At 35.2% G+C, this 57,671-nt stretch carries 52 protein-coding genes (1 of these 52 running past the window's edge); 34 read left to right on the top strand and 18 right to left on the bottom strand.

Annotated elements, in window-relative coordinates; genetic code table 11:
- The 4 genes from PL77_RS20455 to PL77_RS20440 form a co-directional block, all read left to right on the top strand.
- Positions 1 to 569, top strand: the 3' portion of a protein-coding gene (locus PL77_RS20455) for an SDR family NAD(P)-dependent oxidoreductase (RefSeq protein WP_082026654.1). Its footprint begins 400 nt before the window's first position; the window shows 569 of its 969 coding nt (coding positions 401-969); its start codon lies off the left edge, out of view; the stop codon is at positions 567 to 569.
- Positions 570 to 577: 8 nt separating this feature from the next.
- Positions 578 to 1,495, top strand: coding sequence for an AraC family transcriptional regulator (locus PL77_RS20450; RefSeq protein ID WP_044209602.1), 918 nt, complete (start codon positions 578 to 580; stop codon positions 1,493 to 1,495).
- Positions 1,496 to 1,727: 232 nt separating this feature from the next.
- Positions 1,728 to 2,549, top strand: a complete 822-nt coding sequence (locus PL77_RS20445) for an SDR family oxidoreductase (protein WP_044209601.1) — start codon at positions 1,728 to 1,730, stop codon at positions 2,547 to 2,549.
- A gap of 140 nt (positions 2,550 to 2,689) precedes the next feature.
- The gene (locus PL77_RS20440) at positions 2,690 to 3,088 is read left to right on the top strand and encodes a hypothetical protein (RefSeq protein ID WP_044209599.1); all 399 of its coding nucleotides are present in this window, start codon (positions 2,690 to 2,692) and stop codon (positions 3,086 to 3,088) included.
- A gap of 36 nt (positions 3,089 to 3,124) precedes the next feature.
- Here the strand turns inward: PL77_RS20440 and PL77_RS30900 are convergent, their stop codons facing one another.
- Entirely contained in the window at positions 3,125 to 3,988 is an 864-nt protein-coding gene (locus PL77_RS30900) for an SDR family oxidoreductase (protein ID WP_052444597.1), read from the bottom strand.
- Between the two features lie 102 nt (positions 3,989 to 4,090).
- Here PL77_RS30900 and PL77_RS20430 point away from each other — a divergent pair, with 102 nt between their 5' ends.
- From PL77_RS20430 to PL77_RS20395, 8 genes are all read left to right on the top strand, one after another.
- Complete coding sequence (locus tag PL77_RS20430) at positions 4,091 to 4,438, top strand: helix-turn-helix domain-containing protein (RefSeq protein ID WP_044209596.1); 348 nt, start codon at positions 4,091 to 4,093, stop codon at positions 4,436 to 4,438.
- A gap of 31 nt (positions 4,439 to 4,469) precedes the next feature.
- On the top strand, positions 4,470 to 5,420 hold the full coding sequence (locus tag PL77_RS20425) for a hypothetical protein (protein ID WP_156152457.1): 951 nt from the start codon (positions 4,470 to 4,472) through the stop codon (positions 5,418 to 5,420).
- Between the two features lie 44 nt (positions 5,421 to 5,464).
- On the top strand, positions 5,465 to 6,262 hold the full coding sequence (locus PL77_RS20420; RefSeq protein ID WP_044209591.1) for a hypothetical protein: 798 nt from the start codon (positions 5,465 to 5,467) through the stop codon (positions 6,260 to 6,262).
- Between the two features lie 10 nt (positions 6,263 to 6,272).
- Positions 6,273 to 7,016, top strand: coding sequence for a CPBP family intramembrane glutamic endopeptidase (locus tag PL77_RS20415; protein ID WP_044209590.1), 744 nt, complete (start codon positions 6,273 to 6,275; stop codon positions 7,014 to 7,016).
- Positions 7,017 to 7,187: 171 nt separating this feature from the next.
- Positions 7,188 to 8,612, top strand: a complete 1,425-nt coding sequence (locus PL77_RS20410) for a DUF1214 domain-containing protein (protein ID WP_172665913.1) — start codon at positions 7,188 to 7,190, stop codon at positions 8,610 to 8,612.
- A gap of 203 nt (positions 8,613 to 8,815) precedes the next feature.
- On the top strand, positions 8,816 to 10,258 hold the full coding sequence (locus PL77_RS20405; protein WP_082026653.1) for a DUF1254 domain-containing protein: 1,443 nt from the start codon (positions 8,816 to 8,818) through the stop codon (positions 10,256 to 10,258).
- A gap of 255 nt (positions 10,259 to 10,513) precedes the next feature.
- Positions 10,514 to 11,260: a DUF2490 domain-containing protein gene (locus PL77_RS20400; protein ID WP_044209585.1), complete on the top strand. Its 747-nt coding sequence runs from the start codon at positions 10,514 to 10,516 to the stop codon at positions 11,258 to 11,260.
- Between the two features lie 10 nt (positions 11,261 to 11,270).
- Positions 11,271 to 12,959 (top strand): alkaline phosphatase family protein, encoded by a 1,689-nt coding sequence (locus tag PL77_RS20395; protein WP_044209665.1) that lies wholly within the window; start codon positions 11,271 to 11,273, stop codon positions 12,957 to 12,959.
- Between the two features lie 54 nt (positions 12,960 to 13,013).
- Here the strand turns inward: PL77_RS20395 and PL77_RS20390 are convergent, their stop codons facing one another.
- Positions 13,014 to 13,979 carry a helix-turn-helix transcriptional regulator gene (locus PL77_RS20390; protein ID WP_044209583.1) on the bottom strand — a complete coding sequence of 322 codons (966 nt, stop codon included), beginning with the start codon at positions 13,977 to 13,979 and terminating at the stop codon, positions 13,014 to 13,016.
- A 144-nt stretch (positions 13,980 to 14,123) separates the two neighbouring features.
- Here PL77_RS20390 and PL77_RS20385 point away from each other — a divergent pair, with 144 nt between their 5' ends.
- The gene (locus PL77_RS20385; RefSeq protein ID WP_044209581.1) at positions 14,124 to 14,315 is read left to right on the top strand and encodes a 3-hydroxyacyl-CoA dehydrogenase NAD-binding domain-containing protein; all 192 of its coding nucleotides are present in this window, start codon (positions 14,124 to 14,126) and stop codon (positions 14,313 to 14,315) included.
- 88 nt (positions 14,316 to 14,403) lie between these two features.
- On the opposite strand, the gene PL77_RS20380 is transcribed toward PL77_RS20385, so the two are convergent.
- Complete coding sequence (locus tag PL77_RS20380; RefSeq protein WP_044209580.1) at positions 14,404 to 15,987, bottom strand: hypothetical protein; 1,584 nt, start codon at positions 15,985 to 15,987, stop codon at positions 14,404 to 14,406.
- A 174-nt stretch (positions 15,988 to 16,161) separates the two neighbouring features.
- On the opposite strand from PL77_RS20380, the gene PL77_RS20375 reads away from it, so the two are divergent.
- The 13 genes from PL77_RS20375 to PL77_RS20315 all read left to right on the top strand — a co-directional run bounded on the left by PL77_RS20375 (position 16,162) and on the right by PL77_RS20315 (position 27,483).
- Positions 16,162 to 16,833, top strand: a complete 672-nt coding sequence (locus PL77_RS20375; RefSeq protein ID WP_172665912.1) for a DUF2490 domain-containing protein — start codon at positions 16,162 to 16,164, stop codon at positions 16,831 to 16,833.
- 182 nt (positions 16,834 to 17,015) lie between these two features.
- A complete protein-coding gene (locus tag PL77_RS20370; protein WP_044209576.1) occupies positions 17,016 to 17,291 on the top strand; it encodes a hypothetical protein in 276 nt (91 codons plus the stop codon).
- On the top strand, positions 17,288 to 18,871 hold the full coding sequence (locus PL77_RS20365; protein WP_044209575.1) for a tannase/feruloyl esterase family alpha/beta hydrolase: 1,584 nt from the start codon (positions 17,288 to 17,290) through the stop codon (positions 18,869 to 18,871). Before PL77_RS20370 ends, PL77_RS20365 begins: the two co-directional genes overlap by 4 nt.
- A gap of 415 nt (positions 18,872 to 19,286) precedes the next feature.
- On the top strand, positions 19,287 to 20,093 hold the full coding sequence (locus tag PL77_RS20360) for a hypothetical protein (RefSeq protein ID WP_044209574.1): 807 nt from the start codon (positions 19,287 to 19,289) through the stop codon (positions 20,091 to 20,093).
- A 26-nt stretch (positions 20,094 to 20,119) separates the two neighbouring features.
- Positions 20,120 to 21,934 carry an alkyl sulfatase dimerization domain-containing protein gene (locus PL77_RS20355; RefSeq protein WP_044209570.1) on the top strand — a complete coding sequence of 605 codons (1,815 nt, stop codon included), beginning with the start codon at positions 20,120 to 20,122 and terminating at the stop codon, positions 21,932 to 21,934.
- 70 nt (positions 21,935 to 22,004) lie between these two features.
- Positions 22,005 to 23,144 (top strand): hypothetical protein, encoded by a 1,140-nt coding sequence (locus PL77_RS20350; RefSeq protein WP_044209568.1) that lies wholly within the window; start codon positions 22,005 to 22,007, stop codon positions 23,142 to 23,144.
- Between the two features lie 10 nt (positions 23,145 to 23,154).
- Positions 23,155 to 23,676 (top strand): mechanosensitive ion channel family protein, encoded by a 522-nt coding sequence (locus PL77_RS20345; RefSeq protein ID WP_052444595.1) that lies wholly within the window; start codon positions 23,155 to 23,157, stop codon positions 23,674 to 23,676.
- 237 nt (positions 23,677 to 23,913) lie between these two features.
- The gene (locus PL77_RS20340) at positions 23,914 to 24,105 is read left to right on the top strand and encodes a hypothetical protein (RefSeq protein WP_044209566.1); all 192 of its coding nucleotides are present in this window, start codon (positions 23,914 to 23,916) and stop codon (positions 24,103 to 24,105) included.
- Between the two features lie 80 nt (positions 24,106 to 24,185).
- The gene (locus PL77_RS20335) at positions 24,186 to 24,563 is read left to right on the top strand and encodes a hypothetical protein (protein ID WP_044209563.1); all 378 of its coding nucleotides are present in this window, start codon (positions 24,186 to 24,188) and stop codon (positions 24,561 to 24,563) included.
- 27 nt (positions 24,564 to 24,590) lie between these two features.
- On the top strand, positions 24,591 to 25,142 hold the full coding sequence (locus PL77_RS20330; RefSeq protein ID WP_044209560.1) for a hypothetical protein: 552 nt from the start codon (positions 24,591 to 24,593) through the stop codon (positions 25,140 to 25,142).
- A 38-nt stretch (positions 25,143 to 25,180) separates the two neighbouring features.
- Entirely contained in the window at positions 25,181 to 25,825 is a 645-nt protein-coding gene (locus tag PL77_RS20325) for an HdeD family acid-resistance protein (protein ID WP_044209556.1), read from the top strand.
- A 194-nt stretch (positions 25,826 to 26,019) separates the two neighbouring features.
- A complete protein-coding gene (locus tag PL77_RS30895; RefSeq protein WP_052444594.1) occupies positions 26,020 to 26,808 on the top strand; it encodes a hypothetical protein in 789 nt (262 codons plus the stop codon).
- A 21-nt stretch (positions 26,809 to 26,829) separates the two neighbouring features.
- Entirely contained in the window at positions 26,830 to 27,483 is a 654-nt protein-coding gene (locus PL77_RS20315) for a DUF2490 domain-containing protein (protein ID WP_044209553.1), read from the top strand.
- A gap of 362 nt (positions 27,484 to 27,845) precedes the next feature.
- Here the strand turns inward: PL77_RS20315 and PL77_RS20310 are convergent, their stop codons facing one another.
- From PL77_RS20310 to PL77_RS20275, 8 genes are all read right to left on the bottom strand, one after another.
- Positions 27,846 to 29,711, bottom strand: a complete 1,866-nt coding sequence (locus PL77_RS20310; RefSeq protein WP_044209550.1) for a DNA topoisomerase IV subunit B — start codon at positions 29,709 to 29,711, stop codon at positions 27,846 to 27,848.
- 161 nt (positions 29,712 to 29,872) lie between these two features.
- Positions 29,873 to 30,367: a C40 family peptidase gene (locus PL77_RS20305; RefSeq protein WP_052444593.1), complete on the bottom strand. Its 495-nt coding sequence runs from the start codon at positions 30,365 to 30,367 to the stop codon at positions 29,873 to 29,875.
- 220 nt (positions 30,368 to 30,587) lie between these two features.
- Positions 30,588 to 31,223: a C40 family peptidase gene (locus PL77_RS30890; protein WP_052444592.1), complete on the bottom strand. Its 636-nt coding sequence runs from the start codon at positions 31,221 to 31,223 to the stop codon at positions 30,588 to 30,590.
- Between the two features lie 171 nt (positions 31,224 to 31,394).
- Positions 31,395 to 32,138, bottom strand: coding sequence for a ribonuclease III (rnc, locus tag PL77_RS20295; RefSeq protein WP_044209547.1), 744 nt, complete (start codon positions 32,136 to 32,138; stop codon positions 31,395 to 31,397).
- 200 nt (positions 32,139 to 32,338) lie between these two features.
- Positions 32,339 to 33,592 carry a beta-ketoacyl-ACP synthase II gene (fabF, locus tag PL77_RS20290; RefSeq protein WP_044209545.1) on the bottom strand — a complete coding sequence of 418 codons (1,254 nt, stop codon included), beginning with the start codon at positions 33,590 to 33,592 and terminating at the stop codon, positions 32,339 to 32,341.
- Between the two features lie 125 nt (positions 33,593 to 33,717).
- Entirely contained in the window at positions 33,718 to 33,954 is a 237-nt protein-coding gene (locus PL77_RS20285) for an acyl carrier protein (RefSeq protein ID WP_044209543.1), read from the bottom strand.
- Positions 33,955 to 34,093: 139 nt separating this feature from the next.
- The gene (locus PL77_RS20280; RefSeq protein ID WP_044209541.1) at positions 34,094 to 34,519 is read right to left on the bottom strand and encodes a hypothetical protein; all 426 of its coding nucleotides are present in this window, start codon (positions 34,517 to 34,519) and stop codon (positions 34,094 to 34,096) included.
- 12 nt (positions 34,520 to 34,531) lie between these two features.
- Entirely contained in the window at positions 34,532 to 34,942 is a 411-nt protein-coding gene (locus tag PL77_RS20275; protein WP_044209538.1) for a phage holin family protein, read from the bottom strand.
- A 233-nt stretch (positions 34,943 to 35,175) separates the two neighbouring features.
- On the opposite strand from PL77_RS20275, the gene PL77_RS20270 reads away from it, so the two are divergent.
- The 4 genes from PL77_RS20270 to PL77_RS20255 all read left to right on the top strand — a co-directional run bounded on the left by PL77_RS20270 (position 35,176) and on the right by PL77_RS20255 (position 42,177).
- On the top strand, positions 35,176 to 38,718 hold the full coding sequence (locus PL77_RS20270; protein WP_044209535.1) for a caspase family protein: 3,543 nt from the start codon (positions 35,176 to 35,178) through the stop codon (positions 38,716 to 38,718).
- A gap of 96 nt (positions 38,719 to 38,814) precedes the next feature.
- Complete coding sequence (locus PL77_RS20265; RefSeq protein ID WP_044209532.1) at positions 38,815 to 40,782, top strand: 1-acyl-sn-glycerol-3-phosphate acyltransferase; 1,968 nt, start codon at positions 38,815 to 38,817, stop codon at positions 40,780 to 40,782.
- A gap of 7 nt (positions 40,783 to 40,789) precedes the next feature.
- Positions 40,790 to 41,398 (top strand): GDSL-type esterase/lipase family protein, encoded by a 609-nt coding sequence (locus PL77_RS20260; RefSeq protein WP_044209529.1) that lies wholly within the window; start codon positions 40,790 to 40,792, stop codon positions 41,396 to 41,398.
- Between the two features lie 203 nt (positions 41,399 to 41,601).
- The gene (locus PL77_RS20255) at positions 41,602 to 42,177 is read left to right on the top strand and encodes a hypothetical protein (RefSeq protein WP_044209526.1); all 576 of its coding nucleotides are present in this window, start codon (positions 41,602 to 41,604) and stop codon (positions 42,175 to 42,177) included.
- Between the two features lie 554 nt (positions 42,178 to 42,731).
- Here the strand turns inward: PL77_RS20255 and eno are convergent.
- From eno to PL77_RS20240, 3 genes are read right to left on the bottom strand one after another with little or no spacing between them, the layout of a single operon-like run.
- A complete protein-coding gene (gene eno, locus PL77_RS20250) occupies positions 42,732 to 44,027 on the bottom strand; it encodes a phosphopyruvate hydratase (RefSeq protein ID WP_044209524.1) in 1,296 nt (431 codons plus the stop codon).
- Positions 44,017 to 45,021: an aminoglycoside phosphotransferase family protein gene (locus PL77_RS20245; protein ID WP_052444591.1), complete on the bottom strand. Its 1,005-nt coding sequence runs from the start codon at positions 45,019 to 45,021 to the stop codon at positions 44,017 to 44,019. Before PL77_RS20245 ends, eno begins: the two co-directional genes overlap by 11 nt.
- A complete protein-coding gene (locus PL77_RS20240; protein WP_044209522.1) occupies positions 45,022 to 46,494 on the bottom strand; it encodes an aldehyde dehydrogenase in 1,473 nt (490 codons plus the stop codon). It abuts the gene before it with no gap.
- A 398-nt stretch (positions 46,495 to 46,892) separates the two neighbouring features.
- Between PL77_RS20240 and PL77_RS20235 the strand changes: the two genes are divergently transcribed.
- Complete coding sequence (locus tag PL77_RS20235; protein WP_044209519.1) at positions 46,893 to 47,372, top strand: Lrp/AsnC family transcriptional regulator; 480 nt, start codon at positions 46,893 to 46,895, stop codon at positions 47,370 to 47,372.
- 501 nt (positions 47,373 to 47,873) lie between these two features.
- Here PL77_RS20235 and PL77_RS20230 read toward each other — a convergent pair.
- From PL77_RS20230 to PL77_RS20220, 4 genes are all read right to left on the bottom strand, one after another.
- Positions 47,874 to 48,191 (bottom strand): hypothetical protein, encoded by a 318-nt coding sequence (locus tag PL77_RS20230; protein WP_044209516.1) that lies wholly within the window; start codon positions 48,189 to 48,191, stop codon positions 47,874 to 47,876.
- A 238-nt stretch (positions 48,192 to 48,429) separates the two neighbouring features.
- The gene (locus PL77_RS31560) at positions 48,430 to 48,576 is read right to left on the bottom strand and encodes a DUF2256 domain-containing protein (protein WP_082026652.1); all 147 of its coding nucleotides are present in this window, start codon (positions 48,574 to 48,576) and stop codon (positions 48,430 to 48,432) included.
- The gene (locus PL77_RS20225) at positions 48,576 to 49,214 is read right to left on the bottom strand and encodes a flavin reductase family protein (RefSeq protein WP_044209513.1); all 639 of its coding nucleotides are present in this window, start codon (positions 49,212 to 49,214) and stop codon (positions 48,576 to 48,578) included. The genes PL77_RS31560 and PL77_RS20225 overlap by 1 nt, the downstream gene beginning before the upstream one ends.
- Entirely contained in the window at positions 49,204 to 50,319 is a 1,116-nt protein-coding gene (locus tag PL77_RS20220) for an FAD-binding domain-containing protein (RefSeq protein ID WP_044209511.1), read from the bottom strand. The genes PL77_RS20225 and PL77_RS20220 overlap by 11 nt, the downstream gene beginning before the upstream one ends.
- 226 nt (positions 50,320 to 50,545) lie before the next feature.
- Between PL77_RS20220 and PL77_RS20215 the strand changes: the two genes are divergently transcribed.
- The 3 genes from PL77_RS20215 to PL77_RS20205 form a co-directional block, all read left to right on the top strand.
- On the top strand, positions 50,546 to 51,169 hold the full coding sequence (locus tag PL77_RS20215) for a TerD family protein (protein ID WP_044209509.1): 624 nt from the start codon (positions 50,546 to 50,548) through the stop codon (positions 51,167 to 51,169).
- Positions 51,170 to 51,183: 14 nt separating this feature from the next.
- Positions 51,184 to 51,747 carry a TerD family protein gene (locus tag PL77_RS20210; RefSeq protein WP_044209506.1) on the top strand — a complete coding sequence of 188 codons (564 nt, stop codon included), beginning with the start codon at positions 51,184 to 51,186 and terminating at the stop codon, positions 51,745 to 51,747.
- 975 nt (positions 51,748 to 52,722) lie between these two features.
- A partial coding sequence (locus PL77_RS20205; RefSeq protein WP_063769036.1) for a type I polyketide synthase occupies positions 52,723 to 57,671 on the top strand: 4,949 nt, incomplete at its 3' end.

Here is a 57,671-nt window from a genome sequence, read left to right as displayed (position 1 = left end):
TTTTAACAGAATTATTATTAGAGACTTTAAAAAATACTATCAATTCCCGAATGTTGATCTTGTCTTCAGTGGTACATGCAGGAAGCAAAAAGAAGAGACATCAGCTTCATTTTGATGATTTAGAGTGGAAGAACAGAAAATACAATAATTTTGATGCCTACAGCGAGGCAAAACTGGCATCAATATTATATGCCAAAGAACTAGCAGAGCGATTAAAAGAGACAAGTGTGACTACTTATTCTGTTCATCCAGGCTGGGCAAGATCAAATTTCGGGTCAGGAGGTAATGCATTGATGAGAGGGATTATGGCACTTACAAAACCATTTGTGACCATGTTAAACTTCAGTGATAGTAGTTGGGAATCAGCACAAACATCATTACATTGTTTATTGTCTGATGAAGCTCCAAAGCATTCAGGAAGATACTTTAGCCAACATAGTGTACTATACAATGATAAAGAGTGTAGAAAAGGAGGTTGGCCCATGCAATCACCTAACCCGAATGCGGATAATATGAATGATGCTAAAAAATTGGTGGGAATAACAAGAGGGCTAGTAGGTCTAAATTAAAAAACGATATGTCTGATATTCTAAAAATTAAAAGTATTTCTCAGTTTCATGAAATATTAGGATTACCAGCTCCTGAACATCCTTTGATTAGTTTTATCCATGAAAAGGTATTGCATAGGGATGATTTGGATGAGTCATTGTTTGGTATACGTTTCTCTTCGTCCATGTATACTATTATGTACAAGGATAAGGTAAGTGGATCTTTAGGTTATGGTCGTAATTCATATGATTTTCAGGAAGGGACATTGATTTTTTCTAGCCCTAACCAAGTATTCACATCACCCGAAAAAGAGGATTTGAATGGACACGATGGTTGGACACTTGTATTCCATCCTGACTTACTCCTGAAATCCAATTTATCGGATCAAATGGATAGTTATACTTATTTTAACTATGAAGTGACTGAAGCACTTCACTTATCACAAAAAGAAGAGGAGTTTATATTTCATATCACCAAGCAAATACAATTAGAATATTCTCAGAACATTGATAAGCATAGTCAAAATCTTATTATCTCTAATTTAGAATTACTTCTTAATTATTGTATGCGATTTTATGACAGGCAATTTTATACTAGGTCAAATATGAATAACGATTTGGTGTCAGAGTTTGAATCAAAGTTAAAGTCGTATTTCAAATCTGAACAAATCATTAAAAGTGGTCTTCCTACTTCCAACTACTTTGGAAAAGAACTGAATATGTCACCTAACTATTTAAGTGATTTATTAAAAAAAGAAACAGGCAATGGTATTAAGGAACATATTGATGCCTATGTCGTAAGGAAGGCTAAAAATATACTATTAAGTTCAAGTCAATCTGTTGGTGAAATAGCTTTCAGTTTAGGTTTTGAATATCCTCAGAGTTTTACGAGGATGTTCAAAAAGAAAACAGGCTATAGCCCCAATGAATATAGAGCAATGAATTAATCAAAAAGCTTGACACCTACTCAAAAGAATAAGGAAGGGTGTCCCCTTAAATCAATCAATAAAAGGCCTTTCACTTTCATGAAAATGAAGTTTGGGCCTTGTTCCTCGCATCAAAGAGTTCAAGTAAAGTGAGAATTCAAGGCTTATAAAAATGTAATTTGGTAGTTGATGAAAACTTAGTTTACAATGTACTTGATGTGGAATTTTTTAATTCAGATTAACCATAGTTTTGATGGGAAAAACAATATTAATCACGGGTTGTAGTACCGGAATTGGCCGTATGACAACCAAATATTTTCATCAGAAAGGGTGGAATGTGGTAGCAACAGTTCGATCAAACCTTGAAAAAGATGAAGAGTTAAATGCATTAGAAAATGTACTTGTTGTGACCTTGGATGTTACGAAGGAGGAAAGCATTAAGGAAGCTGTAACTACAGCCATTGATTGGTTCGGAAAAATTGATGTATTGGTCAATAATGCCGGATATGGCGCTTATGGGCTTTTGGAGTCAACCCCTGAAAAGGCTATCAAAATGCAATTTGATGTAAATGTATTAGGAACGTTATTAGTTTCAAAGCATGTTATTCCTCATATGAGAAAGGAAGGCGAGGGAACAATCATCAATATATCTTCAATGGGAGGAAAAATAACATTTCCGTTAGGTACATTATACCATGGTTCCAAATTCGCCGTAGAAGGAATGTCAGAAGCATTATCTTTTGAATTGGAGGCTTTGGGAATAAAGCTGAAAATGATTGAACCAGGAATGATCAATACTAATTTTGAAAAAACAGTAATGAGAAACCTCTATTTTGATCTGTCACTTCAAGAATACGGAGAATTTGTTCAAAGGGTATTATCAGGGATGAAGTATATAGGAAGCAGTAGATCTGAACCTATTATCGTCGCAGAAAAAATATTTGAAGCAGCTACAGATGGAAAAAAGCAGTTAAGATACATCGCCGGTCCAGATGCTGAAGAAATTATTACCACACGAAAACAATTAGATGATGATGCATATATGGCAATAATGAAACAGCAAATGGGGCTATAGATGGATAGAGTAAGTCGTGATTATATATCCGCCTAGTTCGTGTAAAAACGGACTAGGCTTTTTTGTCTTACATTTATTTTGGTAAACAACATTGCTCTACATTAAAGACTTTCCTATCTTAAAGTCTCAATAGCAAACTTATGATAAGATTTATTTTTGTATCGATCTTTTTATTTACTTCTTACAGTAATTATGCTCAATCACATACATCATTTCTTGATTCTTGTTCGATTGATTCCTTCAATGGAGAAGAAGTATATGAAATAGTAGATGAGCCAGCAGAATACCCAGGAGGGATGGGAGTCTTTTTTAAGACAATAGGTAAGTACATGAAAATTAGTGATAAATATAAAAAAATGGGGTACTTAAAAGTTTATATCCTATTTATCATTGATCCCAAAGGTGAAATAGTTTATCAATGTTCAAGTGATGGAACAACGCTCCCTTTAGAATATTTGGAGAGATGGAAACCGGGAGTTATGAAAGGTGAAAAAGTGTATGTGAAGATGATTTTGCCAATTAAAATAAAGTTAGGGTAACGAAGGGCTCAAGCTTATCAACTTGAACCCAATTTTTTATCTAAAATTTTCGATTGTAAGTTGAGGCTCTCCTAGTTCTAACCAAGTAGCTCCAGCCTTAAACTCTTCTTTATAATTAGAAAAAAAGTGAGCAATTTGACCAGCTTTTTTAGCCTCTCTATTAAACATACCAATTCCTTTCAAAAGCCAAATTGGTGCTAGTTCAACTTTAAGCTGAGGAGTGAAAGTTTGAGCATATCTTTCAAGAGCCTCCTTAAAGGTGATGGCATTTTTTCCTTGCATAATATAATCTTTTGTGAGCTCATGGTCGGAATTCATTACAGCATTAGAAATCATTTTTCCTAAATCTTTTCCAGCCAGCCAAAAGAACGGATGATGCAGTGATTTGAACCCTTGTAATTTATTGTCTTTGTGCATAGCGTATTCCATTACATCCATTATCCAAGAACAGTGAAAAAAAGTAACAGGAATATTAGATTCCTTCAGTAATTGATATCCTTTTTTTCTGAATGAATTGATAAACAAATCACCACCTTGTGCAAATTCAGGATAAACAACAGTAATTGCTGAGACATGGAAAATACGTTTAATAGCCTTTTCCTTGGCAATTTTAATTACGTTTTGAATACCATGTACTTCAGGTTGGAAAGTAGCATTAGCATCAGTTGTTGATAGATTTAAGTAAATAGCATCAACGTCACTGAATAAATTTCGTAGACTTTCAAGGTTTTGTAAATCACCCTTTAATACCTCTATTTCTTTTGGAAATTCAGAATTGTTTTTGACTTTATCAGGATTTCTGACAAGAGCTTTGATATAAATTCCTTTTTTAAGGAGCTCATTATAAGTGAAAGGAGCCAAATTTCCAGTTATCCCAATAAATGCGATCTTTTGAATCATAATTGTATGTATTAGTTTCTTCAAAAGTATTACATTTACTATATTATGTATAGTAAGTATTTAATAAATAGTACTATACAAAAGTATAGTAAACAGTAAATTATGAAACCTTCTAACATCCCTGATTGCCCTGTCTCTACCATTTTAGCTATTAATGACTGCCTTAATATTTTACAAGGAAAGTGGAAAGTTCCTATTATTGGAGCACTACTATTTGGCCCTAAAAGGTTCAAAGATCTGGAAGGCATCATACAAAAAATAACGCCTAGAATGCTATCAAAGGAGCTGAAAGAATTGGAATTAAATAATATCCTGAAGAGAAATATTTATGATACCCGTCCCGTAAGAATAGAGTATGAGTTAACGTCATCGGGCTACAACTTAAAACCCTTGTTAGAAGCAATGGTAGAGTGGGGAGATAATCATAGAAAAGAAGTGATTGAAGATTAAAACAGGTAATTGAGAATTAAAGTAGCAAACTATGAAATTATTCTTCTTACAAACTGTCATTACAATACTTCTATTAATGAGTAACACCTCATATTCTCAGGTTATAAAATTAGATTCATTGGACCTCGAAAAAATAAGAGCGATTGATGAATTATTTTATGAATACTATAGAATACCGATATCAGATCAACAAAATAAAGTTTTGATCAATAGAAAAATTAAGGCCTATCAAGCATTTTTAAAGAATAATAAAGGTTCTTGTTATACACCTTATGTATTGTATAAATTAGGTGTCTATTCCAAATGGAATCAAGAACCTGAAAAAGCAGTAAAATACCTAAATAAAGTCATCACTAGAACAACAGATTTTACCTATAAAGTAACTGATACTTATCCAATTTTAGTGTATTGGCAGAATAGTTCTCTTCGTTATTCCTTTGAGTATAATTTACCGAAAGTCAAACACAAATCATATTATACTTTAAGTAGCATATGTATTGAAAATAAGCAGTTCGAAGAAGCTTTAAGTTGTTTAGATTCTGCCGATTTATATCCAACTTTAACGCTAGATTGTCTCGGTGATGAAGTTTCTTTTAGAAATGATAAAATTGAAATTTATTATGGTTTAAAAGACTATGAAAAAGTAAATGAATTACTACAATACCAATATTTTGATCTTATGTTTGAGGAAGCAGGTACCAATAATATTATAGCTGGTCAAACACTAAAAGAAATATATTCTAAAGCATACTTGAAAAAGCATTTTATAGACCCGATTCAGAATATAAGTGATGTAAAAGAAGATTTCTCTCTTCTAGGTGAAAAACAGGCCCTTTGGGATAATTTGTATATTTATTATTCAGATGAGACTGATAAAGTGAAATCAATCAAAGAATTAAACGAAGTATTGAAAATTTGTAAGAGAGATCTGATTTCTTCTCATTTATATAAAACTATTGAAGAATATGTTTATAGTAAATGAAATTTTAGTGATTTATTCTTCTCCAGAAATTAGCACAATAAACAATGAAACAAACTCTTAAAATATTCCTTCATTTCTTCCTCATTATTTTCCTTACAGCTATTACACAAATAGGAGGAATCGTTTATCTGCTCTTTTTAGTAGTGATCTATTTTTTTAAAACGAAAAATATACTTTTGAAGGTAGGTGTATTCAGTATGCTCTACTTATTTTTTATTTATGTAGTAGTACCGCCAATAGCAAGGTGGAAGGGTAGAGAACCGGTGGTTACTACTGAAAATATTTCTCCTACAAACTATATGACGGTACTGTTGAACAGGAATTATGTAGTACCCGAAATGAATAACCTTTTACTAAAGGCTGGTAAACAGTTAAAAGGAACAAGGATTAAAATAAAGTACCTAGATGCTTGTTTTCCTTTTGTCAACGGATTTCCATTATTACCTCATTTAAGTCACAATGACGGAAGAAAGTTAGATCTTTCATTAGTCTATGAAAACCAAGAAAAAAAGATTACTGATTTACAAAAATCAATCAGTGGTTATGGTGTATACGAAGAGGTCAAAAAAGAGGAATGGGATCAACCTGCAAAATGTTTAGAAGCGGGTAATTTTCAATATGACTTTCCACAATATCTCACCTTTGGAAGGATCAATAAGGAACTGGAATTTTCGAATAGTGGGAATAAAAAACTAATCAATATTCTATTAGCTCAGCCTAATTTAGGTAAATTGTTTATAGAGCCTCATTTAAAACAACGTTTGAAGTTGAATCATCCGAAAGTACGTTTTCATGGTTGTAGAGCAGTGAGGCACGATGATCATATTCATATACAATTATAATATTTAAGTAATGAACACAACACCAAAACTAACAAGAAACCCAAACGTCAAATTAAACTGGGCGACGGGATTGACTTTGGTATTATTTATCTGTGTATCTCGGTTTATTTTGGTGCTCAATGCCAATGAAACCGCCAACTACAGTGCCATTGGAGGAATTATGTTTTTCTCCGCTATTCTTCCTTTTATGATTCTAACGAAACAAGGTTTGAAAGCGATAGGTATCATAAAGACCAATAAGTTTGGGATGCTTTTTCTGGCTTTGATTTTAGGAATTGGAGCAAGTTTGATATTGTATGGTTTAGGAGTAATGTTGTATGGAGGAAGTATTGAAAATTGGTATGTGTACATCGGGAAGTCATATAATATTCCAGTGGGAATTTCGGGTGATGATAAGCTTATTTTATTTACAATAATGGCGATTACAGGAATGATTTTTAGCCCGATTGGAGAAGAATTTTTCTTTAGAGGAATCGTGCATTATGCCTTTGCTCAATCATTAGATGACAAAAGAGCTTCATATATTGATAGTTCAGCTTTTGCCTTGACGCATATTTCACACTTTGGATATGTCTATTACAATTCAGAATGGATATTCTTACCGTTCCCTACGCTGTTGTGGGTAATCAGTATGTTTTTGGTGAGTCTCTTATTTTTTCAAATGAAAAATAAAACCCAATCGATATGGGGAGCAGTGCTTTGTCACTCCGGATTTAATTTGGGGATGATCTACTGTATTTTCTATTTGTTGTGATTTAAAATTTAATTGATAAATCTCATTCCATGTATTTCCCACTTTATACCAGTTGAAGTGGGATTTTTTTTATTGTGTCAAAATTTACAATGAGCATGTTGTAATGTACAATTTTAGAAGGAGTAGATTCCTCAATTTTGCAGTGTAATAATTAATTAAACAATGACAAAAATGAAAAAATCTACTTCTTTCAAAATTCTAGGCTTTACAGTGATCTTAAGTTCACTTCTTATTGTATTTAGTTCTTATAAACAAAAAGACAATAAAATAGAAAACGGTATATCCGTTGAAAATGAAGCTACTGCTGTCAAATTAGGAAAATGGGCCATGCCGGTTGTTTCGTTCTTTGCACAAAAAGAAGCTAACGAAAGAGACATGGGTGCCTTACCCAATCAAATTTTATATTGGTCTCAACCTTTAGATCACAACAATAAAATACTTACTCCAAATGATGTGGTCTTATATACTTCTACTTCTATAGAAACATTTGATGGACCAATGGTCTTGGAAATTCCAAAAGCAGATGAAAATATTGGCTTATTTGGTTCTATCCTTGATCCGTTTATGGTTCCATTAGAAGATGTTGGGGGAGCCAATGGAGTAGACAAAGGTTTAGGAGCAAAATTATTGATTACGCCTCCTAATTACGATAAAGAAATTCCTTCAGAATATATCCATATCCCAAGTCAGCATTACAATACGGTGGCAGGGTTAAGAATTACGCCTAAATCTTTTGAAGAAAAAGATGTGGAGGATGCTGTTAACTATATCCATAAGATGAAATTGTATCCTTTAGGAAGCGATCAGGAGACAGTGTTTGTTGATGGAGAAAACAAGCCTTATAATCCTAAACCTCCTTATGATGAAAACTTTTTCAGGTTAGTAGATCTTTATATCCAAACTGAAAATCATAAGGAAGTGGATTCAACTTTTATTGAGGAAATGAAGCTTTTAGGTATTGAAAAAGGAAATACGTTTACAGCAGATGTTTCACATGTAAGAATTGCTTCTAAAGTAAAAAATGAATTACAAGCAGGTTTTAGAAATGTAGGAAATCAATTTTTCCCTAACTCAAATTGGACAACTCCTGTAGACCCTGTGGAAGCAGCAACCCAATTTACTTATGTAGATGAAAGTAATCATTACCATTGGGAGAAAAGAGCACAGACGTTTCACTGGGCGATTTGGGGACCGAAGCATTTAGGAAAAGAAACGTTCTATTTGATCGGTCAGAAAGATAATGAAGGTACTGTTCTTTCGAGTCAAAGCGATTACCAATTAACGATTCCTGCAAATGTACCAGCAGCTCAGTTCTGGTCTGTAAATATCTATGAGTTTGAAACAGGAGGAACATTCTTTGATGAAGTAGAGAAAGTAGCTATCTCTTCTAAAAACGAAGATTTATTGATGAATGAAGATGGATCGGTGACACTTACTTTTGGTCAAAATTGTCCAGAAGGAGCACCAATGTCTAATCACATACCAACAGTAGGAGAAGGCTCATGGTTTGCTCTTTTCAGATGGTATGCACCAATGCCTGAATTGTTCTCTCAAGAGTCAGATAGATGGACGTTAGGTAACTTTGAAAAATTATAATAAGTAGCTGATCATAATTAAATATAGTTTATAAATGTAGAATGAATTGATCTCAGGTAAGGCAAAATTTACAGTCCTAGCCATAGCTAAGACGAAAAATTTTAACGAAACCTGAGTTTAATTCAAATGCATTTAAGCTATAGATAATTTTGAATAGGTACTTAATTAATAGGAATAAAAATCAATCTGAAAAATAAAAGAAAATGAAAAAGACTTTAATATCAATTGCTGCAGTTTTAATGTTAGGTTCTTGTACAGAAAATAAAATGATAGATAAACAAGAACAAGAATATACTTTTACAAATGGATATCCTGCATTGTCAGAAATACCTCAAATATATGATGAATTAGATTACCAAAGAGCAGTGCAGTCTTACTTATGGGCAACTCCAGCTGTCGCTACTTATTCATTCGTCGAAGGACTTAAAAGAGACTATAATGCGGATATGTTTTCAGTGAATATTTGGGAAAAATCAGCTTCACCAAAAACGGTGGTTTTGACTGGTAACTCACAATCAATTTACTCTGTTGGGTATTTTGATTTGTCAGAGACAGGGCCAATGGTGTTAGAGTTTCCGGAAAATCTTTTAGGAATGGTGAATGATTTGTGGTATGCACCGGTAACTGATCTTGGCTTGGCTGGCCCTGATAGAGGTCAAGGAGGGAAATACTTAATTGTTCCACCTCATTATGACGGAGAATTACCAGAAGGATATCATACTTTCCAATCTTCTACCAATTTAAATCTTTGGTTAGTAAGAGGATTCAAAGGGGAAGATGGATCATCTCCAGTGGCCTCTTTAAAACAAATTAAGACCTATCCTTTAGATCAAAAAGACAACCAACCTAAGATGACTTACAATTTGGTTTCTGATATAGATGCGGATCTAACTTTCCCTACAGATGAGCGTTTCTTCGAGCAGTTATCAAAGATTGTAGAAAAGGAGAATATCAGAGATATTGACATGAATTACTTAGGGATGTTGCAACCTTTAGGTATTGAAAGTGGCAAGTCTTTTAATCCTTCTGAAAGAGAAAAAGAGATTTTCAAAAAAGCGGCTAAAACTGGAAATGCAATGTCAAGAACCATTGCCTACTCATCGAGAAATGAGATTAAAAATCCGTATGAAAATAGTCAGTGGGAATGGATTTTCTTAACGGAACAGCCAAACTTCTATACAGCAGATTACCTTGACCTTGAGGCAAGATTAACCTATACGCATCAGGCTTGCTTTACAGCCAATGCTATGGTAATTAAAATGGAAGGTGTCGGTTCTCAGTATGTCGCTGCCTACAAAGATAGTAACGGTGAGTGGTTAAATGGAGCGAAAACGTATAAGCTGAATTTACCTGCAAATGTGCCGGTTAGAAATTTCTGGTCGTTGATGGTCTATGATGCAGATACGCGTTCTATGGTAGTCACTGACACAGGAAAAGCAGGAGTGGATTCTTATGGAGACATCAAGAAAAATGAAGATGGTAGCATTGATCTTTATATGGGACCTAATGCACCTGAAGGTATGGAAAGTAATTGGGTGAAGACGGATAGTAACAAAGGATTCTTTGTTTACCTTAGATTATTTGGCCCAGAGAAGACTTTCATCGAAAAAACATGGAGACCAAGTGAACTTCAACTAGTAGATTAGTTTTTATATAGTTTTGATTAATGTTAAGCCTCTGAAGTGTATTCTTCAGGGGCTATTTTTTTATAATAAATGAGTTGTGTTACTTTTTACCATTGATGCGTTGTTATTTACAATTTTCTGAGACCTTAAAATCTCACTTTTGTAGTGTAATCAATACTTAAAATCTCTACAAAAAATGAAAAATTCAACTGCACTTCTATCTATTTCTTTACTCATGTTTAGTGATGATGTTCATAACAAATTAAGCTAAATGTGATGAAAGGTAAAATTGTAAAACTCGTACTACTGATCCTATTTAGTTTATCTATACACCATGCAAATGCACAAGGGGAACAGGATATGGATAACTTAACGCAGCAGATCTGGACAAGCTATAAAATGACTTATCGGATGAATGAAAATACATCTATCGCTGGTGATTTTGGTATAAGAACGGTTTCTCCAAATGCATGGAACAGATACTATGTGAATCCAAGTTTCAATATCACCTTACCAAAAATAATGTTCAAAAAATTGCAGTATAAGGAGTCTTTATTTGGTGGAATGGCCATTTATTTTACCGATAATAAAGCTGCTTCTAATCGTTTAGAACTACGTCCATACCAAGGTTATTCTTTAGATTGGCCCAATAGAAAAAGGCTAACAGTAAGACATGCTCTGAAATTTGAAGAGCGTTTTGAATTAGATACCCATGATTGGGATAATAATTTCGGTCTTCGTTTTCGCTATTTATTGGAGTTCACCTTTAAACTTCAAGGAGATTTGATAGAGGAAGCAAAAGGCATTTATTTTCCAGTTTCAGCTGAGTTCTTTTGGAACCTTGTAGGTGTGAAACAATTCAATGATGTAGTAAGAACAAATGTTGGTATTGGTTCAGTGTTTTCCCAAAAATGGAAAGCAGAAGTAAGAGTAGGGTATCATTATTCTAGAGATACGATGGTAGAAGATTTTACCACTAATGACATCATTTATCAAGCAAAAATATTCTTCAAAATCAACTAATCAATCTAAAATGAAAAAAATAATTACACTGTTAAGCATTACAATGACAACTTGTTTTTCTGTTGCATTTGGACAAAATAAACCAAAACTTATTCTTCAAATTACAGTAGATCAACTTCGAGGTGATATGCCTTTCAGAGTTCAAGATAGATGGACGGAAGGAGGCTTTCAATATCTGTTTGATAATGGTGTTTGGTATGCGAATGCTCATCATCCTCATGCCATTACTGAAACAATTGTAGGGCATGTAACTTTAGCAACTGGAGCTACTCCGGGAGTACATGGAATGATCGGGAATTCATGGTTTGATTATCAAGAAGACCGATTGGTATACAATATTGAAGACGAGAATTATACTTCAACAGGAGGAGGAAGTTCAAGAGATGCTGACTCGGAAGTAGATCATTCTCAAGTATCGAAATCAGAAGGAAGATCACCTCACAATATTTTAACGACCACTTTTAGTGATGAAATAGCAAGTGCTTTTGGTACTTCTTCTAAAATATTTGCAGTCTCAGGAAAAGATAGAGGAGCTGTTTCTATGGCAGGGCACAGCGGTAAAGCATTTTGGTACAGCACTAAAGATGGATCGTTTGCGTCAAGTACTTTTTATTACGAAGAGTTTCCGCAATGGGTAAAAGATTGGAATGCAAAAAAACAGGCCGATGAGTATAAAAATACTTATTGGAAATTGACAGACAAAATTGATAATTATCGCTTTGGAAAAGAAGATGACCGTCCTTTTGAGAATCCTTCTGATTTAGGGTTTGGTAAAACATTTCCACATCCTTATGGTGAAGGAAAGTATTATTACACTTTGTTAATGGCAAGTCCGGCGGCAGATGATTTGACCATCAATTTTGCAAAAGAGCTGATAGAAAAAGAAGATATAGGCCAAGATGACGTAACAGATTATTTAAGTATTAGCTTATCTTCTACAGATTATATTGGACATATTTTTGGGCCTAATAGTTTAGAAAGTGAAGAAAACCTTCTTCGTTTGGATCAAAGCTTAGCGGACCTATTCAGTTATATTGATCAAAAAGTAGGATTGGAAAATACACTGATTGTTCTTTCATCAGATCATGGCGCTCCAGAGTCTGCTCAATCTTTAAAACAAAAAGGATTTAAAGTAGATGTTCTAGATGTGAGTGCATTAGATTTTTCAATGGTCGATAAAAAGTTGAAAGAGAAGTATGGTATTGGTAAGGAGTTAATCAAACAAAATCATGTTCCTTATATTTATTTGGATAGAAAACTGATAGAAGAAAAAGGGTTGGACCTTGATGAAGTTTCGAAAGTTATTGCAACTGAACTTACAAATATTGAAGGGATCGCATATGCCATTACTTCAACTGATATTAAGAATGGAAACATAGCTGATACACCTTTAACCCAAAGAGTTTTGAGTAATTATAATCCTAAAAGGTCAGGAGATATTTACCTAGTGAATGAAGCCAATTGGAGTTTAACAATAGACGGTGATGTTGCATTGGTAAATCATGGTTCACCTTGGCGTTATGATACTTTTGTTCCCGTTATCTTTGCAGGAAATAATCTGAAAAAGGGAAAAGTTTATTCGGAGGTTTCCACCGTTGATGTAGCCATTACGCTTTCGAAGTACTTGAATATTTTACCACCATCGGGAGCAGAAGGAACGCCATTGAAAGAAGTACTTCTTCAAAAAGATAACGACTAATTGAGAATATATATTTGCCCCTAGAGTGTCTGCTTTAGGGGCTATTTCTTTAAATTAACTTCTGATGGCACTAGGCAAACAGTTAAATGTCTTTTTAAAACTCTTTGTAAAATGACTTTGATCGTTAAAACCTAAAGAGAAAGCGATATCAGTTAGCGGTCTGTCAGAAGATTCCAAAAGACGATAAGCTTCATTTAAGCGTTCAGCAAGTAAGAACTGATAAGGAGGCATACCAAATACTTTCTTAAAGTTAGCTCTCAACTTTGTAGGTGACATCGCAAAGTCCTTACTTAAAGAATCAATATCTGGAGGAGAATCTAAATTTTGAGAAAGTAAATCACGAATGGCAAAGAGTTGACTTAATTCAACATCTGGAATACCATATTTTTCTTTATCATCATTTCTTTTGTAAAGCTGTAAGAAGAAATAAGTACAAAGCTCAATTGACTTTGCAGAGATAAGCCCTTTTTTACCTACATCCAGTTTTTGATAAGAAAAGATGTCTTTAATCAATTTTGAAAAGACAGGAGTCATACTTTCAAACAGCATCCAAGGAGATTCATTTTTAATAACGTCCTCTAACATTTCCCATTTCGATTCCGTAAATTCTATCCATTGATCAATAGGTATATGAATCGCTAGCCACTTGATTTTTGTATTCTTTTTAAGAGAGATTTTTTGTTCAGTGTAAGTATTAAAGAGCGTGGCTCCATTCTCTTGGCCTTCACCAATGGCCGTATCATAATCTCCATGTGTAATATCAGATTCTAATATGAATCTTAAAACCATGGATTTCATTTCATTGGGTTTAACCGTAATGTTCGTGTCAACACCTAATATACCTTCAAATAATACAAAATGTATGTTCGCGAAAAATGGAATAATCTCATAACTAAGATTTTCATTATTGCTTTTGGAATGGAAACCTTTATCAGTGACAGTCCCATTTGGAAATGATTTACTTATTTCCTCTAAAATCTTCTTTTTTGAATCAATAAAGCTGAGTTCTATATTCCTCATCGGGTATAAATTTGTTCTTTTTAAGCTTATTTTTTAGTCAGACAGTAGAATGTTATTTTATACAAGAGACCTATCATTTTTTACAATTTTAAGGCAGTCATTCCCCCTACTTTTGTCATATAAACATTAAGCTAAATAAAAGATATGAATATTAAAAACATAATGATTGCCGGAGGAGGAACTTTAGGCTCTCAAATTGCCTGGCAATGTGCTGTAAAAGGATTCAATGTGACGGTATATGATGCTTATGAAAATGGAATAAAAAGTAGTAAAGAAAATCATATTCGTTTTGCTGAAGACTTTATTAATGAAGGTAGAATAGATGAAACTACTTGATCTTCTTTATAATCTCTTATTTAGAGATGAAAAGTAAAAAGAGGCTGTCTTATTAATTAAATAATGAAACAGCCTCTTTTTTATTATTCTAAATTTCTATAGTAAAACCTGCCTTTTCTAAGCCTTCTTCTAAATGCTTTGCAAGTGATTCTTCTTTTATAAATCGTCGTATTAATAGATTACTATTTTGAGTAAAATCAGGTCTCATTTTTAAGAGTTCTTGAAGATGCTTTTGTGCTTCATCTATTTGACCAAGCTGGGCGTAACAAGCAGTTCTTAAAAGAGGTCCCCAAATGACTAAAGGAACATGATAACTATTGGCCTCCACTAACGCATTCTCATAATCAAGTTTTCTATAATGTGATAAACATTTCACACCACGAAGCCAGACAGGGAAATCGATATTGTTTTGGTAAATCCTGTCTAACAATTCTATTCCTTTATTCCATTCTCCATATAAGCATAAGAAATTAGCAAAAATACCTAAACGAAGCGGAGTGTTTGATGCAGTTTTTATGCTATTATTGACAATGTGAAAAAAGCGGTCTTTTTCATCGAAAACAAATGTCTTGTAAGCGATCATTACCTGTACAATCTGACTTTTAGGATTTAAGATATATGCTTTTTCGATTAACCTTTCACACTCTTCTTTGTCATGTTCAGTACCCATTGCATTGATGTAGACAGCACCATGCAAATTCCCGAGTAATGCATTTAAAATAGCTGAATCAGGATCCTCTTTTAAAGATTCTTTTAGTGTGGATAAAAACTGATGATGGGAATCTTTAGTAAAGCGAGACAGATAAAAATACCACATAAGCAAGGCTTGATCCTCTTTATAAGTGGTAGGCTTACTGACTAATAATTCTTTATATCTTTTTTCATTGATATGCCCTGTTTCCGACCCTACATGAGTGGCAATTTGGGCTGTAATATTTTCTTGAATATCAAAAAGGTCATCTTCTTGTAGATTAAATTTATAATGCTCTCCCCAAGTATGTGAATTGTCACTAAGGTCAGTCATATGAATGGATAGTTTCGCTTGCGCTCCCATTATTTTCATATCACCTTGAATAACAAAACGGATGTTCTGCGCTTTTAATCCTTCGATAAACGTATTGTCATAATTGATATTATCAAAACTAAGCGTAGAACCTATGATTTTTATATCATCATATTTTGATAACTGAATGGATAAATCTTGAGAAAACCCAAAGCAAAAGTATTCTAAATCTTTATTACTAGATAGGTTTTTGAAAGGTAGAATAGTGGCACATGCCTTTTCTTCTAATGGGGAATGTTGTATCGTTGGATTTAGTGTATTTTTATCTTCAGCAAAGCTATTTTCAATAGTCGTAACTAGCGGTATGTATTTCCCTTTTGGAATATCAATTTTTAGGAGATCATTTTTCCCATCTTCTAAATAATATAATTTCAATAATCTTCTTAATCGACCAACATTAATACGCACTAAAGCATTTTGATCTGGGTCAAAACTATCTCCTTGTTCAAAAACATCTATTCCAATATTATATCCTTTTAATTGATCCGCTCTTCCCTCAATATATTCAGTCACAATATATTCTAAGAGTCTTCTCATTTTTGGTTTGTTGATAAACTCATCACTCGAAGTGATTTTTTGAAGTTGTTCCTGCAATTGAGTATCGATCATTTCTAGTAGATTTTATGACTTTGATAGACAGTTCACTATTAACTGTAACATACAGTTAATAACTAATATAGTTCTATATTTTTTCTAATATTTCGTGCTACTGAATATAACGAGAAATCTTATAACAAGTTTTTATAATTAGGGATTTAAAAATGAAAAAATATGATAAGATATATGAAGATTTTATACCTGTTAATATTGGGAATAATACCTCATAATTCTTTCACTCAAGATATTCTATGGCTCCATTATTTTAATCAATATAAACTCTCTTATAAGTTTAGTATTGACTCAGACATAGGATATCGGGAATATTTCTCAGAAGGGAATAGAGGACAGATTAGAAGCGGATTAAGGTATGATATTACTGAAAATATGTATGTAAGGGCAGGGGTAATGCTAGTTGATGGAACACAAGTTCGTCAAGAACTACGCCCTTATCAAGATTTTGTAATGAAAACAAGATTTAATGCGTTTACCCTTTCTCAAAGAGTCCGTTTTGAAGAACAATTTTTTGGAGATAATGCACAAACCAAAGTGAGGTTGAGATATAATCCTTCTATTAAGTACTCTTCTTCTTTTGGCTATTTGACTTTTGGAATAGAACCCTTTATAGCTCTCAATGAAAATGACTTTAGAATAGCGAGTAATCGAATGTATGTAGGGATAACAAGGAGAGCCTACAAGAATATTTTCGTCACATTAGAGTATATCAATGAAAGAGGGTATAAAAGAAACGAAAGACAGCATATTAATGAAACCAATTTGATACGCGTCAAAATAAATCATGTGATATACCCTTTGAAGGTAGGACCTTTGTTTGGGCGGAAAAAAAGTAACCCTTGAATTACTAACTATTTCCCCTTCTTGTCTCTTCAAATATCTATTTTTTTGATGAAGTATAACATCATACACAAGTATGTTTTTCGAAACGGAAAATGAAAAAAGACTTAACCGTAACATACGGTATATAACTAACATAACAGCTTTTTCATACCCACATTTGCATCAAGAAAAAACAAAAAACAATGAAGGAAGTTTTTGAAGGTCTTTTAAAAGATGAGCTTAAAAAGGATTTTCCATTACATAAAGAGACTATAGATCATCTCTTTAATTCTATTGAAATGATAATGGACATTTCTAAAGATTACTTCTTATGCAAGTATCAAATAAGGGTGCTAGATAAAGAGTCGAAAGGCGATTTAATAAAGGAGTATCAATACACTTTAAGAGAGCTTCGAAAAGAGTTAATCTATTTCATTAAAAGACACAATATTCAAATCAATAAAAATCAATCAAAATGAACAAAAGAAAACAGAACCTGATAAAGGTAATTCTACTTGCCTTTTCATTATCCGCTCTCGTTGGTTTTACTTACAATACTAAATACGATAAAAATAAAAAAGGTGGAAACCCTGATAATATTCCTGAAATAGCAGATGTAAATATCACTTCTATATCAAAGGAAGAGGCTATGGCACCCCATTATAAAGTAGCAGGCATAATTGGGGAGAATATTAAGTTTGAGTTATTACTTCCAGAGGATTGGAATGGAAAATTTGTTTTCGGTGGAGGTGCGGGCTTTGTAGGGTCGGTCATCAACCTTGCATTAAGTTATAATGTTTTAGAAAAAGGTTATGCAACTGTAGGTACAGATACTGGTCATGAAGGTGCTAACCCAATAGATGGTCGATGGGCAGAAGGTGATATGGAAGCTATTGTCAACTTTGGACACATGGCTGTACATAGAACTACAGTAGTTTCTAAGGCTATTATTGAAGCTTTTTACAACAATAAAATTGAATATAGCTATTTCGTGGGTTGTTCTAGAGGAGGTGGTCAAGCGATGATGGAAGCACAAAGGTATCCAAATGATTTTGATGGAATTGTAGCTGGAGCACCTGCCTATGAATGGACTTCTGGATTAGCCATGGGAATGACACATAATGTGAGTAAAATGTTTCCAGATCCTAATAACCTAGCCGAGCCATTGTTAAGTATATCAGATTTAAAATTAGTAGAAGACGCTTATTTAGAAATGTGTGATGAGTTGGACGGTATCAAAGATGGTATTTTAAATGATCCAAGAGCTTGTCATTTTGATATAGAAACATTGTTGTGTGATGGTGATAATAAAGAAGACTGTTTATCACAAGAACAAATTGATGCCTTAAAAGCGATTTACGAAGGACCGCAAGATAAAAATGGAGATATATTTTATGGTTTTCCTTTCGGAGGTGAGACACATCAAGATGGATGGTCAAAATGGATTACAGGTGGATTGAATCATGTAGATGATGGAAGTACGTTTCATCAAGGAATTGATAATTCATCGGAAGAAAAATTTCCTACACCTCCAAACTATCAATATGGCTTCGGTACACATATCATGAAGTTCTTTATCTACCAAGATTCAGCATGGACGTACTCAGATTATGATTATGATACATTCAGAGATGATGCTTTATTCATAGGTCAAACATTGAATGCTTCAAGCCCTGATTTATCAAAATTTAGAGCCAACGGAGGAAAGTTAATGATGTACTCTGGATGGTCTGATCCTGCGATTACTTCGTTAGGTACCATAGGTTATTATGAAGATGTAATTGACTTTGATGAAACAGCAGAAGATGATGTGAAATTGTTCATGATGCCGGGTGTATTACACTGTGCTGGTGGTGATGGCCCATGGTATGTAAACTGGGTAGATGAAATAGACAATTGGGTGGCAAATGAAAAAGATCCCGAACAAATTACAGTGTATTTTATTGATGAAGATATGAAGCCTGCAGGTTCGAGATTACTTTGTCCTTACCCAACTGCTGCTGAATATGATGGAGTAGGTGATAATCGTAATGTAAGATCATTTTTTTGTGGAAACTAGACAACTCAAGAAATAGAAACCAATTAATTTTTTCATAGTCAACTAACTTAGTTTTTTAACTAAACCAATGAGGGCCACCTTTTATTTTTCGTAAATGGGGTGGTTTTTTCTTTTTTGTGCATGGTGTTATAACCATGTTTCAAGTGTTAAGCGCTAGCGTCACTTGGAACTACCTATTGGCGAAGTCTCCTGACTTCGAATATCAATCTCATACTTTCATTCATTTGTTTCGAAGTCAGGAGACTTCGCCAATTTATCATCACAAGTGACGCCTATCGGCTAAACACTTGCGATATAAAATCATCCCATGTAACATTTTTCATGTTACCGTTACATACGGTGTTTAACTTACATAAGAGCTGATAGAATGAGACTTTTGTAAGGTAATCTAATCAAAGAACATAATCATTCAATCATGAAAAGAACATTAAAATACTTCATTCTACTATTGCTACTCTCAGCAAGTTCACTGGCTTATAGTCAGAGCAGAGCGGATGAGATAGCACAGAAATTACAGAATCCATTATCAAAATTATCAGCACTACCTATCCAAAATAACATCGGTTACAATGCCGATAATTCTGTGAGTTATGGTTTATCATTCCAACCAATTCATGCAACAAGTTATGACAACTTTAACCTTATCCATAGAGCTGTTATTGGCGTCAATTATACGCCAGGAATGGATGGGGGTGCTGAGATAGGAAAAATTGATGGGCAATGGGGATTAACAGATATCAACTATTCTCTTTTGTTTTCTCCTAAAACAGTCAAAAAAGTAGCTTGGGGTATAGGACCTTCCATTAATCTACCAACAGCTACAAGTGATGCCTTTGGAACAGGACAATGGAGTGGCGGTTTATCTGCAGTACTTGTTTATCAAACTGGAAAATGGACTTTTGATGGTGTAATCAGACAAACATGGTCATTTGCTGGAGACAACTCAAGAACAGGAGTGAACCAAATGGTATTACAACCACTTATTGCCTACAGTTTAGGTAAAGGATGGATCATCAATACTTTCCCCACAATTATGGCAAACTGGGATCACGCACAAGGTCAACAATGGACAGTACCTGTTGGAGGAGGACTCAGTAAAGTAGTATTCATGGGAAATTTACCTGTTGCTATCGGTGCTCAATATTACAAATATGTAGTCAGACCAGACTTGGCTCCAACACAAGAATTTAGGCTAATGGCCAACTTCGTTTTCTCTAAATAATCAATCACTTCAAATTAATAATTACAATGAAAAAGATATTATCAATAGCAGTTACTTCTTTAGTTATGTGTGGTACACTACAAGCTCAAGAAGATAAATATATGGGAGGTCAAATAGAAACAACTGTTCTTCCCAATGGAGGAATTGTCAATCAAGAAGCTCCTAAATCTATTGTAAAAACAATGCCCCATCAACCCAATGTGGTAAAATTAGCAGATGGAATTTGGAGTATTGAAGGTTTTGCTCACGTGAATTGTGGCGTTATTGAAGGAGAAAATTCTTTGATAGTTTACGATACAGGAAATGATATCATCGATGGTAAAAAGTTTTTAGATGAAATAAAAAAAGTAAGTGATAAACCTGTTAAGACAGTCATTTATAGTCACGCTCATTATGTATGGGGAACAACTTCTTTACTAGAAAATCAACAGACCTATAATATTATTGGACATGCAAATCTGAATAAAAACATAAAAGAAAGTAAAGGTCTTGGTTCATCTATACCAGAATTGGCTCCAGTATTAACAGCAAGAGCATATGAACAATTCGATATTTATACACCAAATGAAGGAGATGATGCACCACTATTTTCTTCTCCAATTGGGAAAAATGAAAAAGGGTTTATGCCAGTAACTACACCTGTTGAAGATGGTCAAGAATTAACGATTGACGGTGTAAAAATGCAATTCTTTACAAATTACGGTAGTGATACGGATGATTGTTTAATGGTATATTTCCCTGAAAAAGAGGTCATCTTAAACAATTTATACTGGCCATTTTACTCAAACCAATATACTCTAAGAGGGTCTATGTATAGAAATCCACTTCCTTGGATGGAGGGACTTAGAAAGATTAGAGATTTGAATCCTAAATACTTGATCAGTACACATACTTTTGCCATTTCAGGAAAAGATAAAGTGGTAGAAGCAGTAACAAATTACCATGATGGTTTAGCCTTCTTATACGACCAGACACTTAGACAAACATTATTAGGAGCCACTCCAGAAGAAATGCGTCATAGTATACAGTTACCTCAGCACCTTGCAGAATGGCCAACTAACCAATTGACGTATGGCGAAATGAGTCATTATCCTCAAAATATTTACAATAATGCGTTAGGATGGTACGATGGTAATGCGACTAAAATCAATACAGTTGAGCCAAGTGTAGAAGCTCAAAAAATGGTTGCAGGTTTTGGAGGAAAAACTAAAATGATGCAAAACATTGCTACTGCCATGGAAAATAAAGAATATTCATGGGCTACTCAGTTATCAGATTACTTATATAAAGTATACCCTAATGATCAAAAAGTTCGTCAGCAAAAAGCAGATGCGTTGAGAAAAATGGGCCAAATAACAGAATCTTCTATTTCAAGATCTTGGTATTTGGGACAGGCAAGAGCATTAGAAAATAAGGTGATGATTCCTCACATGATGTTGCCGGAAGTAGATGAAGTGATGGATTCAGAACCTGGTACTTATGTGAATTTGATGAGAGTAAGAATTGACCCAGAAAAGAGTGAGGATACTAATGAAGTAATAGTTTTTGAATTTACGGATGTGGAAAATAGTCCTCAATTTGGATTACATATCAGAAAAGGAGTGGCTGAATATGTTGAAAGTCCAGCTACATACTATAAAGAAAAAAATGTAGTGATTAAGGTACCAAGAGCATTATTTGCCAATTATTACACTGGAAAAATTAATGCAGAGAAGTTATTATCAAATAGTAAGGTATCAGTGAATACTAATAAAACAGAGGCACAGTGGTTATTAGAACAATTTGATTGGTTTGATGCTAAGTCTCCAATATTGAAATACAATAAGGTGGTTAGTAAATAACCTTTTCCAATAAACATTAGCAAGTACTGGGGTAGAAATACTTCAGTACTTCACTTCAACCAATAATAAAATGAAACAAATCACTCAAGTTCTCCTTGCTATTCTATCCACTTTTATTTTTGGAAATCCACAATCATATGCCTCTGAAATACTAGAAGAAAAAGAGGGTAACACTATCAATGATAGTATTCCGAAGCCAAAGTTCACTTATAATTTCTCAGGTAGAATTCATAAATCATTAATGTTGGTGGACGATGGAGGTGGTACCTTGGAAGGTCCTTATGTGATGGACTCAGACCAAGCACCCTCACGGTTAAAACTAGTTGTTCAAAGTGAAAAATCATTGCCTTTTTATGTAGGTGCTAATATAGAAGTGGCTGTGCAGAGTAGAAGGCCCTCTCATGTTACGCAAGAGCAGGCTAACCCTGGTTCGGTGATTAGAATGCTGGCAAGTGAGTTGACCTTTGGGCATGAAAAGTTGGGGTATATAGACGTAGGAATAGGTTTAACTTCTTCTACAATGTTTCTCCATAGTGATTTAAGTGGTATAGCAAATGGTAATATCTTGATTTTAGGACTAGCCTCACAAGGGTTATATTTTAGAGATCGAGAGTCAGGAGAACTGAGTGATACTCAAATTAGAGATTATTTTTATACGCCAGAAAGAATGCTGATTACAGATAGAGTACGTTATAGAAGCCCTGTCTTTTTAAATGGTCTAGAAGTACAAGCAAGTATAAGTACATCTGCTCAATGGGATGCAGCCATTAATTATTTCAAGAACTACGAACAATGGGATTTTAGATCATATATATCTTATGAACATCAGCCTTCACCTACTTTTTCAGGTAGAACGGTATTGGGATTATCAGGAAAACATCATGCTTCAGGGTTGAGTATTTCATCTTTATTCTCAACAGCAAGTAAAATGGATAATATGAATAATTCTAACGGATATATTGTTAGGTTAGAAATAGAGAGAAATTGGTGGGAATATGGTTCTACCTCTTTCGTTGTAGATTATTCCGAAGGGTTTTCAATTGGTTATGAAAATGAGAAAATTGAAAGTATAGGAGTATATACTCAACAAAAAATTACTCCTTTAAATTTTGATATTTATGCCGGAATAAGAACCTATTCCGTTTTTAGTTCAGAGAAAAGTTTACTGCCTATTAAAACGTATACAATGGGTATGATTTTCACCTTCTAACAATGAGATAATGACACATATATTTCCAAATATCACTATTAATATAGGTAATATCATTTCAACAATCTTGATAATAGGTGTTGCCTTAACCTTGAAATTTTCGTTTCTACGATTATTAAATAAAACAGTAACTACTTCTACTTTTCAAACAAGAAGAAAAGTAGTCATCTCTAAAGTGATTAACGTAGCAATAATTGTAATATCAATATTACTGATTTTAGGAGTATGGGAAGTGAATTCGGAAGATTTAGGTATTTACTTGACCTCTATCTTCACAATTATAGGCGTTGCATTTTTTGCTCAATGGTCACACCTATCTAACATTACAGCAGGAGTAATTATATTCTTAACAAGCCCTTTAAAGATTGGTGATCAAATTCATATCTACGAAGGTGATGGCATTCAAGGAGCAATTACAGATATAGGATTATTTTTTACAACCATCATTACAGAAAAGAACCAAAGACTGATGCTAACCAATACAGCATTTATGCAAAAGTTATGGTCAGTGAAGATTTCAACTATAAAGTGATATGATGTAGTTAAAAAAGCGAATTATTATTCAATAATAGAATAAGTATCAGGTATTTATCTGATGTTTATTTATTTATGCCAAGTATGTTCCACTACTATCTACTAAATTTTCAGGTTATTATACGGGATGTCATTTTTTACAATAAGCATGTTGTTATATACAATTTTAAGGTGCAGAATACCTCTACTTTTGTCATGTAATCATTAATCAATCTATTAAAAAACAAGAAAGAAAATGAAACAGAATCCAATTGTTAGAGTTTATGCAAGATTAAAAAAATATGCTGTTGTTATGTTCGCTTTAGTGTTTATTTTTATTGTGTTTGGTAATGTGGTAAAAGCACAGAATAGTATTCCAGATTATAGAACTCAAGGATATATTAAATGTTATCCAGCGATCAATAAAGTAGAAACAGAAATTAATTAATCACGATCAAATACGTTTACCTATCAATTTAATCTAATAGTGGTGAGGTAATACTCACCAATCCCTTATCAATCTCAATAATGAAAAATCTACTTTTTACTATTCTACTGTTTTCTCTCTTTGCATTCACTTCATGCATCTCAGAAAAGCAATTATTCATAGATGATCTCAAAAGTGAAATTCCTTTGGACGAAGAAGGAAGAATGAACATTAATGTCTCTTATGAGGGAAGTAAAATCATCTTTGAACTGGAACCTCTAGATGTACCTTATTCTCCTTCAGCTCATCATTTCTTTGGTTTATTTTCAGACCAGTCACTCATGAGTAAAATAGACATTGGTAAAGACTCTCCGCTCTATAATGCTAAGTATCATTTTGATCGTTATGAGATACGAGTAAAGTATACAGATCAAAAATTATCCACAGGAGAAAGACTATTAAAGTTCGAAGAAAATTAATCTCATCATCATCAATCTACATCAATTATGATCGCAGTTATCACTCAAGCAATCATCTCGGCTATTAGTATTCCTACTGAAGCAAATAATATCAATGTTCATTTAGTGAATGGAGAAGTAGTTTCTATCACACCTAAAGAATGGAGAAAAGGATATAAACATTCTGATGAATTCAGTATCGTATATAAGCGGGATAAAGCGTTTTATCAAATTCATCGCAAAGAAATAAGCCATGTAAGTTATGAATCATTAGACACCTATGATAAAACGGCAGACTTCTTAAAGGAGTATGCTGAAATACATGATCTAGATGAAAAAGTCTTAAACTATTATCATACAAAAAGGCATAAAAGCTCCAGAACATCTCAAACGTTTGCAGTTGGAGCATGGACGATTGGATTAGTAGTAAATCCATGGTTTCTACTTGTGGCACCTTTGCCTACTTCTCAAGCAATAGGGCATATGAAAACAGTAGATTATCAATATGTATTAAGAGGGAAAGAGTGGCGAAAATGTAAAAAGGAACACAAGTCAAAAATCAAAGCACTAAAACAAAAAGCACTTTCTCAAAAGAGCTAAATCTTCAAATATATTAATTAAATTAAACATTAAAAGTCATGATTGAAAAATTAAAGTCGTCGTTAAAATACTGGTATTTATTCGTTATTGCAGGTCTTATTTTTATTACTGGAGGTATTCTCACTTTTACTTTTCCATTAGCAAGTTATCTTACAGTAGCCATGGCATTTGCTTATTTCTTTGTGATAGAAGGAATATCAGAAGTTATTTTCTCGATTGTTAATCGTAAAAAAATTAAAGGCTGGGGATGGACTTTAGTATACGGATTAACCTCTATTGTAATTGGGGTTGTACTAATTATTAATCCTGAAATTTCGGCAAGCACAATGCCATTATATTATGGATTTTTATTCTTAGTAAAGTCTATGATTGGAGTTACTATAGGAGCTTCAATACAAAAAGAAACAGGTTTTGGAAGTGGCCTTATAGCAATTGGAGTGATTGGAGTGATTTTGTCAACAATTTTAATGGTTAATCCTTTGTTTGCTGGATTTACAATTCTATTTACTACAGGAGTTGTATTAATTGCTTCAGGTGTCTACAGTATTGCTCTAGGAGTTGAATATAGAAAAATTAAAAAGGAAGCTTCTTTATATGAAGAGAAGGAGTTGGCAGACAAAGAAGTTGCTACAGAGGAAAAAGAAAAGCAAGAAGAAGAGAAGACAGCATCAGAAGTATCTTAATATAAATTTTTAAAAACCGTAATTATAGCTATGGTTAGCTTCTTAAAAATGAAGTTAACCATGGCTTTTTTATATAAAATACTAATAAGGACATAGTTTGTCATTTTTTACAATGACACTGTTATAATGTACAATTTTAAGGTGCTGTAAATGAACACTTTTGTAGTGTAATCAATACTTAAAATCTCTACAAAATGAAAAAATCTATTTTACTTCTACCTATCATTTTAATCTCATTTATTCATGTTGCTTTCGCTCAAAAAGATGAGCTTGCTGCGAAATTACAAAACCCCTTGGCCAACATTGTTGCATTACCAATACAACATAATGTAGGCATTGGATCACCAGCTTATGAAGGTTCAACTTATTCAATGTCACTACAACCAATTATTGCCAATGAACATAAACATTTTAACCTGGTACATAGAGGTGTTTTTGCAGTCTCTTATTTACCACCTACTGCTGAAACACAAAGTGTAGTAGGAGTTAGTGACCTTAATTATTCATTCTTCTTATCACCCAAAAAAGTAACAAAATTAGCATGGGGTGTGGGTCCTTCAATAGATATGCCTACCGCTTCAAATGAAATGTTAGGAACAGGTAAGTGGGGAGCAGGAGCCGCTTTTGTAATGGTTTATCAAACACCAAATTGGACATTTGATATGGTCGTAAGACAAACGTTCTCATTTGGAGGTGATGCACAAAGAAATGATGTACATAGTTTCGTTTGTCAAGCTTTAGCTGCTTATGGATTAGGAAATGGATGGGTGATCAATACGTTTCCAACAATCACTGCCAACTGGAATGCTGAAGCAGGTCAAAAGTGGACCGTTCCTTTAGGAGGAGGATTCAATAAACTGGTTTTTATTGGTGGTAAAATCCCTATGAATATCGGAGCTCAATACTACCATAATGTTGTAAGACCAGACAATGCTGCAAAAGGTGAATTCAGGCTCATCACAACTATTGTTTTAAGAAAGTAATTACAAAAACAATTATAGGAAATGAAACGCACTATTTTCTTTCTTACCATTCTCTTTTACCTACTTTCTTCTTATTCTGCTTATGCACAAGATAATATGGTGTGGTTTCATTATTTCAATAAATTCAAACTCTCTTATAAGTTTTCAATTGACTCTGATATCGGTTATCGAAATGACTTTCATGATTTAGCAAGATGGCAATTTCGAAGTGGCCTGAAATATGATCTAACAGAAGACTTTAATATTCGTGCTGGTATTATGTATGTGCAAGGGCAAAGTACCAATCAGGAGTTACGCTTTTATCAAGATTTGATCTATAAAGCTAGAATAGGAGAAGTGATTATCGCCAATCGACTCCGGTTTGAAGAACAATATTTCCCAACTTTAAATAAGACAAGCTACAGGCTTCGATTCAACCCAATGATGAAATTCTCTACTGAAATAGGCTTATTATCTGCAGGAGTAGAACCTTTTATCAATCTTGATGGATTTAAAGTATCAAGTAATCGAATGTACTTTGGGATTACTCGCTACTTCACAAAAAACACTTTGATCACTCTTCAATATATCAGAGAAAGCAGTTATTCAAGAACAGAAGTTGATACTATCAATTCCTCTCATATGATTCGAATAAAGATTGATCATATGTTGAATCCTTTGAGGATAGTAAAATAAAGCAATTGAGTTTACCTGATATTTTAATAAAAAAACGTCCATAATCGAACAAAGTGATTGGAATTGATACATAATAAAATGACTTTTAAAATCATTTAAATTTATAACCAGCTGTAAATAAGTTAATTGTAAGTTTTAGGTCCGTTTTTGAATTATAGTTGGTACAGTGTCAAATATATAGTATTAGTAGTTTAGCATTAGAGAACATTACGTTTATAATGTAAAAATTAAAAGTAATAAATAGTTACACGTTATTAGAAGAAGGGATGAGTGTTTCACCAAACTTTCTTAATTTAGTCCTAAAAAAAGAGGTAGGTATCTTTAAAGATTCCTACCTCTTTTTGATTGTAGTGGATTGCAATTTAGCTTGCTTCCTCTACTTCATCTCTTTCTACACGCAAGTTATCAATGATAAAGCGTTGACGGTCCATGGTGTTTTTACCCATATAGTACTGAAGCAATTGTTTTGTATTGCTGTCTTCACTCATAATTACAGGTTCCAAACGGATGTCTTCACCAATAAAACCACTGAACTCGTCAGGAGAAATTTCACCTAGACCCTTAAAACGAGTGATCTCAGGCTTATTTCCTAGTTCTTTGATAGCATTGATACGCTCCTCATCAGAATAACAGTAAATGGTTTTCTTCTTGTTTCTTACTCTGAAAAGTGGTGTCTCAAGGATATAAACATGTCCTTTTTCTACCAAATCAGGGAAAAACTGTAAGAAGAAAGTCAAGATCAACAAACGAATGTGCATACCATCCACATCGGCATCGGTAGCAATAACCACTCTGTTGTATCTTAATCCATCAATTCCGTCCTCAATGTTTAAGGCGTGTTGCAGGAGGTTAAATTCTTCGTTTTCGTACACTACTTTTTTAGTCAAGCCAAATGAGTTCAATGGCTTACCTCTCAAACTAAATACTGCTTGAGATTGTACGTCACGAGATTTAGTAATACTACCACTTGCTGAGTCACCCTCGGTGATAAACAGTGTTGTATTTCTTTTATCTTCTTCCTCTCCTTTTTTATCGTTGAAGTGCTTACGGCAATCTCTCAATTTTTTGTTGTGAAGATTGGCCTTTTTTGCTCTTTCGTTGGCAATTTTCTTAACACCTGCAATTTCCTTACGCTCACGCTCCGATTGTTGGATACGCTTTAATAAAGCTTGAGCAACTTCAGCATTTTTGTGTAAGAAGTTATCCAGTACTTTATGAACATATTCATTGACAAATGTTCTTAATGTAGGACCGTCTGGAGCAATGTGTGTAGAACCTAATTTAGTTTTCGTCTGAGATTCGAAAACAGGTTCTTGTACTCTTACAGAAACAGCACCTACAATGGATGCTCTGATATCAGCCGCATCAAAATTCTTTCCAAAGAAGTCACGAACAGTCTTTACAATCGCCTCACGGAATGCTGATAGATGCGTTCCTCCTTGCGTTGTATTCTGACCGTTTACAAAAGAGTGGTAATTTTCACCGTATTGATTAGAGTGCGTAAAGGCAAACTCTATATCCTCTCCTTTGAAATGAATGATAGGGTAACGAATTTGCTCCGCATTCGTTTTTCTTTCTAAAAGATCACGAAGACCATTTTTAGAAAGATACATTTTATCATTAAGTTTTAACGATAACCCTGAATTAAGGTAAGCATAATTCCAGAACAAATCATCCAAATAATCCGGGAGGAAACGATAGTTTTTGAAGATCGTTGGATCTGGCTTAAAGTAAACCGTAGTACCATTTTTCTCTTTTGATTTCTCAATTGGAAAATCAGTTGTCAATTTACCTGCCTCAAATTCGGCTACTTTTTTCTCTCCATTTCTTACCGATTGTACTCTAAAGAAATTAGAAAGGGCATTTACCGCTTTTGTACCCACACCGTTCAAACCTACAGATTTTTGGAAGGCGTTGGAATCGTATTTTGCACCTGTATTGATTTTGGACACACAGTCGATCACTTTCCCCAATGGAATTCCTCTACCGTAATCTTTTACCAAAACGGCACCTTCGTCAACGGTAACATCAATCTGCTTACCGAATCCCATCATGTGTTCGTCGATACTGTTGTCCACCACTTCTTTAACAAGGACGTATATACCATCATCAGGAGCCGAACCGTCTCCCAATTTACCGATATACATACCTGGTCTTAAGCGTATATGATCACGAGGATCCAGTGATTTAATACTGCTCTCGTCATAATTATGTGTAGTATCTGCCATATCTCGTTATGCTTTCTCCACAATAATAGTTCTTAAATTAAACAAAATGAACCTATGATGGTTAATTTGTCTTATTTTTAATCATTCATGACAGGAAATTATCAAAATTTGATCAAAAAAATATAGAACTAAAAAATTATGCTGAATTTAAAAAAAAGCTTTTACTCTCCCAAACGTCTGATATCAACCAATCGGTCTTTCCAGTAGGGAGAATAGGCCACTTCCTTCACGCCATCTTTTGAAGAAGTATAGATGAAGTTGAAACCTTGTTTTGTGATTTTAGAAATGATGCCACAATTCGATACTTGATTACTTCCTTTACGTTGGCTAAAGAATACAAGGTCACCAGCTTGAGGTTGATCAGCTGCTACTTTTGCACCTTGTCTTGCCTGTTCACGACTGATTCTAGCTAATTTTACACCTGAAGCTTGCCATGACATCATTGTTAAGCCACTTGCGTCAATTCCTTCTTTTGAATTACCGCCTGATTTGTAAGGTGTACCAATAAAATCTCTTGCTGTCACCACTGCTAATTCTGCTTTTTCTGTTTGTGATTTTACGTCAGTATTAGCTTCGCCCTCTTGCGAAGAAGTGCCACATGAAAGGATAAATAAAGATAAGCAGAGGGAAATAATAATTTTTAAATGCTGATTCATTGTTCGATTGTTATATTAAAAAATTTGCTTTAAAAAGTATAAGTACTAAAACAAAATTATTTAATGATAATTCTATTTATTGTTTTACGATTACTTCCTTCAAAAAACGCTAAATAGAATCACAATTCATACGTTTTTTAGCGTTGTATTCACAAAAAATAAATAAGAATTAATTATGATATATTTTTGACTTACTACTTATACAATTTTTATACACAGTTTAATGTATTCTTCTGGCCCTACTGAAAATACCTTTCCAGTAAGCACTAGTCAATTCACTTTCCATTACTCCACGGGAAGTAGAAGCATGTATGAAATACATTTTGCCATCTTCCACTTCTGTGACCATCCCTACATGATTGATTCGAGTTCCTCCATGCGGATGGAAAAAGACTAAATCACCAGGCTGTAGGTTATTAAAGGAAACAGCTTTTCCTCTTTTTGCTTGTTCAGATGATACTCTAGGTAACTGTACATTGGCAGCTTGCCATGAAACGAGCATTAAACCAGAGCAATCCATTCCTTTTTTAGTAGTGCCACCTGTAGCATACTTTACGCCTTCAAATGACCATGCCGTTTTAATGGCAATTTTAGCTTTGCCTTCTGCTTTTACTGTTTTGACGGCCATTTCTGTTGCTACCGCAGTTGCTGTTTGGGCGTTGGTATTTTGTAATGCAGAATTTGCTGCAGCAGCAGTACTTTGTTGAGAGACACCCAATTCACTTAACTGCTTTTGTTTTACTTTGTCAAGGCGGTCTTGTCTGTTGGCGTAAGTATATTGTTTACCGAATTCGCAGGATTGAAAGGCGAAAGAAAAAAGTAACAAGATCAGTAATGTATATTGAGTATGTTTCATTTCTTCAAGAGTAATCTTATTGAAAATTAGGTGTTATGACCTCAAAAAGTGAATAGGAAAACCTCAAATCGTATGTAAACAATTTGAAATTTAATTAAAGATACGAAAAAGATAAAAGCCCTCTTAGAATTTTAGTTCTAAAAGGGCCTTTTTTAATGTGGTTGACAGTAATTAAGCGAGTGTCAGCGCTTCACAAGTCTTACGGGCAGCGTCTTGTTCGGCTTTTTTCTTACTATAGCCAGAACCTACTGCTTGCACTTCTCCGTCAATAATTAAGTTGACTTTGAATTGTTTTCCGTCTTTTCCTCCTTGCTTTGAAATAGTAAAATCAACAGTTTTACTATTCTTCTGAGCCCACTCAATAATGAGACTTTTAAAATTGGTTGTTGTTGAGATGATTTCCTCAATGTCATAGTGCATCATCAATAACTTATGAATGATGAACCTGCGTGTGAAGTGAAATCCTCTGTCTAAATAAACAGCACCAATGAAAGCTTCCATTGCATCACCATAAATTGATTTATGACTTAATGCAGAGTTTTTTCGACCTTCAAAAGCGACCATTTGACTCAAACCAATCTTAACAGCCAAGCGGTTAAGAGATTCTCGGTTTACAATTCTAGAACGAATTTCAGTTAGGAAACCCTCGTCTTTGTAAGGATAGCGTTTGAAAAGATATTCCGCTACCACCGAACCTAAAACGGCGTCTCCCAAGTATTCAAGACGTTCGTTCGATTCTTTAAAACCTTTCATTGCTCCACTTTCGAAAGCAACAGATGTATGTTGCATTGCGAGGTGATACAATTTGATGTTAAAAGGTTTTCTTCCGATAATTCTTGTTACAACCTTGGCTAATTTTTTCTCCTGCTCATTATAAGGCGTGACCCATCGTTTTAAGAATTTTCCTAAAATCATTGATCAGTATTATAGTCTCGATAAATTCGAGGAGTAAAAAACATTCCCCAAAAATGTAAAAAATATCTAAAACAAAGGTGTTTTATTTCAATTCTTTTTTTTGTAGGGAATACTAAAGATAACAGAGTTTTTTTTAAGGAAAACAAAAAACCCGTTAGAAATTAGGCTTACTAACGGGTTTCTGCTAAGAAAAGTACAAATTATTCAGCGTACTTTTTGAATACCATTGAGAAGTTATGACCTCCAAAACCAAATGTATTCGACAAGGCAATATTCACGTCGCGTTGTTGTGCCTCATTGAAAGTACAATTTAATTTAGGATCTAATTTCTCATCTGGAGTAGTATTGTTGATCGTTGGAGGGATCACACCTTTATTAAGAACTAATAAACATGCTAATGCTTCTACTGCACCTGCAGCACCCAAAAGGTGACCTGTCATAGATTTAGTAGAAGAGATACTTAAGTTATAAGCATCTTCTCCAAAGACTTTTTTGATTGCGTTTACCTCTCCGATATCACCAAGTGGAGTAGAAGTACCGTGAACGTTGATATAATCAACATCTTTCGGCTCGATTCCAGCATCTTTCATTGCCTCAGCCATTACTCTGCTTGAACCTTCTCCCTCTGGGTGAGGAGCAGTCATATGATAAGCATCAGCAGTCATACCACCACCAATTACTTCACCATAGATTTTTGCACCTCTCGCTTTTGCATGCTCTAATTCTTCGAAGATAAATGCACCGGCACCTTCACCAAGTACAAATCCATCTCTGTTTGCATCAAAAGGTCTTGAGGCAGTTGCAGGATCATCATTACGTGTTGATAATGCACGTAAAGCATTGAAACCACCGATACCCGCTTCGCAAACTGCAGCTTCAGAGCCACCAGTTACGAATAGGTCAGCCATTCCAAAACGAATATAATTGAAAGCATCTACCATTGCGTTAGTCGCAGAAGCACATGCTGATACAGTCGTGAAGTTAGGTCCTTTTAGTCCCCAAGTCATAGAAATATGACCAGGTATTAAGTCAGGAATCATCTTCGGAATGAAGAAAGGATTAAAACGTGGTGTCCCGTCACCCAAAGCGAAGCCAGAAACCTCGTCTTGGAAGGATTTTAGACCACCGATTCCTGAACCCCAAATGACACCAAAACGCTCTTTATTAACAGCGTCTAAGTCCATTCCAGAATCTTCAATGGCTTGTTTAGCTACCGCAACACCATATTGGCTTACGAGATCCATTTTACGAACCTCTTTGCGGTCAATATAATCAGTTGCTACGAAGCCTTTCACTTCGCAAGCAAATTGAGTTTTGAATTTCGAGGCATCAAACTTAGTGATTGGAGTAGCACCGCTAACCCCTTTTTCTAAATTTGCCCAATACTCTTCAACAGTGTTGCCTAGTGGTGTTAATGCACCAATTCCAGTTATTACAACTCTTCTAGCGTTCATAAGATTTTGATTTTGGAAGATCCCAAAAAAACAAACCTGACAGATTTAGCACCTAGAAAAAACTGAGGTACTTGCACTATCAGGTTCGCTAGCGTCTGATTCGCTTATTTTAAAGGGAGTGTAAATTACTTTACGTTCTCTTCAAGGTATTCGATTGCGTTACCTACAGTTGTGATGCTTTCTGCTTGATCATCAGGAATAGAAGTGTTGAATTCTTTTTCAAATTCCATGATTAACTCAACAGTGTCAAGTGAGTCAGCACCTAAATCGTTTGTGAATGAAGCCTCTGGTGTTACATCTGATTCTTCTACACCAAGCTTATCAACGATAATTTGTTTTACTTTTTCTGCAATTTCGGACATCTTAATAACTTTTAGTTGACCAATTTAACTGCAAAGAAATGAATTAGAATTTATAACTGCAAGTATCTTCATCATTAACAGATCGTATAAGTTATGCAAGCATACGTATACGTCGTTAAGTATTTGAAAGTGAGTTACTTTATTTCTTCTTTTTTTCTTTGCGACTTTCTAAATAATTCAAAATTTCTTCTTTAGCCACTCCCATAAGGAAAACTGTGGCCTCTTCACGAAGCATTTTTCCAAAAGATGGAACCCTGCTTTCGTGCGTATCAGTACTTACAATTTTCTTACCTTTTTTGGTAGGAACTTCAAGTTTTGAAAGTTTTTTTAAGTATTTCTTTTGACTTCTACTTTTGTGAATACGCAGTGCCCATTGTGATATACCATAGGTCACTACAAGTGCTGCACCGTACGTAAAAATCTTTTTTATATCTTGTTGTGTTTCAGAAACGGTTCCTTGTGCTAAATCTACTAATTCTTGTTTAGCTAATTTAGTTTGCTCTTTGAGCTGGATCTTTTCTGCTTTTAATTTTTCTCTAACTGTATTTGTTTTTTGCTCGCTCATAAGAAATATAGGTTATTCATTATTTTCTTCTTGCAATCTATCAATGGCTTCATCGATCCAAATAAGGAACTGATTACGCAAATGCGTAGTGTAATAAAGTGCCAGACCAAAAAGGCCTACACAAAATACCCCTACAATCGTAAATCCTGCAAAGGATGGCCATGAGAAAATGTAATTGACAAATAAAGCAAACCCCAATGCAAAAAAGGCAAAGGCAAGCGTTAAAAATGTCAGCATAATCACAAAAATTGCAATGACCGAAAGTGTTCCAGCTAAGCCTGTTTTGATCTGAATACTGAACAGTTTAGCATAAGTCTCTATCAGTTTTACAATGGCACTGATGATATTGTCAAACCGTTCTTTCTGACGGGCTTGTTCTTCTTCGGTAAATATTTTATTGCGTAATGAATTCCTTCTAGACATATAAAAAGATCAACCCTAAATGATGGTAGGATAAAAAATAATCTTAAAAATTAAAAGATAGACAAATATAGAAGAATACGGCTAATTTCATTGTATCATGACATAGTTTCTCTGTCCTTTTTAAATAAATCATCGAAGAGGTGGATTGATAGTGATACATGTGTTTATTATTAAGACCAAAGTTGTACATTACAAATACAAATTCAGTCTATTTCATTTAAATACCTCTTCTTTTGAAAGTACGTTTATTACTCTTATTCCTTCTTCTTTATCATACTCTACATTATGCTCAAACGCTTCAATTGACTTTATCAACTGGACATTTGGGGAAAGTAAAAGACTTGGCGATCACCAATGATGCGAAATTGTTGGCTACCGCTGGTGAAGACGCAGCAGTAAAAGTGTGGAATATTGATGATAAAAGATTATTGTACACACTTTACCCTCATGAAGTTGGGATTACATCGCTTTGTTTTTCTACAGATAATCAACATTTAGCTACGGCGGGAATGGACGGCAAGGTCAAGATTATTCATCTGAATTCTCAAGAGGTTGTTTATGAGTTTGATGAAGTAGAGGGAGAAGTTTTTAAACTGAAGTTTGTCGCTGGTTTTCTCCTGTTTATTACAAAAGGTGGTATGATTTACCGTTTGGATTGGGAAAATAAACAATTGGCACCTGATGGAATGGAGATTAAATCAGACTTGGGCAATTTTTCCGCTTTAAATTACTCCTTTAAAATGAAATGGCTGACGGTTGGGAAAATGGAAGGAGACATTGTGGTTTGGAGAGGGTTTGATAGAACTAATGTTGCTAAAAAAGGTTTGCATACAGATTGGATTTCGGCAATTGATTATATTCCTTCTGATTCTCTAATAGTCACGGCATCATGGGATAAAACCATCAAAATATGGGATATAAATGCGGACACATTAGTAGATCAAATGACCTCTCCTGATAATACGCCTATTATAGACTTGAAATACTCCTCTTTTTTTAATGTATTAGTTTTTGCTACAAAAGCTCAAAACATTTATTTCTATAGTTATAAAAACGGTAAAATCAATAAAGAACCTTTAGGGGTGAGAGATGATTTTGAGAAAATGGTTTTTACCGAAAGTACGCAGTATGCAGCATTTTCTAATAAAGATGGATCTATATCAGTATGGAAATTAGAAGTTGGAAATTCTCAAACTAATGTGAGATGGAGACCTGTAAAGGGACACCTCGTTGATGGAGAGATCAACCTTGCTACCGGAGCGATTGCTTTCGTGTCAACGGATGGGATTTTTTATTCATGGGAACCCAATGAACACGTTGTTACAAGAAGCTGGAAGGTACATCATGAATATGCTTCAGCATTAGAATATACACTAAATGGTAATAAATGGATCACTACCGGAGCGGATAGTTTAGTGAAAATATGGTCTGATCATGGGGAGTTATTAGATACTCTGCGACTAGAGCATAAAGGAATGACCCTGACGAATGTGCCTATCATTGGTCAAGTAGCCGTGGGGACAAAAGGTGGTGATGTACTTTTGTGGAATAGTAAAAAATCGACCAACAAGTTACTTTATCAGCATAATGGAGCAGTAGTTTGTGTAGAAAATGATAGTGATGCACGAACTATAGCCTCTATTGGGAGAGACCGGAAATTGATAGTATATAGCTTAGAAAAACAGAAAATCATTTTTGAAACTACCGTACCTGATTTATGGCTAAACGATTTAGAATTTTCAGAAGATGGGAAGCAATTAGTAGTCAGCGGCAAGAAAGGAATCTATGCTTGGAATTGTGGAGATTGGGCGGTCGTTGAACATAACGTACCTTCTGAGGATATTTTGGAAATTGATTATTTATCCAAAAAGCAACAATGGATTTTCGGCAAGAGAGCGGGAGATATTTCTATTTGGAATAAAGATTTGAGTAAAAAAATAGAACAGTTTGAAGGGGCTTCTATTCCGATGGTCGATATCATATCTTATATAGACCAAAATGTATTTTTTGCAATCAGAACCAATACCACCTTTGAAATATGGGATATTAAAAAGAAAAGGAAAGGAGGAGAGATCATTGTGACAGATGAAGGGAAGTGGGTCATTGAGCATCATTCGGGCTTGTTTGATGTGGGAGACCTCAATATGAGTGAACTTTATTATGTGTATGGTACAGAAACGATTGATTTTGATCAATTGAAAGATAAATATTGGGAACCGGGTTTGGCTTATGAAATTTTACAAGGTAATCCTTTAAGAAAAGTGCCTCCTTTGAGTGATTTATCACTTTTCCCCAAAACAAATACTTTTGAAAGAGAGGGAAAATTATACATAGAAGTAATTGATAGAGGTGGTGGAATTGGAGTTGTAAGTCTTTATATCAATAATAAGGAAGTCATTACGGATGTGTTGAAGGAAGGTCAAAAAGAAATTTATGAAGGAAAAGAGTATTATACTATCCTTTTGGATAAAGTGAAAATACACCTTATTCCTAATCAAGAAAATGATATAATGGTACTTACTTCCAACAAGGCAGGGACACTGAATGGGAGAGGAATTAAACTAAAGTATAAGGGAAAGGAAATAGAATTGGAAGCTCCTCCAACATTGTACGGTGTCATCGTGGGTGTTTCGGATTACAGGGGACGGTTGTTGGATTTGAAGTATGCAGCGGATGATGCAAAAGCAATGTATGAGGCTATTGATGTGGGAAGTGAAAAATTATTTGGTGTCAAAAATTCTGTCATTCAACTGCTGACAACCGATGCCGAGGAAGAAGTACTTCAACCTACAAAAGAAAATATTAAAGCGGCTTTTGAAAGTATTCACCAAAGAGCAAACTCTTCTGATATTCTATTTGTCTTTCTTGCAGGACATGGGGCCGTTGCCGAAAACAATGAGGGTGATAATGATTTCCATTTTCTAACCAAAGATATGAGTAACAGTGATCTTTCTGATCCTGATATCAAAAACAATTACACTATTAATGGAACTGAGCTTTTGGATTGGATTAAAGAAATCCCAATTTCGAAGCAGGTGTTTGTAGTAGATGCTTGTCATGCAGGTTCTTTTTCTACAGAATTGATTACTTCGAGGGATTATAATGAGGAAGGAATGAAGAAGAGGGCTTTGGAAAGGATGAGAGCCAAGACAGGAATGTTTATGCTTTCAGGTGCTTCTTCTGATAAAGTCAGCTATGAATCGTCTTATCTAGAGCACGGTTTACTCACTTATTCTTTGTTGGATTATTTGAAAAGAGGAGAGTTGGACGAAGGTCGATTCGTTGATGTACAAGATTTATTTGCTCATGCAGTAGAGTCTGTTCCTCAATTAGCCTCAGCCATGAGTGGCGAACAACAGCCAGAATACAGGGTGCCGGTTGGTGCAGGTAGTTTTTATATTGCAGAATTACCTCAAGCCGTTAGAGACAGTATCACACTTTCTATTCAGAAAAAATTGATTTCGGCCATCTATTTAGAAGATGCAGAAACTTGGGCTGATCACCTCCACCTCAGTCAGCAAGTGAAGACTTATTTTGTGTTAAAGGCAGAGGAAAAGGAATTGACAGTGCGCTATCAGAAAAATGCAAAAGGGCCTAATACTTATATAATAAGGGGTAAATATGAGGTTCATAAAAATAATATTCTCTTGAAATTACACTTAATATCAGAAAACAAAGTAACAGAAAAATGGACGGTCAAAGCTAAAGATATCAAAGACTGTCAAGAGCAACTATTTCATAAAATCGAAGTCTACTTTAATTCGTCGGAGGAATAATACTTAGTTTAAGTGTATTTTATCCTTTTGTTAAGTTCTTAAGAATCGGCTATTTTACGGGAAATTTTTTGAAAACTGTCCAAACTAGTACTATCTATGCCATTAACTACAACACTACTTGAACTACCATTTGCAGACAGGCTAAACGAATCAGAATTAGAGATTCTTTCAGAAAATGCAGAGTTAGTTACTTTTGAAGATGATGAAATTATCACTTTACAATTTGCATCAGCTGAACAGTTCTATATCCTTTACTCTGGGAAAGTAGAATACCATCTTAATGTAGGTGATCAGCGTGGTGGATTAACAGTGGGTGAGAATAATGAAAAAGGAACGCCAATTGGATGGTCAGGTTTTAGGGAACCTTACCGCTTTGCTACTACGGCCAAAGCAAAAGGAAAAACACAGGTTGTTGTGTGGGACAACCAACTTTTGAGGGATCTTTTTGATAGTAACCCTCAAATTGGTATGCATTTTCTTTCCTCAACCTTATTATATAGCACTCATTTATTAAGAGATGCTCGAAATGTCTGGATTCAAGGGTCCATCCCAATGACCGTTGATTCATTGGAAGGAAATACCACTTATACCTCTTTCCAGGACAAAGGGCCTGTAGAATCTAATTTGGAGTTTTTCAGACAAAGCAATTTCTTCAACCCCTTCTCTGATTGGCACCTCATGAAATTAGCCAATATCAGTGATACAAAATATTATAAACAAGGCGAGAAATTACTTTCCAAAGGAGAAGCTTCCAATAAATTTATGGTGCTCAAAAGTGGAAAAGTAGCTTTGAATTATGTGAAGGATAATGGAGAAATCTATACTTCTGATATTTTACAGGAAAGAGGACAAGTGATCCTTTGGAGTGCAGCAAGTTTTGATGCCATTCCTAACTTTATGGAATTAGTGGTATTAGAACCTATTGAAGTATTGGAAATTCAGAGAATAGATCTATTGGTACTTTATGGTGAGTTTCCAAACCTCGGAATGGTCTTTATGTATAGACTATTATGGTTGTTGGGGAGTGCACTGAAAGCTGTGCGCGCTCAAGTCATCACGCAGACGTATGATCGAGAACTATTGACGATTCAGACCATGATTGATCAAGCGGGAGCACAATTGAATGTGACTTCTGATATCCATAAAATTCCATCATTATTATCAGAAAAACTGACACAAGGAATTGCTTTTGATCTTTTGGACCAATTAAGTAAAACAGGAGTAGGTCAGGAAAGAAGCTTAGCCAATCTTTTTGTGAAAGTAACAGCTCCTTTACGTAAGGAGTACTTATTTATGGAAGGGTTAAAGAAAATGACGAATCATGTCATTAAAGCTCCTAAAACAATTCCGGCAAGCCAGCTTAGAAACGAGTGTTCTGAGTTGTTTGAAAAAGCAATTGCTTATCTAGATATCAAAATTGAGGGGTTAGAAAATATACCAAAAGAGTCAGGAAATATCTTTATTTATAATCACTTACTCAATCACCCTTATTATACATTGCCTAACAATTTCCAAATTACATTGGATTCTCATTTCATTTCAATGTTACTTTTTAAGTTTTACAAGGATTCAGGGTTGAGAGTTGTAAGAATTGGAAAGGGACCAGAATACGGACACCAAGATTATTATAATAAATTGGGGCATATTGGGGTAAGAACTGCAGATTCTGATCCGTCTAAAATGTCTGATGAAGAGAAGAGAAGAAATAGAAACCTGTTTTTCGATGAAGCGAGCTCAAAATTAAAAGAGGGTATTAATTTGATTTTGAGTCCAGAAGGAACAAGTAGGGAAACACATCAATCTCCCGTAGATTTTAAGCCGGGTGCTTTTATGATTGCGAATCATTCTGGTATTGATCCTTTGATTGTTCCAATTGCTTTGTCGTTCTTTGACAAACGAATGAGTAAAGCAAAGTTAGGTGTTGTTATCAAACCCGCTTTCAGACTATCAGAAGTTATAGATACTACAAAACCCTTTAAAGAGGAACTAAGAGGGTTTTTAAAAAGTTATTCTAAAAAATATCGTTCCTATGTAGAGGAGGCCATTCAGTTGGTGGAAAATTAAATTAACAATGACAACAGAAGAAATCCAGTTTTATAAGCATGAAGGGCTACCAGAGTTGGCCGAAAATTTACGAAAACAGCCTTCAATTGATCAACCTATTGTTTTTTATGGCAGTTCATCTTTTAGACTTTGGAAAAAAGTAAGAGAAGATTTAGGAAATGAGGAAATCCTAAATATGGGTTTTGGAGGCTCTACTTTAGAAGCTTGTGCACTTTATTTCAATCAATTATTTAAAGACATTGAATCTCCTAAAAGTGTATTTATTTATGCAGGAGATAATGATCTAGGTGGGGGACAGAAAGCTGAAGATATCTTATTCTCCTTTGAGAGTATTTATAATCAACTAAGATTTAAATATGGAGAAGATCTTCCTATTTACTACATGTCTATTAAGCCGAGTCCAAGCAAGGATAATATTATGCATGAGATAGAGAAATCAAATCTCTTGGTAAAGGAAGCAATGCATACATTGAAAAACATCACTTATGTCGATATTTTCACTCCAATGTTGGATGAGAATGCGAAAAGTAGACCGGACTTATTTGAAGAAGATATGCTTCATATGTTGCCTGCCGGTTATGAAATTTGGGCAGAGGTGTTGAAAAAGTACTTATAGTTCAAAACTGAAAAATGGTAAGGGGATATCTTAAAACTTCTTACCATTTTTTTGATGTTTTTTCTTAAGATTGATTGAAATAAACTACTTTTGACTTAGTACTTAATCTTTAATAAGAGTGACAACTTTATTGCAGGTTGATTCGTACAAAAAAATAGTTCAATTGAATGAACTGAAAACTAAATAAAACAACTTAATTCAACATGAAAAATTGGCCATTGATTGTAGTACTTTTGTGTATTACTCATCTTTCAAATGCTCAGGTAATGGATAAAGTAAAAGGAGCTTTTATTGCCAAAACGCCTGTGACTACTGAAGGATTAGAAAATTTAAAAGAGAATAACGTTGATATATCTCAATTAGTGGTTTATATCTCAGAGGAAATTCATATCCAAAGAGATATTCCTAAAGATGCTGAAGTAATCAATAATAATGAAGGAAACATTATCTATGATAATGGAAAAAGGATTGAGAAAATAAAAATCGTCAAAGGAGCTACAGGTATTATTACCCAAAATTATCCGGATTCATTAAAGGTGAAGTTTGAGAATAAGGAAGGGTATGAATTTACTTTTATCAAAGACAAAAGAGGAACTGATAACTCTTCTGCATTTTACTTAAAAGTAACTCAAGATAGAGACGTAGAGTATGGTCCGTATACATGGTACTTGAACTGGGGTAGAGGCGCCAATGTACTATGGAAGTACAAAGAAATTACAAAGTCTGTAGCCAACACCAAAAGGGTGAAAGGTATAAAACCTAGTGGGACTCAGAAATAATATTGCATGTAAACCCTTCAAGGTCGATTAAAAGTTGATGAAAACTTAGCTTACAAAGCATTAAGTGCATTGTAAACTAAGTTTTCGTTATTTATATTGTTTAGAAATCAGGAGATTTCTGTTGATCTGTAGGACACGAATGCCGCTAACGCTTAACATTCGCGCCAGTGGCATTCTACCCAATTCGTTTGGCAGAACTTTCCTCGGCCTTGAAGGGAAAAGCGTTAAGAATTTCATGAAGTGAGCCGTTAAAAATGATTTTGTTGTTTGAGCGCAGCGAGTTTAAAATCATTTAGGCGAGAGAAATGGAATTTAGCTTTTGACTTCAAAGCCTTGAATTTTTTGCTTCGTTTTTGTTTCAAGACAAAAATGAAGAAGAAGGAAGCTTGAAAGTAGTAGTCCCTATAAATTCTTGTAGAAAGAGGGGGGGATTTAACGAAAATTTAGTTTACAATGTATTAAGCTAGAGGACTCAAAATATAAAATAGGTTCGAGTGATAAAATATCGCTCGAACCATTTTGTATAACCATGGACCTATTTCGAAATTATTCTTTTATACAGAAGCTGTAGAGAAGATCTGATCATAAATTTTTCCTCCAATAAAAGTAGCCTTATCACCAAGATGACGCTGTATTCTAAGGTTTTCATTCCATTTTACCATACGTTCACTTCTAGCAAATGAACCTACTTTCAATTGCCCTGCATTGGTAGCGATCGCTAAGTGCGAGATAAAAGCATCTTCAGTCTCACCTGATCGAGCAGAAACAACCGGAAGCCAGCCTGCTTTTTGAGTCAGTGCAATTGCCTCTAAAGTTTCAGAAACAGAACCAATCTGATTGAGTTTAATCAAGACAGAATTAGCCAACTGTTGAGCAATCCCTTCTTCAATTCTTGTAATGTTTGTAGTGAATAAGTCATCCCCAATAATTTGTACACGATGACCGAATTCTTGAGTGAATTTTTGCCAATAGTTAAATTCTGTATCTGCAAAAGGGTCTTCAATGGAAACAATCGGATATTTCTCACACCAATCTTTCATCAAAGCATAGAATTCATCAGGGCTGAGTTTTTTATTTTCTAGTCTCAAGTGATAGTTTTCACCATCAAACAAGTCACTTGCGGCAATGTCTAGAGATATTGCTACATCTTTACCAGCTTCATAACCTGCCCTTCGGATAGCTTCCATAAATACTTCAAATGGCTCTTCATTATTGGTATAATCAGGCCACCAGCCCCCTTCATCAGCAATGCCCACACATTTCCCTTTTTCCTTCATGACTTTCCCCGCTTCATGGTAGATATTGTGTGTCATTTCTAGAGTTTCCTCGTATGTTGTTGCACCAATGGCAATCACTAGAAAATCTTGAATATCCGTGGCCCAGTCGGCGTGTGCTCCACCGCCTAGAATTTGGATCTCATTGAGCGGAATCAGGTGTCCTTCACCATTGCCAAGGTATTCATAGAGTTTTTGGTTTTTAGCATTTGCTGCAGTATTAGCTACAGCCATTGATGTTCCCAAAATAGCATTCGCACCCAATCGAGATTTATTAGGTGTACCATCTAAAGCAATCATTTTTTGATCAATATTTTTCTGATCAAAAACACTATCACCTTTTAAAGCATCAGCAATTTCTCCTTTTACATTAGCGATGGCATTGAATACAGATTTTCCTCTAAATCTCGTTTGATCACCGTCTCTCAATTCCCAAGCCTCAAATTGTCCAGTAGAAGCACCTGAAGGAACAAGCCCTCGTCCTGTTGTGCCATCTTCTAATTCTACTTCGACTTCTAAAGTAGGATACCCCCTAGAATCATAGATTTGATAGGCGTCAATATTTTTAATATTCATTTTCTAATTGTATTGAGTTTACCCACAGATTTGAAAAAACATCAAGTGTTTTTATCTTTTTGGGTAATGTTTTATAAACAAAGTTTCGTACTATATCCTGTTGTTCTTCTTGCAGATACTCTACGGGAGATTTTCCATCAACCCTTGCCAACATCAATAATAATAGAAGGTGAACGGTTTGTTCCTCTAGCCTTTCTTTTGATGCAAAAGTGACTTTTGATTGATAAGTTTGAAAGAATTGCTCTGCAAGAAGCATCAACGGTTGCGATTGCTCAGGCATTAATAGTGCTTTCAACATAAAGTGGTTGATCAAGAAAGCAAGATCAAAAATAGGATCACCATACCAAGCTACTTCACAGTCAAGTACTACAATACGGTGAGGTGATACCATTATATTTTTTGGACTGAAATCACCATGCACCAAACATTTTTTAGTATTACTCAACCGCAATGCCTCCTCGCTGAAATAAGATAAAAGTTGAGGATGCTTTTGGGCTGTACTCAATAGGTAGGGATCAATTCTCAGCTCATGAAAATTCTGAAGAGTATCAAATTGAGCAGCTACTTTTTTTTGGTCAAAAGAGGTATTGTGAATAAGACCAAGAATACGCCCCGCCTCACGAGCGTATTCCGTATTGATCTTTCCTTCCATTAATTCTTTTTTCCAATTCGAGAAATCACCTTCAATCATTTCCATACAGAAAAAGTGACGTTCTTCGTCTTGGTGTAGTATCTTCGGAACAGCCTCAGGCAATAAGTCGCCTACATATTTTAAGTACTTCTGCTCCGTGTGATTTCTACCAATATCAGCAAACCAATCTTCTTTTACTTTCAGTTTTTGTAAGGCTCGTTTTACCACAATCCTTTTCTTTCCATCATCCAAAAGAAGAATTTCACAAGACACCCCACCGTTTAGTGGGGTAATCTTAAGGTTTCGACTACTGATAATTCTTTGCGTTTGCAGGTACTCCACTAATTCTTTTTGATTCATCATCTATGCAATTGGTTCTGCAATCGTCAATCCTCTAGTATAATCAAATAGTGTTTCAATACTATTGACACCTCCGCCGTTTCCACTTCCGTTTACCCCTCCATAGGGCAGTCCATAAGCGAAGACATTGTGGGCGTTGACCCAGCTGTTACCCGATACCATTTCGAGGGCTACTCTTTGTGCTTTTTCAGTAGAAGTAGTCCATACACTATTCGCTAAACCATAATCCAAACAGTTGACTTGTTGTATGGCTTCTTCTTCTGTTTTAAATGTGGTAATGTAAGCGACTGGTCCAAAGATTTCTTCTTTAAAACAGATATTATTCTGGTCACCCATCAATAACGTAGGAGGGATGTAATACCCTTCTTTTTCAGGTGCAGTATTAGCTCCCAAAATAAGCTTTGCACCCTCTTTTATGCCTTTTTGGATATAATCAATTATACTATCCTGTTGCTTTTTGCTAACCACAGGCCCCATTTCACACTCTTCCATCATACCCGGCTGAATGACTGTTTTTTGAAGATTTGCCTTCACTTTTTCTACAAACTCATCTACAACATTTTCTTGAATGATCCATCGTGTAGCAGTACAGCAAACTTGCCCGGTGTTGAGTGTGATAGCACCTGCAAGACCTTCTGCAGCATGATCAATGTCTGCGTCTTCAAAAACTACGGCTCCACCTTTCCCACCAAGCTCAAGTTTAGCAGGTTTAAGGTGTACGCCGCAGTTCTGACCAATATGTCTCCCTACAGTTGACGATCCCGTGAAAGAAACACATTTTACTTTAGGATGTGTAGTAATGACTTCTCCAGCCACCGACCCTTTTCCAGGAACTATATTAATTACTCCCTCAGGGATACCGGCTTCTTGTGCTAGTTTTCCTAAATAGAGTGTACTTAACGGTGTAATTTCAGCGGGTTTGATCACGACCGTATTTCCCGCTGCAAGTGCAGGGCCTATTCCCCACATACAAAGTGTTAATGGGAAATTCCAAGGGAAAATAAAACCGACTACACCATAAGGTATTCTCACTTGTTTTCCGTTGATTCCTTCTATTTCAAGCTTTTGCTCAAAGTCTTTTTCAAGAATGAGGTCACTGAAATATCGTATACATTCAATGCCAAAAGGAACATCAAAACCTCTTGCGTTGTTGATGGCTTTTCCTACATCTAACGCTTCTAGTTGAGCCAATTCTTCACTGTCTCTTTCACATAAATCAGCAAAGCGTTTCAATACCTCTGCTCTTTGTTGTGGTGAGTATGATTTCCATTGAATAAAAGCTTTATCTGCTGCTTCAATGGCATCTTCTACATCACTTTTTGACGATAGATTTACCTTGGCTAACACCTTTCTGTTGGCAGGGTTCTCTATTGTAGACGTTTCTTCATATTCCCCCTTTTTCCAAGTTCCATTGACAAACGCAGGTATTGGATCTTGTGCCAAAAAGGCTTTTACTTTATCTGTTAATTGGTTCATAGGTTATGTGTTTATGTAATAATTCATTTACTAAAGATTGCATATCGATCTTTTTACAAATGTAAGGAGAGTCGGTAGGGGAGAATAAATGCTTTATTATCAGGTTTGTGTACTATATTTCCTTTTAAAGGAGATTTTTGAATTTTAAATGACATTTGATACATATTCAAGCTGTCAATTGATTTTATAGTACAAATAAGATGTCCTACTTCATTTCTTTTGATAAACTAATATGTATATAGGGAAAGGGTAGATTTTATTTCTTTTAAAAGATCTAATATTAGATTATTTTATTACAGTAGTGTTTTTAATGTGATTTTATATCTGTCTTTAATTTTATAATTAGTTTATTTGTCTTTTGACTTGAATTTTGAAATACATTGTTAGAAAGATTATCTATGAAGGAATTAGACCGCTTAGACATACAGATATTGAACTTACTTCAAAAGAACTCCAATTTGAGTACCAAAGAAATTGGGCACAAAGTTCACCTTTCGACCACACCCGTTTATGAGAGGATTAAGAGAATGGAGAGGGAAGGTTATATCAAAAATTACGTGGCGGTTTTGGATGCTGAAAAACTAGACCGTTCACTTACTGTTTTTTGTAATGTGACCTTAAAAGAGCATTCTAAGGTCATCGGCCATCAATTTGTAAACGACATCTTAGCACTAGATGAAATTACAGAGTGTTACAATATTTCAGGAGATTATGATTTCTTATTGAAAGTAATGGTGAAAGACATGAAGGCTTATCAGGATTTTGTATTGAATAAATTAGGAGAGATTGCAAATATAGGCAGTGCTCATAGTACGTTTGTGATGGGAAAGATTAAAGAATCAATTCATGTTCCTTTGAAAGGATTAGGTAAAAAATAACCCGATAAATATTGTATTTATCGGGTCAACTTCGTAGCGGTTGTTTGGAACCTCTCTTCTTGTGAATTTCTTTTCAAAAGATGTTTCAGATATCAATTCTTACTACATTGTAAACTAAATTGCCGTTAACTTTCAATCGACCTTTTTATAAGTAATCATAGGATCTACTTTCAAAGTTCCTTCTTCTTCATTTTGTTTTGAAACAAAAACGAAGCAAAAAAGTCAAGGCTTTGAACGCAAAAGCTAAATTCCATTTCTTTCGCCTAAATGATTTTAAACTCGCTAAAGCTCAAACAACAAAATCATTTTTAACGGCTCATTCCATGAAATTCCTAACGCTTTTCCCTTCAAGACCGGGGTAGAACTACCAAATTAAAAGAGTAGTAATACTACTTACTGGCGCGAATGTTAAGCGAAAGCGGCATTTGTGTCCTTCAGATCATCAGAAATCTCCCGATTTCTAAATAGTATAAATATTCGAAAACTTGGTTTACAATGTACTTATTCTCCTTTATTAAAGTAATTCGGGTTTTGTTGTAAGAAAAGCTCTGCATCTTCAGCAGTCATCCTGAATTTATTCATTAGCATTTGCAGTTCAGGACCAATTACTTTTTTAGGAGCCGCTTTTTTTCTAGCAGCTGTTGCTTTCTTCTTGATCTCTTTATTTTTCTTCTCCCTAGCGACAGATTCTTCCACTTCGTTTGTCACTACAGATCCACTACCACTAATAGTTTTACCTTTACATCTAACTAAGTGACTCGCAAATTCTGCATCAGGAATTCTTGCTTTACATCTAGGACAAGTTCTTGTTGAGGCCATATATAATAATTATGATTAAATGAGTGACTGCAAATATAAGGTAAAAAAAAACGAATTAGTTCGTTGAAAAATGAGTTTTTAGAAACATTCAAGAAATTGATAGTTATTACGCAAATGAATCTTTTTTTATCAATATGCTTTACAATAATGTAATATAAAATCCAATAATTTTATATTTTAAGCCCGATTATTTGATAGTGAATTAATTAGATAAAAGTAAGGTGGATTTACCCTATAATTAATTCTTGATCTTTTGTTTATTTCTCCTGCACCGCTCGCTACAATATTTTACTTCTTCCCACACTTTCTCCCATTTTTTTCTCCAAGTAAAAGGTCGCTCACATACCACACAAACTTTAGTCGGGAGGTCTCTTTTCTTTTTCATCACTTCTCAGAAACTACAATGTTATCAGTTTGAGCAATTGGAAGAGTGGCTAGATTTTGAAAAGAATAATAGGAACGGAGTCCTGAGATTCCTGCGCTTTCTGCTTCAGAAAGATTGATATTCCCTTGCTCATCTACTATTTTTTCTTCTTTAATATGAAGAAAATTGACTCTTCCAATGACAATTTTGGTCTTATTGGCTTTCACATCCATGATATCTTCTAAAGTCATCCCGATTTGGATTTTACTTTCTTTTACGAATGGAGCTTTGATTTCAGGGTGATATTCTGGTGTGAGATTGCAGGCATCGAATTCAGAAATTCCCTTGTCAAACTTGGCTGATGTAAGGTGGGCATTTATAATTTTATCAGTAACGACATGATTTATGGTATAAGATGAAGTTTCTAATATATTTTGTAGAGTATGTCGGGGAACTTCTTGAGAAGGGCGTGTCACAAATGCAATCAATGGAGGATTACTTCCTAGGTGAAAAACCGAACTAAATATAGCAAGGTTCTCATTTCCTTCTTTATCCACTGTTCCAATTAAATTTCCGGGTTTTATGCCTGTAATGGAATTAATAAGATTGATCTTAAATTTAAATTCCAAAGTGTCTATTTCTTGTTTATTAAGCTTCATGATAATTCGGGTTGAAAATTTCTTTTTTTACATATTTCCAGAACTTAAAGAATGAGGGGTAATATCCTTTGACATTGGAAATCCAATCTCTTTCCTCTTCAATTCCTTTATAGTGTCTAACTGTTGGGTGCTCCTTGTAATAAATGCTTGAACCTTCTAATTGTTTTTCTAATTCATCAAATTCACCAACAAAAACTTGAATGTTGTCAATGTTCTCAGAAAGGTCAAGTATAAATTGAAGCACATGATCACTGACAGGGTATTTTTCAAAATGTGAAGGTTCAAGTAATAAAATACGATTACCTTCTACTTCATGATTCCAAAGGGGATCAAGATTATAAGAATTATAAATGAAAGAAGGAATGGAAGTGTCAATGGTGATTGAAGTACTGTCTGGTAATGGGGTAATGAACTCAGGCTGGAGGTGATCTTGAAGAATAGAAGGCGTTTCCATTTGTTCCAATTCTTCATAAGATTTATCAAGGAAAGTTCCTTTTTGAAACGTATGAGTATACTTATTGATATTCGACTGATTCGCAAAATACTTTTTATTGCTATTGGCACCCGCTACCCATTGCCAACTTAATGCATTACTTGCCCAATCATGATCTAGCAGATGATAATACATCCATTGGGCAGGGACTTTCCAATGTGATTTCCCAATATTACAGGTAAACATTGCAATGTACATTCTCATATGATTATGAAGGTATCCTTGCTTTCGGAGTTCGGTAAGGTGCTCATCAATGACCTCAATGCTTGTGTTTTCATGAAAAATAGCGGATGGAATACCATAATGTTCCACTTGAGGTTGTTGATGTTTAAGATCTTCATCAATATCCTTTTCAATCCATATCTGTTGCCAATAATCTCTCCATGCTAATTCCTGAATAAACTTTTCATTCTTTCTAAGGCTGAAACCATTTTTAATCAGTCTTGAAACGACATATTTAGTGGATATAACTCCTCTTGAAATGTAAGGTGATAGATAAGAAACTTCTCCATCAATATAATTTCTTGACCGAGCATAGTTTTCGGGTGAATACTGATCTACTATATTTTTGATCGCATCAAAAGTAGTAGGAAACTCAAAGGTTGTGATCATAATTATTGTTTATTGCGGATTGAAGAGGCACTTGAATTTAGTAAGTGATCGTTTTTTAAAGTTGTTCTTAATGTTAAATGGATGAATAAGAAAAATGTTTGAAAAAATGTAAAATGGTTCGAGCAATTGACAACCAATGTTAATCGTCTTCGTTAAACAATATTTTAAAACTACTTTTAAATAAATAGCAACATCAACTAATACTTTTTAACGACTATAGATAAATATGAGTAATACCGAACTCCAAAAAAGGTCAAAAATCACATTGAAAAAAGGTAGTACCATTTCTTTGATCAAAGACAATGGTAGTTCTTTGGACTTTGTGCGGGTAGGTGTCAACTGGGGTGCTATCCAGAAAAAAGTGTTTTTTAATATGATCCCTTATACAACAAATGTCGATTTGGATGCCAGTCTTTCCGCTTTTGACAAGGACAAGGAACATATATACACTGTTTACTATAACCAATTAACATCTCCAGATGATGCAATAAAACACTTTGGAGATGACCTTGAGGGCGATTTAAATGGAAATGATGGCTTGGATAATGAAATAATCTGGGTAGACCTAAAAAATATCGACAAAAAAGTAAAGCAAATTTACTTGTACTTAAATTCTTACTCTCAACAAAACTTCTCACAAATCCCTTTTTCAGAGGTAAATATTTATTCTCAGAATGAATGCCTTGCCAATTTTAATTTATCTTCTTCTGAAGAATATGCAGATTATGTCTCAATGTTGATGGGGCGTTTGGTACTGAAAAATGACTGTTGGGAGTTTGAGGTAATTGGAACACCGATTGCAGCAAAGGATATTTCTGAAACTATTTTACATATAAAAAATAACTACTAGAGCATAATAATGTTATGGGTATAGACTTAAAAAAAGGAAGCAAAGTCAACCTGATGAAGGGCAACGTAAGGTTGGACAAAGTAATGTTAGGAATTGGTTGGGACATCATTCCTGGAAACTCACTAGATCTTGATATTTCTGTTTTTATGGTTGGAGAAAACGGAAAACTTCCTGCAGACGAATACTTTATTTTCTATAATAACCTTAAATCGCCAGACAATAGCGTAGAACATACAGGAGATAACAGAAATGGAGAAGGAGATGGTGATGATGAAATGATTTTAGCTTATTTATCTCAAATTAACCCTTCTATCAAAGAACTAATTTTTGTCGCATCAATTCACAATGCAGATGTACTAAATCATCATTTTGGTATGTTGGATAATGCTTATATACGAATTGTAGACGTAGACAAGAAAAACGAAATTTTAAGATACAGCTTGAATAAAACTACTTTTGGAAATGCCACTGATATGGAGTTTGGCAGGCTGATAAAATCTGGAAGAGAATGGACTTTTAAAGCAACAGGAGACGGAACTAGAATTGGTTTGCAGGGTTATGTAGATCAATACGTTTAAAAAAATATTTTTGAGAGGCTTGCTGAGATGTAAGCCTCTTTTTTTGTGCTAAGTACTGCATTGTAAACTTCTAGTCAATTATTCCGAAGGCTTTTATGCCCTACTTTCAAGCTTCCTTCTTCTTCATTTTTCCATTGATGAAAAACGAAGCAAAAAATTCAAGGCTTAGAAGTCAAAAGCTAAACTCCATTTCTCTCGCCTAAATGATTTTAACGGCTCATTCCATGAAATTCTTAACGCTTTTCCCTTCAAGGCCAGGGGGAGTACTACCAAACTAAAGTGGTAGAAAGCTCAATGGCGCGAATGTTAAGCGCTAGCGTCATTCGTGTCCTTTAGATCATCAGAAATCTCCTGATTTCTAAGTGTTATAAGTATTCGATATACTTAGTTTACGATGTAGTACTAAGCCAAAAATAAATAGAATTAGTATTAAATAATTTTGTCTTGGTACTTAGCATCAAAAGAGTATAAAAAACTATATCAGCCTATCAACTTATGATACATTTATTGAAGAAATTTTAATTTAAAAACTGAGAAAAGGTAAGGTGATAGAAAATAAATAACAGTAAAATCGGCTTAATGAATAAGTCTCTTTTTTTGCTTCTATCAATGATTTGCTTTGAAGTGTAATGGTAGTATGAATAATGTTACAAGAATTATTAAAAACTTTTTAAGGCATTGACATTTTTCTGAAAAATAAATATTTCATCTGACTTTAAAATTCAATTTATACCCTCTGAAATACTCGAAAATAGGGTTAAAATAAAAAATAACATTTTTTTAGATTTTGATATTTACCCTGGTTTTTGGCTATTAGTGAATACTTACTTCTGTAATGTAATACAGTTGTCTATTGTTTTGTACTTTTTTGATAGATGAATGAATAGGTAGTCATTATTAAATAAAAGCAAACATATATTTTTTTTAGAAAAGTTGTCACAATTTCGGGATCTGAATTGTTATACGGGCTGAAAAATGAGCAAAAGCGAGCTTGAACAAACTTTCATCATTCAAGTAACCATTTCATTTTTTGAGCGAGTAACGAATAAAAGTAAAGTAGTACAACGTGTGTATTGTACTATTCCAAGAATAAAAGATATGACAGACACAAACCAACTGCTTAAAGAGACGCCAATTGCCATTGTTGGTATGGCCTCTGTATTTGCAGACTCTGAGAACCTAGAGAAGTACTGGGAAAATATCATCCAAGGTGTGGATTGTATCAAAGAAGTACCTGATGATCGATGGAAAATAGACGACTACTATGATCCAAATCCATTAGCAGAAGACAAAACTTACTGTAAAGTAGGTGGCTTCGTTCCAAAAATCGATTTCAACCCAATGGAGTTTGGTTTACCACCAAATATCTTAGAAGTAACGGATGCTTCACAACTATTGGGTCTTGCAGTAGCAAAAGATGCATTGATCGATTCAGGGTATGCTCCAGGTTCAGATGCGTTGAAAGCAGATCTAAGAGAAAGAACAGGTGTTATTCTTGGCGTTGGCGGTGGTCAAAAGCTAATCATTCCTTTGACGGCTCGTTTACAGTATCCAGTTTGGAGAAGAGCATTAGAGTCAATGGGAATGCCAGAAGAACAAATCGCAGTGGCCATCGAGAAGATGAAAGCAGCGTTTGTGCCTTGGACAGAAAACTCATTCCCAGGTTTATTGGGTAACGTAATTTCTGGTCGTATCGCTAACCGTTTTGACTTCGGTGGTATCAACTCAGTAGTGGATGCAGCTTGTGCGGCTTCACTATCAGCGATCAAAATGGCGGTGGCTGAATTGGTAGAAAAAAGAGCAGATATGATGATTACTGGTGGTGTAGATACAGACAACTCACCATTTATGTACATGTCATTCTCAAAAACTCCTGCATTCTCTCGTAACGGTAGCATTCGTCCATTTGACCAAGATGGTGACGGTATGTTGATCGGTGAAGGGGTAGGTATGATGGTCATGAAGCGTTTAGAAGATGCTGAGCGTGATGGAGATAAAATCTATGCTGTTGTAAACGGTATTGGTGGTTCTTCAGATGGTCGTTATAAGTCAGTTTATGCGCCTCGTCCTTCAGGTCAAGCTTTAGCGATGAGAAGAGCTTATGAGGAAGCAGGTTATGATCCATCAACAGTTGGTTTGATTGAAGCACACGGTACGGGTACTAACGCTGGTGATGCATCAGAAGGTGTATCAATGGGTATGGTATTCGGTGATGATGGTGTGAAAACTAATCACATTGCATTAGGTTCTGTAAAGTCTCAAATTGGTCATACAAAAGCAGCAGCAGGTGCAGCGGGTATGATTAAAGCAGCTTTAGCCTTACACCACAAAATCCTTCCAGGTACAATCAATATCACAAAACCGAACCCGAAATTAGAGATTGAGAAGAAAGCATTCTATATCAACTCTGAGACTAGACCTTGGTTCCAGAAAGATGCTCAAACTCCATTGAGAGCAGGTGTATCAGCTTTCGGTTTTGGTGGTGTCAACCTTCACTTCTCTATGGAGGAGTACAAAGGACAATCAATCGAGAAAAATAGAGTTCACAATATCCACAAACAATGGTTGCTTTCTGAAGTATCATCATCTGCGTTAGTGGCATTGGCTCAAAAACATATTGACGGTTTATCAGGTGCAGATGCAAAAGCTTACTACAAAGAAGTATCCGCTACAGCATTCGCAGAAAATGTTCCTGTAAATCAACCAAGAGTTGGTTTCGTTGCTTCATCAATTGAAGAGGCTACGAAAAAACTTCAAGCTTTTGTTGCTGCATTATCGAAAGATGCAAACGCAGCAGAGTGGAAAAACCCAATCTTAAATGTTTGGTATAGAAGTGCCGCTTATAACGGTAAGGACAATGTTGCTGCTTTATTCGCAGGACAAGGTTCTCAATACACAAACATGGGTAATGAAATCGCTTGGTCATTCCCTCAAGTTCGTGAAGTATTCGCGAAAGTGAACGGTGAATTTGAAGCAAGCAACAAAAAACCTTTAACTGAGACTGTATATCCGATTCCTGTATTCAGCGATGAGGAGCGTAAACAACAACAAGCGGTACTTACACAAACTGAAAATGCTCAACCAGCAATTGGTGCATTATCGGTAAGTATGTATCACATTTTACAAAACGCAGGCTTCAAAGCAAGTTACTTTGCAGGTCACTCTTATGGTGAGCTTTCAGCTTTGTATGCTTCAGGTGCAATCGACTTAGCAACGTTCATCAAACTTTCGAAAGAAAGAGGACAAGCAATGTCAGCACAAGCAGGTGTAGATGCAGGTACTATGATGGCTGTTAAAGCAGATGTTGTAGCAGTTCAACCTTACATCGGTAAATACCAAAATGTACAGGTAGCCAACATCAACTCAGGTACGCAAACGATCTTAGGTGGTGCGAAGAACGAATTGGAGGCGCTTAAAACGGAATTAAAAGCAGCAGGCTTATTAGCGACTATCCTACCAGTTTCTGCCGCATTCCATACACCTTATGTAGGTCATGCTTCTAAACCTTTCGCAGCAGTATTAGACAATACAAACATTGCTGCTCCTCAAGGTAAATTGTATTCGAACACATTAGGTACTGCTTACCCAGCACAACCTCAGTTCATCAAAGAAACTCTAAAGAGACACATTTTAAGTCCAGTTAAATTCAAAGAGCAAATCGAGAAAATGTACCAAGAAGGTGCAAGAGTGTTCGTTGAATTTGGACCGAAAAATATTCTATCCAACTTAACTTCTGAAATCTTAGCAGGTCAAGATCACCAAGTGATTGCATTGAACCCTAATCCTAAGAAAAACTCAGACGTTCAGTTGAGAGAAGCAGCTATCCAGTTAGCTGTAATGGGTATCCAAATCCAAAACTTTGATCCGTACGCAAGACCAGTTCAAGCAGGTGGTGCGAAGTCGAAAATGAATGTACAGATTTCTGGTACAAACTATTTGACAGACGGTTTCAAGAAGAGATACCAAGACACATTAGCGAAGGGAGGAAAAGTGCTTTCGCAAAAAGCACCGTTAGTAGAAGAAATCGAAACGGTGATTGCTGAGACAACAGACATGTCTCAAATTATTGAAGAAAAAATTCGTCAGAAACAAAATTCAGCTTCCATGGCAGAGAAGGCAGTATTGGATCAAATCCAAGCAGATATCCAGCGTCTAACTGAGCAACAAACACGCATCGAACAAATGTTGTCGTCGTTGTTCAACATGCAAACAAATAACCAATTAGCTTCAAATGCAGCTCCTGCTCCTCAGCAGTTACAAGCTCCAGCTGAAGTGCCAACTCCAGCCCCAGTTGCTGAAACTCCTGCACCTGCTCCAGTAGCAGCACCAGTTGTTGAAACACCAGCTCCAGCAGCGGCACCTACTTCAGGTAGTGTATCAAATGCAGAAATCGAAGCATCTTTATTAGCAGTAATCGCTGAAAAGACAGGTTACCCTTCTGAGATGTTAGAAATGAGCATGGATATGGAAGCTGATTTAGGAATTGACTCTATCAAGCGTGTTGAAATCTTCGGTGCGATGACAGAGGCTAATCCATCAGTTCAAGGTGTAGATCCACAAGAATTAGCTGAGTTAAGAACATTAGCTCAAATTGCTGAATATATTTCAGGAAAAGCAGGTGCAACATCAGCACCGGCAGCAGCTCCTGCACCAGCGGCGGCTCCAGTAGCAGCAACGCCAGTTGTAGAAACACCAGCTCCAGCAGCAGCAGGTGGCGTAACCAACGCAGAGATCGAAGCATCACTTTTAGAAGTAATTGCTGAGAAAACTGGTTACCCTTCTGAGATGTTAGAAATGGGTATGGATATGGAAGCTGACTTAGGAATTGACTCTATCAAGCGTGTTGAGATCTTCGGTGCGATGACAGAGGCTAATCCATCAGTTCAAGGAGTAGATCCACAAGAATTAGCGGAGTTAAGAACATTAGCTCAAATCGCTGAATATATTTCAGGAAAAGCAGGTGCAACTTCAGCACCGGCAGCAGCTCCTGCACCAGCGGCGGCTCCAGTAGCAGCAGCGCCAGTTCAAGAAACAGCAGCTCCAGCAGCAGCAGGTGGCGTAACTAACGCAGAAATCGAAGCATCATTATTAGAAGTAATCGCTGAGAAGACAGGTTACCCAGCAGAGATGTTAGAAATGGGTATGGACATGGAAGCTGATTTAGGCATTGACTCTATCAAGCGTGTTGAGATCTTCGGTGCAATGACAGAGGCTAATCCATCAGTTCAAGGCGTAGATCCACAAGAATTAGCGGAGTTAAGAACATTAGCTCAAATCGCTGAATATATTTCAGGAAAAGCAGGTGCAACATCAGCACCGGCAGCAGCTCCTGCACCAGCGGCGGCTCCAGTAGCAGCAACGCCAGTTGTAGAAACACCAGCTCCAGCAGCAGCAGGTGGCGTAACCAACGCAGAGATCGAAGCATCACTTTTAGAAGTAATTGCTGAGAAAACTGGTTACCCTTCTGAGATGTTAGAAATGGGTATGGACATGGAAGCTGACTTAGGAATTGACTCTATCAAGCGTGTTGAGATCTTCGGTGCGATGACAGAGGCTAATCCATCAGTTCAAGGCGTAGATCCACAAGAATTAGCAGAGTTAAGAACATTAGCTCAAATCGCTGAATATATTTCAGGAAAAGCAGGTGCAACATCAGCAGCGGCGGCAACTCCTGCTCCAGCGGCAGCTCCAGTAGCAACAGCACCAGTTCAAGAAACTGCAGCTCCAACTCAAGGTGGAGTATCTAACGCAGAAATCGAAGCATCATTATTAGAAGTAATCGCTGAGAAGACAGGTTACCCAGCAGAGATGTTAGAAATGGGTATGGACATGGAAGCTGATTTAGGCATTGACTCTATCAAGCGTGTTGAGATCTTCGGTGCAATGACAGAGGCAAATCCATCAGTTCAAGGAGTAGATCCACA

This window comes from Flammeovirga sp. OC4 (assembly GCF_000812565.1).
In the GTDB taxonomy this organism is placed as follows: domain Bacteria; phylum Bacteroidota; class Bacteroidia; order Cytophagales; family Flammeovirgaceae; genus Flammeovirga.
The sequence above is the reverse complement of the archived record's forward strand: the minus strand, read 5'-3'. Positions and strand labels throughout refer to the sequence as shown.

Excerpts from the sequence above, each read along its gene's own strand:
- PL77_RS20275 (WP_044209538.1), bottom strand. The coding sequence starts at position 34,942 with ATGTCTAGAAGGAATTCATTACGCAATAAAATATTTACCGAAGAAGAA.
- PL77_RS20305 (WP_052444593.1), bottom strand. The coding sequence starts at position 30,367 with ATGAATCAGCATTTAAAAATTATTATTTCCCTCTGCTTATCTTTATTT.
- PL77_RS20450 (WP_044209602.1), top strand. The coding sequence starts at position 578 with ATGTCTGATATTCTAAAAATTAAAAGTATTTCTCAGTTTCATGAAATA.
- PL77_RS20310 (WP_044209550.1), bottom strand. The coding sequence starts at position 29,711 with ATGGCAGATACTACACATAATTATGACGAGAGCAGTATTAAATCACTG.
- PL77_RS20285 (WP_044209543.1), bottom strand. The coding sequence starts at position 33,954 with ATGTCCGAAATTGCAGAAAAAGTAAAACAAATTATCGTTGATAAGCTT.
- PL77_RS20440 (WP_044209599.1), top strand. The coding sequence starts at position 2,690 with ATGATAAGATTTATTTTTGTATCGATCTTTTTATTTACTTCTTACAGT.
- PL77_RS20405 (WP_082026653.1), top strand. The coding sequence starts at position 8,816 with ATGAAAAAGACTTTAATATCAATTGCTGCAGTTTTAATGTTAGGTTCT.
- PL77_RS20415 (WP_044209590.1), top strand. The coding sequence starts at position 6,273 with ATGAACACAACACCAAAACTAACAAGAAACCCAAACGTCAAATTAAAC.
- rnc (WP_044209547.1), bottom strand. The coding sequence starts at position 32,138 with ATGATTTTAGGAAAATTCTTAAAACGATGGGTCACGCCTTATAATGAG.
- PL77_RS30890 (WP_052444592.1), bottom strand. The coding sequence starts at position 31,223 with ATGAAACATACTCAATATACATTACTGATCTTGTTACTTTTTTCTTTC.
- PL77_RS20420 (WP_044209591.1), top strand. The coding sequence starts at position 5,465 with ATGAAACAAACTCTTAAAATATTCCTTCATTTCTTCCTCATTATTTTC.
- fabF (WP_044209545.1), bottom strand. The coding sequence starts at position 33,592 with ATGAACGCTAGAAGAGTTGTAATAACTGGAATTGGTGCATTAACACCA.
- PL77_RS20390 (WP_044209583.1), bottom strand. The coding sequence starts at position 13,979 with ATGAGGAATATAGAACTCAGCTTTATTGATTCAAAAAAGAAGATTTTA.
- PL77_RS20335 (WP_044209563.1), top strand. The coding sequence starts at position 24,186 with ATGAAAAATCTACTTTTTACTATTCTACTGTTTTCTCTCTTTGCATTC.
- PL77_RS20325 (WP_044209556.1), top strand. The coding sequence starts at position 25,181 with ATGATTGAAAAATTAAAGTCGTCGTTAAAATACTGGTATTTATTCGTT.
- PL77_RS20225 (WP_044209513.1), bottom strand. The coding sequence starts at position 49,214 with ATGAAGCTTAATAAACAAGAAATAGACACTTTGGAATTTAAATTTAAG.
- PL77_RS20365 (WP_044209575.1), top strand. The coding sequence starts at position 17,288 with ATGAACAAAAGAAAACAGAACCTGATAAAGGTAATTCTACTTGCCTTT.
- PL77_RS20385 (WP_044209581.1), top strand. The coding sequence starts at position 14,124 with ATGAATATTAAAAACATAATGATTGCCGGAGGAGGAACTTTAGGCTCT.
- PL77_RS20370 (WP_044209576.1), top strand. The coding sequence starts at position 17,016 with ATGAAGGAAGTTTTTGAAGGTCTTTTAAAAGATGAGCTTAAAAAGGAT.
- PL77_RS20215 (WP_044209509.1), top strand. The coding sequence starts at position 50,546 with ATGAGTAATACCGAACTCCAAAAAAGGTCAAAAATCACATTGAAAAAA.
- PL77_RS20380 (WP_044209580.1), bottom strand. The coding sequence starts at position 15,987 with ATGATCGATACTCAATTGCAGGAACAACTTCAAAAAATCACTTCGAGT.
- PL77_RS20350 (WP_044209568.1), top strand. The coding sequence starts at position 22,005 with ATGAAACAAATCACTCAAGTTCTCCTTGCTATTCTATCCACTTTTATT.
- PL77_RS20340 (WP_044209566.1), top strand. The coding sequence starts at position 23,914 with ATGAAACAGAATCCAATTGTTAGAGTTTATGCAAGATTAAAAAAATAT.
- PL77_RS20345 (WP_052444595.1), top strand. The coding sequence starts at position 23,155 with ATGACACATATATTTCCAAATATCACTATTAATATAGGTAATATCATT.
- PL77_RS20400 (WP_044209585.1), top strand. The coding sequence starts at position 10,514 with ATGAAAGGTAAAATTGTAAAACTCGTACTACTGATCCTATTTAGTTTA.
- PL77_RS20235 (WP_044209519.1), top strand. The coding sequence starts at position 46,893 with ATGAAGGAATTAGACCGCTTAGACATACAGATATTGAACTTACTTCAA.
- PL77_RS31560 (WP_082026652.1), bottom strand. The coding sequence starts at position 48,576 with ATGAAAAAGAAAAGAGACCTCCCGACTAAAGTTTGTGTGGTATGTGAG.
- PL77_RS20395 (WP_044209665.1), top strand. The coding sequence starts at position 11,271 with ATGAAAAAAATAATTACACTGTTAAGCATTACAATGACAACTTGTTTT.
- PL77_RS20330 (WP_044209560.1), top strand. The coding sequence starts at position 24,591 with ATGATCGCAGTTATCACTCAAGCAATCATCTCGGCTATTAGTATTCCT.
- PL77_RS20360 (WP_044209574.1), top strand. The coding sequence starts at position 19,287 with ATGAAAAGAACATTAAAATACTTCATTCTACTATTGCTACTCTCAGCA.
- PL77_RS30900 (WP_052444597.1), bottom strand. The coding sequence starts at position 3,988 with ATGATTCAAAAGATCGCATTTATTGGGATAACTGGAAATTTGGCTCCT.
- PL77_RS20375 (WP_172665912.1), top strand. The coding sequence starts at position 16,162 with ATGAAGATTTTATACCTGTTAATATTGGGAATAATACCTCATAATTCT.
- PL77_RS20245 (WP_052444591.1), bottom strand. The coding sequence starts at position 45,021 with ATGATGAATCAAAAAGAATTAGTGGAGTACCTGCAAACGCAAAGAATT.
- PL77_RS20430 (WP_044209596.1), top strand. The coding sequence starts at position 4,091 with ATGAAACCTTCTAACATCCCTGATTGCCCTGTCTCTACCATTTTAGCT.
- PL77_RS30895 (WP_052444594.1), top strand. The coding sequence starts at position 26,020 with ATGAAAAAATCTATTTTACTTCTACCTATCATTTTAATCTCATTTATT.
- PL77_RS20260 (WP_044209529.1), top strand. The coding sequence starts at position 40,790 with ATGACAACAGAAGAAATCCAGTTTTATAAGCATGAAGGGCTACCAGAG.
- eno (WP_044209524.1), bottom strand. The coding sequence starts at position 44,027 with ATGAATATTAAAAATATTGACGCCTATCAAATCTATGATTCTAGGGGG.
- PL77_RS20280 (WP_044209541.1), bottom strand. The coding sequence starts at position 34,519 with ATGAGCGAGCAAAAAACAAATACAGTTAGAGAAAAATTAAAAGCAGAA.
- PL77_RS20210 (WP_044209506.1), top strand. The coding sequence starts at position 51,184 with ATGGGTATAGACTTAAAAAAAGGAAGCAAAGTCAACCTGATGAAGGGC.
- PL77_RS20220 (WP_044209511.1), bottom strand. The coding sequence starts at position 50,319 with ATGATCACAACCTTTGAGTTTCCTACTACTTTTGATGCGATCAAAAAT.
- PL77_RS20265 (WP_044209532.1), top strand. The coding sequence starts at position 38,815 with ATGCCATTAACTACAACACTACTTGAACTACCATTTGCAGACAGGCTA.
- PL77_RS20425 (WP_156152457.1), top strand. The coding sequence starts at position 4,470 with ATGAAATTATTCTTCTTACAAACTGTCATTACAATACTTCTATTAATG.
- PL77_RS20255 (WP_044209526.1), top strand. The coding sequence starts at position 41,602 with ATGAAAAATTGGCCATTGATTGTAGTACTTTTGTGTATTACTCATCTT.
- PL77_RS20355 (WP_044209570.1), top strand. The coding sequence starts at position 20,120 with ATGAAAAAGATATTATCAATAGCAGTTACTTCTTTAGTTATGTGTGGT.
- PL77_RS20240 (WP_044209522.1), bottom strand. The coding sequence starts at position 46,494 with ATGAACCAATTAACAGATAAAGTAAAAGCCTTTTTGGCACAAGATCCA.
- PL77_RS20230 (WP_044209516.1), bottom strand. The coding sequence starts at position 48,191 with ATGGCCTCAACAAGAACTTGTCCTAGATGTAAAGCAAGAATTCCTGAT.
- PL77_RS20410 (WP_172665913.1), top strand. The coding sequence starts at position 7,188 with ATGAAAAAATCTACTTCTTTCAAAATTCTAGGCTTTACAGTGATCTTA.
- PL77_RS20445 (WP_044209601.1), top strand. The coding sequence starts at position 1,728 with ATGGGAAAAACAATATTAATCACGGGTTGTAGTACCGGAATTGGCCGT.
- PL77_RS20315 (WP_044209553.1), top strand. The coding sequence starts at position 26,830 with ATGAAACGCACTATTTTCTTTCTTACCATTCTCTTTTACCTACTTTCT.